We start from the raw sequence: 57671 nt of genomic DNA on the forward strand, positions 1-57671 counted from the left end.
GCACGATCTGGCGTCAGGACTCACCCGCTCCAGGCGAAGAACCAGTACTCACCCACCGGTGGCTGTCAGGCACCGAGTCTGCCAGCGACCGACCCAGCAACACCCATTAGGCGAGGAGCGCAGCTCGTGCTTGCAATAAACACAGCGCAGCTCGCGCCTGCAATAAACACCTTTCGCAACAACCTCAGCCCGTTACCTCAACCCCGAACGGCGGCCAAGCGTTGCGATCGCGACCGAAGGCAGTTCCGAGCCTGCGAGGAACTGATCGCGGAGCGAGCCCCTGGGCGAGTCGAAGCGATGCAGCGATCGCCGCAACCGCAACAAGCGACGAGCCGCCAAGGCGAGGAGCGCAGCTTGCGGTTGCCAAAAAACACTACCTCGCGTGGCGGCGTAGGGCTTGGAGGTCGTGGACGATGACGCGGCGGCGGCCGGTTTCGATCCAGCCGTGGCGGCGGAGGGTGCCGAGGGCTTTGCTGACGGCTTCGCGGGATGCGCCGACCCAGCCGGCGAGTTCTTCCTGTGTGAGGTGGAGGGTGATCCGGACGCTGGTGCCGTCGGGTTTGGCGTCGCCGGGGCGGGGTGGCCTGGTGGGGCCGTTGGGGCGGGTGGCGGCGCGTCCGCCGCCTTGTTCGTAGGGTACGCCGAAGCGTTCGGCCAGTTCGACGAGCCGTTGTGCGACGCGTCCCGTGGCGTCGAACATGCCGAATTCGAGGCGGCGGCGGTCGGCCTCCCGCCAGCGCCGGCACAGCATCTTCATGATCAGGACAGAGACCCGGCCGTGGGCGCCGAGGAAGGACATGAACTCCTCCGCGGTGATCGCGAGCAGGCGGGCCGGTTCGAGGGTGGCGACGGTGGCCGAGCGCGGTAGCCCGTCGATCGCGGCGACCTCGCCGAGCAGCGCTCCGGGGCCGCGCACGTCGAGCAGCGCCTCACCGCCGTCCAGCCGGTCGGAGTACGCCTTGACGCGGCCGGTCAGCAGCACGGCCACCCAGGTGGACTCCTCGCCCTCGCGGAAGAGCACCTCGCCGCGTTCGAGGTCGCGGTACCGGCCACGTGACTCCAGGTCACGGCGTTCCTCGGGGGTGAGCTCGGCGTAGAAGGAGCCAGGCTCGAGGGCGGTCATGCGTCAACGCTAGACGAGACGCGGAGTCCAGTAACGGGCAGCGGAATCACGAAACCATCACGCGTTCTGTGAACTTCTCCCTATTCGCAGGGCGTGTGCCGCGGGAGGGTGATTCCGGCGTGTGCGGTGGTGAGGCCGCCCCTGGGGCTTCCGGGGTCACGGTGGCGTCATGGCGTTCATGGGGAACGGCGGTGCGGCGGGCGGCGGCGACGGGGGCACGCCGCCCGCCGGCCCGTCAGGAAAGGCGAGGGTCCCGCCGGCCGGTCCTGCGCTGAAGACGGCGGCCGGCGGGGGTTCTCAGGCGGACGGGGTGTCCTGGCCCTTCTTGACGATGCCGAGCTTGCTGCCGAGCCACACGACCGGGTCGTACCGGCGGCCGACGACCCGTTCCTTCATCGGGATCAGCGCGTTGTCGGTGATCTTGATGTGCTCGGGGCAGACCTCGGTGCAGCACTTGGTGATGTTGCAGAAGCCCAGCCCGTGGTCCTCCTGGGCGATGTTGCGCCGGTCGGCCTCGTCGGCCGGGTGCATCTCCAGCTCGGCGATCCGCATGAGGAAGCGCGGTCCGGCGAAGCCGGGCTTGTTCTCCTCGTGGTCACGGATGACGTGGCAGACGGTGTTGCACAGGAAGCACTCGATGCACTTGCGGAACTCCTGCGACCGCTGGACGTCCACCTGCTGCATCCGGAAGTCGCCGGGCTTGGTGTCGCCCGGGTCGAACGAGGGGATCTGCCGCGCCTTCTCGTAGTTGTACGAGACGTCGGTGACCAGGTCGCGGATCACCGGGAAGGTGCGGATCGGGGTGACCGTGATGGTCTCGTCCGGCTCGAAGGTCGACATCCGGGTCATGCACATCAGCCGGGGCATGCCGTTGATCTCCGCGGAGCACGACCCGCACTTGCCGGCCTTGCAGTTCCAGCGGACGGCCAGGTCGGGCGCCTGGGTGGCCTGCAGCCTGTGGATGATGTCCAGGACGACCTCGCCCTCGTTCACCTCCACGGTGTAGTCGTGCAGCTCGCCCTCGCCCGCGTCGCCCCGCCAGACCCGGAACTTCGCGTCGTAGCTCATACGTCCTTCTCCTCGGTCTCGGCGGGTTCGGTCGCGGCCGCGGTCCCCGCGGGCAGTTCGTCGGCGGTGAGGTACTTCTTCAGCTCGTCGGTCTCGAACAGCGCGATCAGGTCGTCCCGCATGGGTTCCATCGGCTGCCGCTTCAGCTCGATCCGGGGCGAGTCGGGGTCGCCCGCCAGCCGGCAGACCAGGTTGACCTTCCGCCATTCCGCGGACATCTGCGGGTAGTCGTCGCGGGTGTGGCCGCCGCGGCTCTCCTGCCGTTCCAGCGCGGCCCGCGCGATCGCCTCGGAGACCAGCAGCATGTTGCGCAGGTCGAGGGCCAGGTGCCAGCCGGGGTGGTAGCCGCGCCCGTCACCGGCGGCGACCGGTTCCACGCTGACCTTGGCGACCCGCTCGCGCAGCTTGTCCAGGGCCTCCAGCGCCTGCTTGAGCTCGGACTCCTTGCGGATGATGCCGACCAGGTCGTTCATGGTCTGCTGGAGCTCGGCGTGCACGGCGTACGGGTTCTCCCCGCCTTCGCGCTTGAGCGGAGCCAGGGCCTCGGCGGTCGCGCGCTCGATCTCCTCGTCCGGTACGGCGGGACGCTCCTCCAGCCCGTCCACGTACTCGGCGGCGCCCAGGCCCGCGCGCCGGCCGAACACCAGCAGGTCGGTCAGCGAGTTGCCGCCCAGCCGGTTGGAGCCGTGCATGCCGCCCGAGCACTCCCCGGCCGCGAACAGTCCCGGGACGACGGCCGCGCCGGTGTCCGGGTCGACCTCCACGCCGCCCATCACGTAGTGGCAGGTGGGGCCGACCTCCATCGGCTCCTTGGTGATATCGACGTCCGCCAGCTCCTTGAACTGGTGGTGCATCGCCGGGAGCCGCCGCTTGATCTCCTCGGCGCCGCCGGGCATCCGGTCGACCACGGTCAGGTAGACGCCTCCGGCGGGCGATCCGCGGCCCGCCTTGACCTCCGCGTTGATGGCCCGCGCCACCTCGTCACGCGGCAGCAGCTCCGGGGGACGCCGGTTGTTGTCGGGGTCGTCGTACCAGCGGTCCGCCTCTTCCTCGGTGGTGGCGTACTGGTTCTTGAACACCTCGGGGATGTAGTCGAACATGAACCGCTTGCCCTCGGAGTTCTTGAGGATCCCGCGGTCGCCGCGCACCGACTCGGTCACCAGGATGCCCTTGACCGACGGCGGCCAGACCATGCCGGTCGGGTGGAACTGGACGAACTCCATGTTCAGCAGCGTCCCGCCGGCCAGCAGCGCGAGGGCGTGCCCGTCTCCGGTGTACTCCCAGGAGTTGGAGGTGACCTTGAACGCCTTGCCGATGCCGCCGGTCGCCAGCACCACGGCGGGGGCCTCGAACACCACGAATCTGCCGGTCTCCCGGACGTAGGCGAACGCGCCGCAGATCCTGCCCGACGGGTCGAGCAGCAGCCGGGTGACGGTGGTCTCCGCCCACACCTTGATGCGCGACTCGTAGTCGCCGGTCTCCTTGTGGTCCTCCTGCTGCAGCGCGACGATCTTCTGCTGCGCGGTGCGGATCAGCTCCAGCCCGGTACGGTCGCCGACGTGCGCCAGCCGGGGGTACTCGTGCCCGCCGAAATTACGCTGGCTGATCTTGCCGTCCTTGGTGCGGTCGAACAGCGCTCCCCAGTGCTCCAGCTCCCAGACCCGGTCCGGGGCCTCCTTGGCGTGCAGCTCGGCCATTCGCCAGTTGTTGAGGAACTTGCCGCCGCGCATGGTGTCGCGGAAGTGCACTTTCCAGTTGTCGTTGGGGTTGACGTTCCCCATCGCCGCGGCGGCGCCGCCTTCGGCCATCACCGTGTGCGCCTTGCCGAACAGCGACTTGGAGATGATCGCGGTCTTCTTGCCCTGCAGCCGCGACTCGATCGCCGCGCGCAGGCCCGCGCCACCGGCGCCGATCACGACGACGTCGTAGGTGTGCCTCTCGATCCCGGTCATGATCTACAGGCCCCCTCAGTTGAAGATTCGCAGGTCGGAAATGGTGTCGCTGGCGACCAGCGCGACGTAGAGGTCGGCCACCACCAGCGAGCCCAGCGTGATGAGGGCGTACGCGCCGTGCCTCTCGTTGAGCTTGGAGATCCGGCCCCACATCCAGTACCTGAAGGGGTGCTTGGAGAAGTTCTTCAGCCGCCCGCCGACGACGTGCCGGCAGGAGTGGCACGACAGCGTGTACGCCCACAACAGGATCACGTTGACGACCAGGATCACCGTGCCGAGCCCGATCCCGAACCCGCCGTCCGCGCCGCGGAACGCGCGGATCGCGTCATAGGTGTTGATCAGCGAGATGAGCACGGCGGCCAGCCAGAAGTACCGGTGCAGGTTCTGCCCGATCAGGGGGAACCGCCGTTCGCCTGTGTACTTCTTGTGCGGCTCCTGGACGGCGCACGCGGGCGGCGACGCCCAGTACGAACGGTAGTAAGCCTTGCGGTAGTAGTAGCAGGTCAGCCGGAACAGCAGCAGGAACGGCAGCGACACCGCCGCGAACGGGATCCAGCCCTTGGTCCCGGCCGGCAGGAACGTCCCGAACTCGGCCGCGTCACCACAGATCTCGTTGACACATGGCGAGTAGAACGGCGTCAGGTAGTGGTACTCGGGGACGTAGAAGGCGGCGCCCCAGAACGCCCGCACCGTCGCGTACACCACCCATACCGTGAAGATCACCACCATGGAGAGGGGATAGATCCGCCAGTTGTCCTTGCGGAGGGTGCGTTCCTTGATCTGGGCGCGCGCTTTGGCCGGCGCCTCCACAGTGCTCATCGTTCGCTCTCCTGAGCTCGGGTCTTCGGTCCCGTACCACGGGTGGACGCACATCCGGCGGCCCGCCGTCCCCGAGGCCCCCGCGCCGTGTCGCGACGCCGGCGCGGAGGGCGCACGCGGGCGGTGACGTAACGTGTGCGTTTCCAGCGAAGCGACTTTACGCCACCCACTGGGGGCTGTGACATACATAACAGGCAGGCCCTCATGTGAGCCTGACCACAGGCTATGCCTTCCTTCTACCACGGCGCGCGGCGGCACGACCCATAACCAGTCGCTATGGCCCCGCGGAATCGACACAAGCGCCTGAGGGCATGGGGTGACTGAGCGCCCTCGACCGACGGAACCGGAAAATGCGGCCAATGGCGCTCCGGGCGTTGGGCATCCGGAAACGGTGGCGCCAAGAGCGCGGGCGGCGGTCGGCGGACGTCAGCGGCCAAGGGTGCGGGCGAGGTGGTCCTCGGCTTCGCTGGTGCGGCCGTTCCCGTACACGCGCAGGACCTCGGCCAGCTCCGGGTAGTAGGCGTCGATCAGCTCGGCGGCGCCCTCGATCTCGTTCGCGGACGCGACCGCGCGCAGCAGCGACTGCAACACGCGCGCCGGCGACTCCACGGGGACGCGCTCGCTGGACACCCGGACGCCGCCCGAGGTGGTCGCCGCGGTCTCACCCCGTATCCGGCGCAGGCGCTCCTTCACGTCCGCCGGCGAGAGCGCGTCGAATCCGGGGTCGGCCGCGAGCTCCTCGACCGCCGCCAGGCGATGCAGCACCGAGGGGTTGCTGATCTTGGCCCGCTGGGCGGACATGAGCTGGGAGAGCATCGGCGCCGACAGGCCCAGCACGCCCGCCAGCCCGGACTGCGACAGGCCCAGCCGGTCGAGCAGCCTGCGGAAACGCTCCCCCAGCGGCTCGCCGTACCACTCGGTCTGCAACGCCCGGTTCCGGGCAACGGTGTCCTCGGCGACGCCCACGTCGCAACCCCCTTGACTGTTCGCAAGTGCAAACACTATCTTCTCGACTGCACACGCGCTCGGCACCTTCCATGGTGCCACGGGGGCGCGCTTTTGCACGTGTGACGAACCGGCCCACCGGGGCCACGCGAGTCGAGGGGATCGCGCACATGGACATCAGGCGAACGACGACCGGGATCGCCGGCGAGCACGGGAGGCCGACCACCAGAGTCCTCACCGCCATCGCCACCGCCACGCTCAGCGCCGTCCTGCTGACCACCACCGCGTGCGTCGGCAACGGCGGCGACCCGCCCGGAGGCGGCGGCCCGGCGCGCGCGGGCTCCACGCCCTCCATGCCCTCCATGCCCTCCTCGTCCCCCACTGGACCCGAGCCCACCTCCTGCCCGAACGGGGGCAAGCTGATCAAGGCCGTGGAGATCCCGGCGGTGCACACCGAGCCGCAACGCATCCCCGAGGCCACCATCGGCGGGGAGAAGGTCCCCGGGGCCACCATTCCGGGGATCGACATCCCCGCCCGGCGCATCCCAGCGCAGTGCGTGGACATCAAGCCCGCGCCCGGCGGCTGCCTCAGCGCCGTCGACATCCCGGGCGTCACCATCCCTGAAGTGACCCTCCCCGGCTACGAGATCCCCGGGGTGGACGCCGGTGGCGTCAAGGTAGACCCGGTGCGCATCGACGCCGTCACCATCGCCCCGGTCTCCGTCGACGCCGTCCATGTGGACGAGGTCTGCCAGAGCAAGCCGTCCGAAGAAGGGGAGTACGTCGCCTCGGTCTACCGCGCTTCTGCCTACCGGTCCTCGGTCTACCGGGCGTCGGCCTACCGTGCATCCGGCTACCGGCCGAGCGCCTGCAACGACGACGACCAGTGCATCCCGGCGGTGCGCGTTCCGGCCGTGAGCGTCCCCGCCGTGAGCATCCCGCCGGTCAGCGTCCCCGCGGCCTCCCTCAAGGCGTACACCGCCGGCCGGGGCCAGGTGCTCAAGGGCGGGGACGGCTCCATCGCCTACAACGTCGAGGCCGACGTGCTGTTCGACTTCGGCCGCTCCGACATCAAGCCGGCCGCCGCCGCAGAACTCCAGCGCATCGCCGCCTCCCTCAAGAGCGAGGTCCCCGGCGACGCGCCCATCCAGGTCGACGGCCACACCGACGCCAAGGGCGACCACCCGTCCAACCAGCGTCTCTCCGAGCAGCGCGCCCGCGCCATCGTCGACTGGCTCGCCACCAAGGGCGGCATCGATCGCGGCCGTCTCAAGGCCACCGGCTACGGCGAGACCAAACCGGTCGCCGCCAACACCACCGCCACGGGGGCCGACAACCCCGAGGGCCGGGCCAAGAACCGCCGTGTGGTGATCTCCGCCAGACCGTCCTGACCCCACCCGATCGGGGCGGGTGGCGCACGAGTGGCGCCCGGGGGCAACGGTCCGCCGGAATCACCACGCGGCTAGCCCCAATTCACCGCAAATATGATCAAATAGGGCATTTGTGTCACGGACGGGGCTGTGCATGATGGTCTCACGGGGTGCGCGGGGGTGTGCGTACGTGACATCGGTCTACGGCCTGTGGCCGGCGGCACGCGTATAGGCGTGTGCCTAGCGAAAGGTGGTCGCCGGGAATGCGGACGGGCTCGGAGCTCAGGGTTCGGCGGGTCGGCATCGTCGCGATGCCTGTTGTCCGGGTTGCGGCCGCCCGACGTGCCGAGCCTCCCTCCTCATGCAAGCCCCGTCCGGCCCGGGGGCTCGCGGGCACCACGGCATCCTCGCCACCGCGCTGACCGCGCTCCTCATGCTGCTGTCACTCGCGGCGGTGTCGCACGTCCGCGCCTTGACCACCCCGGCGGTCACGACCGCTGCACGCGGTAACGGCGTCCGTTTGCGCGTCGCGTCCTACAACATCCATGCCGGCACCGGGACGGACGGGCGCTTCGACTTCGCACGCCTGACCGCCGCCATTAGGGCACTGGGCGCGGACGTCATCGGGCTCCAGGAGGTCGACGTCCACTGGTCCGCCCGCAGCCAGTGGCGCGACCTCGCCGGTGACCTGGCCCGCGCCACCGGCATGTCGGTGCGCTTCGGCCCCATCTACGACCTCGACCCGCCCGCCGAGGGCGCGCCACGCCGCCGGTACGGGAACGCCATCCTGTCGCGGTATCCGATCGTGGCGTCCCGCAACCACGAGATCACCCGGCTGTCCACGCAGGTCCCCGACCCGCGGCCGGAACCGGCCCCCGGCCTCCAGGAGGTCGTGATCAACGCGCGCGGCGCCCGTGTCCACGTCTACTCCACGCACCTCGACTACCGCGAGGACCCGGCGGTCCGGCAGATGCAGGTGGACGACACCCTCAAGATCCTGGCCGAGGACGGCCGCGGGCACCGCTCCGCCCCGCAGGTGCTCGTCGGGGACTTCAACGCGCGCCCGGACGCCGCCGAGCTCGCGCCCCTCTGGAAGACCCTCAACGACGCCTGGACGGCCAGGGAACCCAGCGCCGGTGGTATGACCTACCCGGCCACGTCCCCGGCGCTCCGCATCGACTACATCGCGGTCTCGCGTTCGGTCGAGGTCGAGGCCGTCCACGTCGCGGCGGCCTCCGCCTCGGACCACCTCCCTGTGGTCGCCGACCTCCACGTCTTCCGCCGGTGACCCGGCACGCCGACCGGCCGGGATGTCAGGGCGGGCCCAGGTGGTCGAAGATCTGCAATGGCTCGCCGTCCCGCGTGCGGGCGGGCAGCTCGATGGCGAGCCCGCAGCCCGCCAGCTCGCGCCGGGCGTCCTCCGCGGTCGGGGTACGGTCGCGCGGGTCGGGGGCGCACAGGTGCTCGACGACGTCCCAGAGCCGCTGCGGTACGCCGGGAGGCGGGGCCGGCCCCAGGCGCTGCCTGGGCTCGGGATCCCCCGCGCCCGTCAGCAGGCGCCAGCCGACCATGCCCGCGGCGTACAGGTCCTGGGCGGGGCCGGACTGGTCCCGGTCCAGGACTTCGGGTGCGAGATAGCCGGGCGTTCCGACCGTGAACCCGGTCGTCGTGAGGCGCATCCCGTCGTCGCTGAGAGCGATCCCGAAGTCGGCGACACGGATGTGCGGCGCGCCGACGGGGCTCGGCTCCAGCAGGAGATTGGCGGGCTTCACGTCCCTGTGGACGACCCCGGCGGAATGGATGTGGCCCAACGCCGACAGCAACTGGTCGAGCACCTCGGCGGCGTACGCGGGCGGCAGGACCCCGTAGTCGCCCAGCAGTGTCTCCACCGAGCCGCCCCTGACCAGCTCCATCGCCAGGAGCACGTCATCGTCGGCGGGGTACCAGGCGTACGGGGTCACCACATGCGGATGGGCGAACCGGATCGCCCGCTCGCGAACCACGCGCAGCATGGCCGTCCGCCCGGAGCCGCGCACCAGCTTCGCCGCGCAGTACCGCTGTCTGTGCTGGTCATAGGCCCGCCATACGCGGCCCGACCCGCCCGCCCCGATCCTGTCGAGCATGGTGAACCGCCCGCCGACGATCCATCCAGCGCTCACGGCACCGATCGTACGAAAACCGAACCCGGTCCGTGTCCGAATCGGTACCGCCTGAAGGCGGAGCGCGAATATCGCACCGGCCGGCCAATGCCCATTGGCATAAGTCGACGAAGTTCACGCCCGCGTGAGCGGAGACCCTTACCAGCCGCCCCTTCATCGCACTCCCCGCCACAGCGGCATCACAGTTCACAGGTCAGTGGGGCCGTGATTCCCGGCCCCTTTGAGAGGGCGGGGGATAACCGGGTTTTATGTTCCCGATGGCGCCGGCGGCCGGTCACGGAGCGGAATTGAACGAGCACACAGCACACATCACACCGCGCGAATCGGGTCATGTGTGGCAACGTCTGAAGGTGATCAGGCATCCAACTAGTGAACGGCGCGACCATTCACGGTATCGACGCCCGACACAGCCCTGGACAGGGCCCGTGCGAGACAGGATCGGATGAGCGAGAACGAGCCCCGCCGCGAAGACCTCCCAGAGCACACCGGCGCTCCTGGTGACGGGGAAACGTCCACCGCCCCTTCCGATGCGGCCGGCGGTGAAGCCGGGCCGAAGAACGAGGAGGACGCCTCGGCGGCCGACGCCACCCGCACCCAGGACGATGACGAGCCGAAAGCCGTCCCGGACGAGCCCAAAGCCGCCCAGGACGAGGCCGCCGCCGCGGACAAGCCCGAAGCCCTTGAGACCGAGGCTCCCGACGCCGACGCACCTGCGGACGAGGCTTCCGCGGACGAGGCTTCCGCGGACCAGGACGGCACCGGCCGGAAGAGGCGTAAGCGGCAGCGGAAGGTCCGCTCCCGGCGGCAGCGGATCCTGCGGCGGACGGTGGCCGGTCTGGCCGTCCTCGTGCTGCTCACCGGTGCGGGAGCGGTCGCGCTGTACCACGACATCATGGGCGGGATCGAGCAGAAGGAAGCCGAGGGGCAACTGGGCGTCAACCGTCCGCCGAAGCTCAACAAGTCGCTGAACATTCTGCTCATCGGATCCGACAGCCGGGACGGCGCGAACGCGCGGTACGGCGCCGCCGCCGGCATGTCGGGCGCGCGATCCGACACCACGATCCTGCTGCACCTGTCGCCCAACCGGGATCAGGCGGTCGGCGTCAGCTTCCCCCGCGACTCGATGGTGCGCATCCCCGAATGCAAGAAGGAGAAGGGCGGGACCGTTCCAGGACGGTTCGGGATGCTGAACACCGCGTTCGCCTTCGCGGGGCCGACCTGCACGTGGAAGACCCTGGAATCGCTCACCGGCATCCACATCGACCATTTCGTCCAGGTCGACTTCACCGGGTTCAAACGGATGGTGGACGCCCTGGACGGGGTGGAGATCTGCGTCGACCGTGCGGTGAACGACCCCCGCGCCGAGCTGTACCTCAAGGCGGGGAAGCAGACCGTCAAGGGCGAGGACGCCCTCGGCTACGTGCGCGCCCGCTACTCCCTCGGCAACGGCTCCGACCTCGAACGCATCGAACGCCAGCAGAAGTTCATGGCGTCGGTCGTCAACAAGGCCACCAGCAGCGAGGTGCTGACCGACCCGGCCAAGACCTACAAGTTCCTCAAGGCCGTGTCCAAGTCGATCACGACCGATGACGAGCTGGACCGGGGCGCCATGCTGAAGCTGGCCGAGGGGCTGCGGGGCATGAGCGCGGGCCAGGTCCGCTTCGTCACCGTCCCGGTGAAGCGGTACGGGCCTGACCCCAACCGCGTCCAGTGGGACGCCGACCAGGCCGGGCCGCTCTTCGACGCCATCAAGCGCGACAACGACCTGCCGGCGGAGCCGGCGAAGCCCGTCGCCGAGCAGCAGCCGCCGCCTCCGGACAAGGTGAAGGTCACCGTCGTGGACGCCGGCGCCCCGGACACGCTCGTCCGGCGGATCGTCACCCAGCTCAAGCGGCGCGGCTTCATCGTGGTCGGCAAGGTCGCGAAGGCACCGGACGCCGGGGAGAGCCGCATCACCCATTCCGCCGCCGCGGAGGCCCAGGCGACGGCGCTGGCGCGGGCCGTTCCCGACGCGCTGCTCACCCCGGACGCCAAGGCCCCGGCGGACGGCGTGCGGCTGATCATCGGCAAACCGGGCGTTCGGATGGCGCCCCCGCCCATCACGAACATCAAGGGCGTCAAGGCGGACCGCAACCCCTGCAAGTGAGGCCAGGCCCTAGCGGTCGACCCGCACGTCCGGTGCCAGCCGGGCGACGGCCGCGGACAGCTTCCGAGGGTCCAGTCGCCAGCCGTCGACCAGGCGGGCGGCGAGCCGGCGGCGCCCCGACGGGCCGTGCACGATCAGGCGGTTCCAGGTGGCCGCCGCGCCCGCTCCCGAGCGGACGCCCTGGACACGGCGGAGCTGCACCCGCGACACCTCGTTCCAGGGGAGGCGGCGCGACCCGGCGGGCGGCAGCAGGCCGGGACCGAGGTAGAGGCCGTGCTGGTCGGCGGCGAACGCGACGCGGCGCCGGACCGTCCAGACGATCTGGACAAAGGCGCCGATGATCAGCAGGACACCGAGCACCACGGCCGGAACCGACAGCACCGCTGACAGCGTGTCGAGCGGACCGCGCTCCGGCCCACCGAGCACGGACGTCTCATCGGACGCGTTCAGCCGTTCCCAGTTGCCCCAGGGCAGGACCACCAGCAGGCCCCCGGCCAGCAGCAGCCGCGCCGGCAGCGATCCCCGATAGCGCTCCACGTAGGCGTTCAGCGAGACCACCTCCGATTGAGAACGTGGGCAAGGGGCAGGGCGAGCACACACCCGGCCGCGGCACCTCCCAGTGTCCAGAGCACAAGACCGGCACCGTCCGGCACCACCCGGTCGAAGCCCCCGCCGAACAGCACGGACGGCAGCGCCACCGCCGCCAGGAGCGGCGGCCCGCAGGCGGCGGCCGCCCAGGCCGACGGCCGGTTCGCCATGGACGGCAGGAACGCGATGGTCGCCGCGACGGCCGCCATGGCGGCGACCGCGTGCGCGCGGGGCGTCCAGGTCCGCAGGTCGGCGGCGGCGCGCGCGGCGCCGGCCAGCCCGATCTGCGAGGAGGTGACGGCCGCGTCCGACAGCAGCGCCTGGGCCAGGACCGTCCGCGCCGACAGGGCGAACAGCAGCGCCAGCGCCGCCGCCACCATCGGCGGCACCAGGACGGAGCGGCGGACGGCGGCGTAGCCGAGGGCGACACCGGCTCCGACCGCGACCTCCGCCGCCAGGACGGGCAGGAGCAGGCCGGTCGAGCGCGGGACGCCGAGCATCGGGCGCCCGGCCAGCAACGGCAGCAGCACCACGCAGACCAGCACCGTCGCGACCACCGCCCGCTGGCTCGTCTCGGTGACCACGCCGTCCCGGCGGTCGTCCGCGCTCACCGCCAGGTACGCGCCGACCGCGGTGGCCAGCAGGACGGCCTGGAGCAGCAGCGGCGCGGTGGCGGCGATCACCTCGTCGTTCACGGTCCGGATCCCGCCCAGGCCGGGGATGCCCAGCCCCCATCGGATCCCCGCCTGCGCGCTGAACAGCAGGGCGAGGGCGGCCAGGCAGCCCGGCAGCGGGCCGCCCGGCACGGTCGTGATCCGCCCGTGGCGGCGGACGCCCGTGGGCAGGCCGTAGGCGTTCATCACACGAACCTGAAGGACGAGCGGACGGACGAGACCAGCCCCTGCGATGCCTCGTACCGGGAGGCGGTGAAGATCATCCGGATGTCGACCACCCGGCCCTGGGGCGTCTTGGTGAACAGGTCGACCTGGCGCAGGTCCAGCCCTTCCGGACTCCGGTACGCCTTGCGGACCTCCCAGCCCTCGGCGCCGTCCAGCTCGATCCGCTGCCTGCCCAGCAGCCGGAACGCATCGGACGCGCGGCTGAACGCCACGAAGTCGTCGGTGATCCGGGCGAGCGGGAACGGGAGGTCCTCGTTCACGAGCACGTCGAAGGACGACTGCATCGTCGTGCCGTCCCGGCTGCTCACGCCCACCTCGAACGCCGCCTTCGGCACCACGGTGTGGCCGGGGACCTTCGTCCAGCCCTCCGGGTAGCCGACGGTGAACCCCTGGCCCCGGTAGGTCGCGAGCCGCACGCCCGCCTCCGGACTGGCCGGGGAGGTCTGGGACGCCCTGTGGGAGCCCGCGCCGGCCCCGGGCTCGTCGCCCCCGCCGCCTTCGCCTCCGCAGCCCGCGACCGTCAGCGCCGTGACCGCCAGCAATGCGGCACCGCAGGCGAGGACCCGGACCCGCCTTACGCCCCGTATCGCCCTCATCGGCCGGGAGCAGGGGCGCGCCGTTCCGCGCGGGAAGGAGGTCACGGCCTGCACCCGCTCCATGGTTTCCGCTCCCCCGTTCTGGCATCGACGATCGCCGCGTCGCGGAGGGTCAGCTGGGTCTGCTCGGAGGAGACCTCGAAGGCCCCCAGCTTCACCCCGAACGATCCGGACACGTCGAAGCCGTCCTTGGAGTACTCACGGTCGTAGTTCATGTTGTAGATCGTGCCCTTGTCCGTCACCAGGTCGCCGAAGTCGTCGGCGAGCCCTTGCATGCCGCCGGGATAGGTCCCGTCGACCGCCTTGGACGGGTTGAGCAGCCCGTCCACGACGCGCTGGGCGAACGGGTCGTTGGCCAGCGGGATGTGGATCTGGGTCGTGGACTGGCCGCCGCCCCCGTCCTTCCACAAGGTCCACTTGCCGCCGCCGCCCTTGGTGCCCTGCGGTCCCCCGTCGTCGGTGGGGTTGCCGTCGGGATCGGGCGGGCCGTTCTTCTTGCGGTCGGGGGACCAGGTCTTGCCCACGTCCACGCTGGCGTCCCAGCTACTGCCCGTGTCGGAGGTGAGGATCGCCTTGGTCGGACGGCCGTTCCTGTCGTAGACGATCGAGATGATCGTCCCGTTGGCCCAGTCCTTCTGCGCACCCGCCTCGGCGATCACGATGCCGACCGCGCCGTTGATGCCGTAGGTCTCGTTGGTCTTGTAGCTCTTGATGGACGTGCCGTCGCTGTTGCGGGTCGTGCCGATCTCCGACGCGTTCTCGTACTTGCCGCCGCCCGACACGATGGCGAACGAGCCGTCCACCTTCACGTATCCGGCGGTGCTCTCGCCGTAGTACGTCGAGTACGGGATCCCCATCCGGTCGGCGACCTTGAAGGGCAGTTCCTTCAGCTCGCCCAGCGCGTCGATGCCCTTGGTCGACAGCAGCCGCCTGCCCTCCGCGGTCACGGCCTCGTTGAAGGCGTCGCGCTGCGCGGCGTTCTTGAACTTCCAGGTGGTGGACGAGTGCGCGCCCCAGTCCATCCCGCCGCCGCCCGCGATGCCGGCGCCCTTGCCCTTGAGGGTGAACCCGATGCCGGCCTCGATGACGAACCCGTTCTTGGAGTCGGTGCCGGTGGTCTCCCAGATCTCCCCGTTGGACCGCCGCGTCAGGATGGAACGCCGCTTGTCCTTGTCGCTGTAGAAGATGATCTGCACGTTGTTGTTGTGCTCGGAGATCATCTCCTCGGTGTTGCACGGCAGCGCCTCCGGCGGGGGTTCCTGGGATGGGGCTGCCACGGACACGGATCCAGCGAGAAGATCTTGCAGATCGACCGGGCCACGCTGTCGGTCACCGCCGTGGGCAGGCCCGTCAGCGCGACGGCCGCGACACCCGCGACGATCCCGAGTAAGGCGACGTACTCGTAGAACGAGGCCCCCGTGTCGCGGCCCCGGCGGTGTCCATCGTTCATCGCCTCAGCGTGACCGCGCGACGACCCACGCGACAGAGCCCAGAGGCCCACTCAGGGGGCCCAGACACCTCGGTGCGGTGGTGCCCCGGTCCTGGGCCCCGCCCGATACGCGACCGGACGGGAGACCGCGACCGCGCCGGACGTCAGGTGGCCGGCCAGAGGATGCCGATCAGGGTGCCGGCCAGCATGAACGGCCCGTAGGGAAGCTCGGACTTCCAGGAGCTACGGCGGGCCAGGACCAGCGCCACGGCGACGATCCCGCCGAGGATCGCACCGGCGACCACGCCGGTCACCCACGCGTCCGCGCCGAGCCAGCCGAGGTAGAGGCCCAAAACGCCGGACAGCTTCATGTCGCCGCGGCCGATCGCCTGCGGCAGGAGGAAGTGCTGGAGAAAGTAGATGACCCACAGCACGCCCATCCCGATGAGCGCGTACACCAGACGCTGGACGCCGTCGTCGGCGAAAGGCGCCGCGCCGGCCAGGAGAACGGGCCCCACCACGTAGGACGTCAGCGTGAACCGGTCGGGCAGGCGCTTCACCTCAAGGTCGATGAACGCCAGCAGCGTCCCGACCGCGCCGAGGTAGAGGTAGGCGGGCAGCACCGCCGAGGCGCCGAACCGCCACCCGAACGCGGCGAAGACGGCGGCCGTGGTACCCGCGACCGTCCACCGGCGCGCGGTGGTGAGCTCGTCGCAGTACCGCTCGGCCTGCGGGGCCAGCGCCCAGCCGGCGGCCAGGCCGGCCACCGCCGCGATCGAGGCGACGAGCATGCTGTTCACGTCTCTGCCATCCCGTCGAGGTCAGGCGCGCGCGTCCCGGCTGACGGCGGGCTCACCTGCTGTCGTCGTACGGCCGCCCGAACCCGGACGGATTGCGGCCAGCGTAGTTGGCGTACCTCACGCGCAGCCCCGTGCGCGGCGCCTCGATCATGATCTGCCGCTTCGCGTCCACCACCAGGCCCACATGGTGTGGCGGCATCCCGAAGAACACCAGGTCGCCCTCCTTCACGGCACCCGGGGACACGTGGCGGACGAACGGCCACTGCGTGTAGGTCGTACGCGGGATCGCGATGCCCGCCGCCCGGTACGCCATCTGCACCAGCGAGGAACAGTCGCAGTTGTACGGGGTGGCGCTCGCCCGGCTCGGCGCCGTGCAGGTGCCTCCCCACTGGTACCAGGTGCCGAGCTGCGCCATGGCGAAGGCGATCGCCCTCTTGACCTGCTCGGGCGTGCCCGGCGGCAGCGGGCCCGGCGGAGGCAGCGGCCCGGCGGGGCCCATCCCGTAGGGCATGCCCGTGTACGGGTTGGGGTCCTCCTTGTCGACCAGCCGGAGCTTGAAGACCCTGCCGACCCGCTCGCGGCTCACGTTGGGCCACACCTTGCTGCCGCCGCAGCGAAGCTCGGCCGGGATCGGCGAGCCGCCGCCGTCGGGCGTCCCGGCGCCCGGCATCCAGACGTAGGTGCAGGCCGGAATGATCGCCTTGGCGATCGCGGTGGCCCTGCCCCGGCGGCCGATGCCCTTCTCTCCGGAGGAGTCGGTGCACAGGCCGCGGCCCGCCGCCTTGTCCCTGCGCTCCTGAGGGGTCAGCTCCCGGTCGTCCTTGAGCTGGCACTCCGTGGTATCGACGGTCACCTTCGCGACGAGGCCCAGCATGTGGGACTGGCGGACGTCGCCGACCACCGTCGTGTCGTTCTTGGCGGCGTACTTCCGCGCCTCGTCGCCGGCGTCGGCGCCGGTCGCCCAGTAACCGATCCAGTCGGGCGGGATGCCCCGCACCGCCAGGTCGACCGCGTGCTCGCGGAGCGGCGCGACGGCCCCGAGCGCCGCGGCGTCCGCACCCGTCTGCGCCCGCGTCCGCAGGTCGTTCAGGTGCGTGACACGGAAGAGCATCACCGAGCCGAAACTCATCACCAGGGCGATTCCGGCCACCATGATGGTCGTTCCCGCGCCTTTGTCGCGGTGCTCCCTACACCCCGCGGCCCTGCGCCACTGAAACATCCGTCCAACCCCGTCGAGACGCCCCGGTACGATCGCAAACGCTTTCGGGAAGACTAGAATTGGGCGATCATCTGGAACAGGGCCCATGGGCCCAATCGCTCACCGATTCCCGTCGCCGTCACCGAACCAATTGGCGATGAGCAGGCCCAGCGCCGCGCCCAGTACCGACCCGGTCACGTACACCAGCGCCGCCGGCCCGGGGGCCGCCACCGGAAATCCAATGATCACTCCGCCCGACGCGGCCAGCGGCGGAACGGACGCCGGCGCGATCATCCGGAACGGCCCGGTACCCCTTTGATAAAAGCCGGCGACCACAACGCAGAGGACGCTGGTCACAAGGCAGGGGACGTGGACCCGGAGCGCGTCCCCCAGCTCGCTGACCGGGACACCGCCGACTCCGGGGGGCGGCGTCAGCCGCGCCGTCACCAGAACCCCGAGGAACCAGACCGCCAGTGCCGCCGCCCAGGAAGTGACCAGCCGCGCCGCCGGGGCTCCCGGCCGGGCGGAACGGCCGTCCGGGCGCGGAACCCACGCCAGTTTCGTCTCCGCGCCCCGCACCGCTCGGGGACGCACGGCGGGCCGGTAGGCCGAGCCCGTCCCCAGTGAGCCCGCGCGCTCGTCCTGCCAGCCGCGCCGCCGCTCGGCGGCATCCGCCTCGCCGCCCGGCCCCCACGCGGGCGGGACGCCGGCCTGGCCGCCCCTGGAATCGTTCATGCCGGAAAGGTAGGCCCGCTCCGGCCGTCCGCCCAGGGTCCGCGGGCTCAACCAGGGGCCCAGGCCAGGGGAAGGCGGCTCAGAAGTAGCCGCCCGCGCCGCCCACGGGAGCGCTCCCCGCGAAATGGCTCTTGCTCTCGGGCCGGAAGAGCAGCACGAGCAGCACGATCGGGATGATCAGGTTGACGACGCCCTGCGGATCGCCCTGGCCGATCCGGCCCAAGGACAGCAGGATGTAAAAGATTTCCAGAGCGATGATCCCCCTGCGCAGCCGCGTGCCGCCGCCGGGGATCCTCAGCGCCAGCACCAGGCTCAGCACGCCCGGGAGCGTGTACCAGATCGCCGTTCCGAGGGTCTCGGCGCTCATCCCCACCGCCGCCAGGAATCCCAGCGTGGTCAGAAAGGTGAGCCCGGCGACCACGAACATCAAAGTCCGGGTGGTCCGCACGCTTTTCGGCATCACGCCCTCCCCGGCTCCTCGGCCACTGTCAGCGGATCACGGAATCCGCGTCGTTGCCCTTTGGCCCAACCGTACACCGCGATGGTCGGGAATTACGGCGGCCTTCTCGAATTAGGCCCGCACTAGGCCCCCTTGTTAGGCCCCTGGACCCATCCCTTCGTTAGTCGCCGCCCCTTACTCTCGCACGGTCGGGGGGATCGACGCGGAGGTTGACCGGCGTGGTGGGCTTTTGGACGAGAGCCGCCCAAGGGCGGGGCGACCGCGGTGCGTCATTCTATGAATATGCGGCGCTGCTCGCGGTGGTCAGCGGCATCATCACGGCGATGTTCCTCGCCAATATCCCGCAGACGGTCACGGCCAAAACCGGCGCCATCATCTGCAAGGCGTTCGGCGGCTCCGACTGCGGCGGCGACGGCGGCGACCCCCGGGCAGGGGACGACCGGACCGGGAACGAGCAGGGCGGCGACGACGGGGACGGTGACGGGGACGACGGCTCCGACTGGGGCCCGTTCAACTTCCTCAAGGGACCGTGGAGCACCGTCTACCAGATCGGCGACGCCGTCGTGGACGACGTCACCGGCATCATCGACCTCGTCAAGGACCCGTCCGCCATCGTCGACGCGGTCACGTACATCGTCGAGAACCCGATCGACGCCGCCAAGCAACTGGTCTGGGACGACGAGACCCAGGACCTCTGGGACAAGGGCGACTACTGGGGCGTCGGCGGACGCCTCATCTGGAACATCGGCTCCTGGGCGATCCCGTACGTCAACATCGGCAAGGCCGCCGGCAAGGTCGGCAAACTCGGCAAGCTAGGCAAGATCGCCGGTTCCGCCGGCAAGGTGAGCAAGCTCGCCAGAGAGGCCCAGGAGGCCGCGGCCAAGGCGAAACGGCTGGCGGACTCCGGCGACCTCGACGGCGCCCGCAAGGCGGCCGAGGAGGCTCGCCGCAAGGCCGACGAGGCACGGGAGGAGGCCAGGCGCGCGGGGTGCAAGGCCATCTCGCTCGGCCCGCCGCGGCCTACCGGCGGCGGTGCGCTCTTCGGCAGGCTCGGCGGTGTGGCCGTGGCCGCCGGTGCCGCGGCCACCGCGCCCGAGGAGCCGTGCAAGAACGCCTCCGACGCGCAGCAGGCCCGCGACGCCGCCCAGCGCGCGGTGGAGCGCGCGCAGCTCAAGAAGGACATCGAGGCCGCCAGTAAGGCGGGCAGGTTCGACGACGCCGACCGGCTCGTCCAACGGCTCCAGGCCAACGCCGACGCCGCCCGCGAGGCCGCGCGCAAGAACCCGACGCAGGCCAACAAGGACGCCGCGAACCAGGCCCAGCGCGAGGTGGACGCGATCCGCAACAAGCTCGTCGACGACAAGATCGACCACAAGGCGCGCTCGTCCAGCCCCGACGACCGGCTGGAGGCCAAGACCGCCAAGGCGATCCGCGGCATCGTGCGCGACTTCGACCGGGGGATCGACAACCCCGCCGGCGGCCGCCTGGGCCAGATCGACATCGAGACCAACAAGGCGATCATCGAGGTGTCCAACGGCACGAACGCCAACAAGGCGACCCAGGTGAAAAGCCGCCTGTCCGATCCGCGGATCAACCCCTCCGGCAAGTCCATCGTCGTGTACGCGCCGAAATGGACCTACGCGCAGGTGAAGGAGTACGCGTCGCAGGGCATCACGGTGGTCCGCAACGAGGGCGAGCTCAAACGCTACCTTCGGGGCCTGGGAGAGAACATCTGAGCGGGGACGGCGGCGTGCCGGAGGAGCGATGGGTTCCAAGATTCTGCTGGTGTCCGACACGGTCATCGATCCCGAGCGGTTCCTGGACGTGATCGAGCGGATGGGCGGGCTGCGCCGCCCCACCGAGTGGTACAACGGGCAGCTCAGCCGCGGCCAGGCCCATGTCTCCGTCCTGGTGGATCCCGATCTGGTGCCCGACGTCGACGTCGAGCAGTGGGTGCGGTACGACGAGAAGCTGGGCGCGACGGCGCGCAGCCTGGTCGCCCTGGAGCTGGCCGGTCCCAGCGAGGCGCTGGCGATGGAGGTCGTCGAGGCCGCCTCGGAACACTGGCATCTGATCGTCGACGACGACCACGGCCGACTGTTCACCATCGACGAGCTGCGCGCCTATCCACCCAGCAAGCTGCCATTCAAGGGCCGGTGACGGCCGCGTCCGGCTCGCCGCGCCCGAGCGCCCTATTCGCCGGGACGCGGTGGGGCACGTCCGCGAAGCTCATGAAGCGCGAGGCCAGCCGTGTCACGGCGACGGACCCCGCGTGACACCGCGTCTACGGCCAGCTATTCACCATCAACGAGCTGCGCGCCTATCCACCCAGCAAGCTGCCGTTCAAGGGCCGGTGACAGCCGCATCCCAGCGCCCCCTGTCGGCGCGCAGTGAGGGCGCGTCCGCGAAGCTGTGGGCGCACGAAGCCAGCCGTGTCACGGCGACGGACCCCGCGTGACACCGCGTCTACGGCCAGCTATTCACCATCAACGAGCTGCGCGCCTATCCGACCGGCGAGCTGCCATTTAAGGGCCGGTGACGGCCGCGTCCGGCTCGCCGCGCCCGAGCGCCTTCTGTCACCGCAGGGACGCGGTGGGCACGCGTCCGCGAAGCTCGCGGCGCACGAGGCCAGCCGTGTCGCGACGACGAGCCCCACGTGACACCGCGTCTACAGCAGGCTGCTCACCATCGACAAGCTGCGCGCCAATCCGACCGGCAAACTGCCATTCAAGGGCCGGTGACGGCCGGGTCCCAGTGCCCTCTGTCGGCGCGCGGTGGGGGTGCGTCCGCGGAGCTGGTGGCGCGCGAGGTCGGCCGTGTCGTGGCGGCGGGCCTCGGGTGGTGCCGCGTCTCACGAGCGTTTTCTACGGGTGGCGCTTTCCCCGCTGACATCGATGGCCGGTGGCGGGCGGGTGGCCCGGCACCGGTCATCGCGAGGGTGGAGCGGCGAGGCGGGGGTCAGCCCGCGCCCACGCCCTGGATGCGCGGGAACTTGCCCAGTTGCACGCTGAGCGGCGCGGTGCCGGTGGGGAGCTGCACGACCGCCCAGTAGTCGAGGCTGGCGCGGGGCTGGATGCTGTCCTCGCCGGCCCAGGTGCCCGCGGTCGGTGAGCACAGGCACGCGACCGAGTTGTCGCCCGGGACGTCGATGGGGTAGGTCGCGGCCTGGTAGCGGCGACCGGCCGTCGTGTCGATGACATGGGCGTTGTTGGCGAAGAACTGGACGAGGTTCAGCCAGCCCTCGCCGTACTTCAGGTCGCCGGCGGCCGCGGCCGTGGTGCCGTTGTTGGTCACGCGGTAGGTGAGCAGGCCCAGCCCGTTGCCGAGGGGCTTGAGGCCGGTGACCTGCGCGGTGAACGGCTGCCCTCCCACGTTCTGGCTGACCGGGCCGGACCGTCCCGCGGGGGCGGCGGGGGCCGGGGCCCGCTCGGGCGGCTTCGGCCGCGCGAAGATGACCGTCACCCGGCGGTTGCGGCGCCGTCCCTCCGCGGACTCGTTGTTGTACTCGGGACGTTTGGAGCCGTACCCCTTCGGCTGGAAGCCGACCCCGGAACGGGTGACCATCCCTTGCAGGGCCTTGGCGACCGTGTCGGCGCGCCGCTGCGAGAGCGGGTCGTTGATGGCGTCGTTGCCGGAGTTGTCGGCGTGCCCCTCGACCTTGACCGTGGTGGCGGGCGAGGCGTCGATCCGCCGGGCGGTGGCCTTGAGGATCGACTGCGCCTTGGGGGTCAGCTCGGCCTTGTTCAACGCGAACAGCACGTCCGAGCGGAGGTTGACCCGCAGGTTCCTGCCGTCGTCGTGGGTCTCGTCGGTGTCGTCCAGTGCCTCGGTGGACGAGGTGATGGCGTGGCTCACCGCCTTGAGGTCCGGTGTGGGGACGGGGATCGCCTGGCCGGGCGGCGCCACCGGAGGTTCGTCGCTGATCGGGACGTTCGCCATGGGGGCGGTGTCGGTGGTGAAGACCGTGGTGGTCCTGGCGTTGCCCGAGGGGGCCGGGACCACCGCGTAGTAGGTCGCCGTCTCGCCCGCGGTGAGCACGGCGCTCTCACCGGCGAAGAGATTGGATGTGCAGGCGCATTTGCCGCCGCCCCGATAGGGCAGCAGGACCCGGCGCGCGGGGGCGTCGATGAGCCCTATTCCGGACGCCTGGTTCCGGCCTTCGGGGGAATCCCTGGGCACGGCGATGTCCTGTACCGCGCGATCGGCCGTGAACGACTCCGAGCCGCCGTTGGTGAGCCTCAACTGGACGACCACATGTTCTCCACCGAAGCGGTTGAGCCCGACCAGATCGACCCGGACCTTCGGATCGAGAAAGCTCGTCGTCGAGGCGATGGCGCGCCTGTCGTCCTTACCTGGCCTGCCCGCCGGAATCTGCGTTGCTTTTGAGGACCCTTGGGGGTCGTCCCCTTCACTCGGAGCGATGCAGCCGGCCGCGAGCATCGAGAACGCACCGAGCGTCAGCACCACCGGACTCGTTCGCACGTAGATCTCCACTCCATCGTCCGAACACGTGGACGGTACGAGCGTAGTGCCCGGAAGCGGCGCACGCGGAAGGGTCCACGGACCCAACCGGAGAAATCTGTGTCATGGTGGAGGAATCAACGAAGGGCGGCCGCGCGGCCGCCCTTCCGTTGATCTTGCTCGTGCGCTGCCCGGGACCGATTACTTGAGCTTGTCGAGAATCGGGCCGAGCTTCGAGGTGATCTTCTCGCCCAGGTTGAAGTTGTGCCACACGCCGATCATGCCGGCGATCACGGCGATCAGGGCGGCGTACTCGAAGAAGCTGGCGCCGCGGTCGAAGTCCTTGCGCTTCTCGACGTAGGTCTCGACGCGGTCCTGCAGGAACAGCGAAGCGGTCACGTACAGGGGGATGAGCTTATTCATTTCGGTGCCTCCCGTTTCTCGGTTCAACGAAAATGTACGGAGAGGCGACCGGACCGCACAGGGTCCACAAACCCAATTCAGCGGCCATTCCTCGTTGGGGCCTGGGGCCCTGCCGTTGGGCCCGCCGCCGGACCCGGCCCTGGGCCCGCCGCCGGGCCCTCGGCGTCCCGCGCGGTGCCCAGCCAGCGCGCGATGGCCGCGCCGCGGTTGGTGACCGCCAGCTTGGCGTAGATGCGGTTGATGTGGTTCTTCACGGTCTTCTCGGCCAGGAAGAGGCGCTTGGCGATCTCACCGTTGGAGCATCCCTGGCTGACCAGTTCCATGACCTCGTGCTCACGGGCCGACAGCCATTGGGCCCCCGCCACCTCGGCCGCCGTCCCTCCGGGGCCTCCGGGCCGCCGTGGCGTCACGTACCCTTCCGGGACCACCTCGGACGGCATGCCGCGCACGGCCGGCACGTGCTCCCGCTCGTGCTTGGAACCGCCCGTCCCGCCGTTCGCGTCCCCGTTCCCCGATGGCGCGCCCTGCTGCCGGAGTGCGGCCACCAGGAAACTGGCGACGGCCGGCGAGAGCGGATTGCCGCCGTTGGCCACCTCGTTCACCGCGTTCAGCAGCTCCTCGGGCGAGAACGTGTCGTGGACGAGATAGCCCGAGGCCCCGTTGGCGAGCGCCGTGCGGATCACGTCGGGGGCGTCGGTGTAGGTCAGCATCAGCACCCGGGTGTGCCGGGAGATCTCGGCGGCCGCGTCCATCCCGTTGACCAGCGGCATCCGCACGTCCAGCAGCGCCAGGTCGGGACGCAGCCGCTCGGCGGTCTCGATCGCGCTGCGGCCGTCGCCGACCTGCGCCACGACCCGGATGCCGGCGGCCTCCAGCATGGAGCACAGGCCGGCGCGGACCACCGGGTTGTCGTCGGCGATGAGGACTCTGAGTTCGGTCATCTCAACCCACCTCCGCGAGCGTGGATCCGGATGTGCTGTCGAGTTCCCGGACGGGCAGCCGGACCCGCACGGTGGTGCCCGCGCCCGGCACCGAGCCGACCTCGACCGTGCCGCCGACCCGCTCGGCGCGCTCGTGCAGGCCGACGAGGCCGTAGTGGCCCGCGCGGACGAGGTGTTCGAGGCTCTCCACCCGGAAGCCCCTGCCGTCGTCCCGGATGGTGAGGACGGCCATGCCGCCGTCTGTGTCGTCTTGCCTGTCGAGCCGCACCTCCACGGCGCTCGCCTCCGCGTGCCGTTCGACGTTGGACAGCACCTCGGACAGGATCGACAGCACCTCGTAACGGGCGCGCAGGGACATGTCGACGTCCTGGCGGAGCTCGCACTCCACGCGCAGGCCGCTGGACTCCGCCCAGCGGTCGACGACCTCGCGCAGCGCCTCGGGCAGCGGCCGGGTGAGGTTGTCGGAACGCATCTCGTTCAGCAGGCTGCGGGCCTCCCTGGACGCGATCGCGGTGGCGGCCGCCAGCTCGGCGGCCTCCCGGGCGGCGCGGTCGGTGTCCTTGGTGACCCACAGGGGCAGGGCCGTCGCCGCCATCGCGATGCCGCTCAAGGTCTTGGCGAGCGAGTCGTGCATCTCCCTGGCCAGGCGTCCCCGCTCCTCGGCGGCGGCCGCCATCGCCTCGGCGCGGGTCCGGGCGCGCGCCTCGGCCACCTGCTGCTCGAACAGGCGCCGCAGCGCCACCCCCGCGTAGCCGACCAGGGGGTAGTAGACCGGCTGCCCGAGCACGGTCTGGAACGTGGCCAGGTCGGTGCCGACCCGGTCCACGGTCAGCAGGAATGCCGTGTAGTAGCCGGCCACCTGCACGGCGGAGATCATCATTCCCCGCCATCCGTACAGCAGCCCGGCGATGGCCGCGGTGACCACGGTGGCCAGCAGGAACGGGCCGGAGCTGCCGCCGATGGCCAGGACGACGAACGACAGCCCGACATCGATGATCAGCCAGCCGGGGCTGCGCAGCAGCCAGGGCACGATGGTGCGCCGGCGCCTGGCGGCCTGCCACGAGACGAGCAGGACGATCGCGACCAGGACGACCAGCTTGAGCTCCAGGCTGCTGGATGGGACCAGGCCCAGGGTGATGGCCGCGATCAGCATCCGCACCTGCATCAGCAGAGAGAACGCGCCCCCGATGCGCTCCTCGAGCATCCGCTCGTATGGCGGAAGACCGTCATGGACCGGTGAACCCACCCAGACCCCCTCCGTTCGTGCCGATGAACATCGCCCCCGCCATGACCGCCAGCAGCGCGGGCAGCACCAGGAACGCGGTCACCGCCGTGATCTGGGGCGAGACCTTCTGCGCCCGCTGCTTGGCCCACTGCGCCGCCTCGCGCCGCATGTCCGTGGCGATGTCGTTCAGCGTGCTGGACAGCGGCGCGCCCAGTTCCTCGGCCTGGAGGATCGCGGTGACGAACTGGCTGACGGCCTCGGAGTCGTTGCGGGCGCGCAGGTCCTCGAACGCCTGGCGGCGCGGCGTCCCCAGGTCCATCTGCCGCAGCGCGGTCATGAACTCCGCGGCCAGCGCACCCGGCATGCTGTCGGCGACCCGTTCGAGCGCGTGCCGGAAGCTCAGCCCGGCCGCCACGGTCACCGACAGGACGTCCAGGAAGTCGGGCATGCTGCGCTGGATCTCGTCCTGCCGCTTGCGCACCCGCGCCCGGATCACGCCCTCGTGCTGGAGCGCGCCGAGCATGCAGACGGCGCCGAACAGGATCTGTCCCTGGAGGAGCAGCAGCGCGCTGGGGATCCCGAACATCACCACGAACCCGGCGGACTGCCGGCAGTAGGACTCGTAGGTCATCCCGCCGGGGGCGCCCGCCGCCTCGATCCGCTTGACGATCTTCTCGCGCTGCGGGGCGAGCAGCTCCCGCACCGCCCTGGCCAGCGGCGCGCCGAGCCGGTCGGCGAGCCGGATGAACACCGACAGGTCGCTCTTGCGCTTGGGCACGACGGTGACCGCGGACGCGGCGACCTGCTCCTCGGCGCGGGCCAGCCGCAGGCCCCACATCCCGAGCACGACGCACAGCGCGGCACCGGACCCCATGAGGTAGACGGGAAGCATGCTCAGACCTCCACCCTCGTCAGCCGGCGGATGATGACCACGCTGAGCGTGAAGGCGACCGCGGCCAGCCCGAGGATGACCTGGCCGACCAGGTTCTCGCTCATCGCCCGCAGCGAGCCGGGAAGAATCATGTTCAGCATCACCAGGCCGCCCACGCCCATCGCGCCGACCGCGTAGTTGGTGACGACGACCTCGCCCATGATCGTTTTGACCTGCCGGTTGATCTCCTTGCGCTCCTCAAGGGTCCCGGCGATCGTCCGCAGCGCGGTGACCAGCGAGCCGCCCGCCCTCGCGGAGACGATGAGCGTGGACACCAGCACCGCGAGCTCCCTGGAGGGCATCCGCTCCCCCAGCTCGTGCAGGGCCTGGTCGATCGGCTGGCCCAGCCTCAGCGCGTCGGCCGTGCGCTTGAGCTCGCCGCGCGCCGGGTCGTCCAGCTCCTCGGCGGCCAGCGCCAGCGCGGTCCGCATCACCAGCCCCGCGCTGGTCGCGTTGGACAGGACGCGGGCCAGCTCGGGTAGCTGGGCCACGAACTCCTCCCTTCGGCGGTCCTCCTTGCGGCGCAGGTACGCCAGCAGCAGGAACACCACGCCGCCCGCCGCCGCGACGCCGAAGACCGGCGCCATCCAGGAGCCGATGACGAACACCGCGGCGCCGCCGCCGCAGACCGCCAGCAGCAGGAACGTGGAGACCTTCATCCGCGATCCGGACGCCACGATCCGCCGGTTGACGGCCTTGCCCAGCTCGGTTTTGCGCAGGGCGGCGTCCATCCTGGTCATGACGCTGTTCGCGGCCCGCTCGGTGTCGTCCAGCGCGCCGCGTGCGGTGAGCACCCTGCGCTGCGCCAGGCCGCGGACGTACTCGTACAGGCCCCAGGTCCCCAGGGCGAGCACGGCGGCCAGGCAGACCAGGATGATTTGCAACGGGATGGTCATCGTGAAGCCCCCTCGGCGGTCGTCGGCGCCTCCCGCGTCCGGAACGCCTCGGGCACGTCGAGCCCGGCGGCGAAGAGGCGGTGGCGGAGCTTGTCCGGAAGCCCGAAGCGCAGGCCGCGGCCCCGGACGACGCGGTCGGCGGTCAGCGGCTCGGGTTCGAACAGGTAGACCGGCTGGAGCCGGAACTCCTCCTGCCGCTGGGACGCGACCACGGCGATCTCCCCGATCCTGCGGGAGCCGTCCGCCCCCCGGTTCAGATGGACGATCACGTCGATCGCGCTGTTGATCTGGTCGCGGATGGTCTCGAAGGGCAGCTTGACCTCGCTCATGCTGGCGAGGGTCTGCAACCGGTAGATCGCGTCGTCGGCCGAGTTGGCGTGCACGGTGACCATGGACCCCTCGTGACCGGTGTTCATCGCCTGGAGCATGTCGACGGTCTCGGGCCCCCTGACCTCGCCGACGATGATCCGGTCGGGACGCATCCGCAGCGAGTTGCGCACCAGGTCGCGGATGGTGATCTGGCCGCTGCCCTCGATGTTGGGCGGCCGGGACTCCAGTGAGATCACATGCTCCTGCTGGAGCCGCAGCTCGGCCGAGTCCTCGATCGTGATGATGCGCTCCCAGCTCGGCACGAACGCCGACAGGGCGTTCAGCATCGTGGTCTTGCCGGTGCCCGTGCCGCCGGAGATCACCACGTTCAGCCTGGCCTTGACGAACTCCTCCAGCAGCAGGCCGGCGGCGGGGTCCACGCTGCCCATCCGCACCAGCTCGGCGATGGTGAACGAACGCGGGAACCGGCGGATCGTCAGCACGGGCCCGACCAGCGACAGCGGCGGGATGATGACGTTCACCCGCTCCCCGCTGGGCAGCCGGGCGTCCACCATCGGGCTGGACTCGTCCACCCGCCGGTTCACCTGCGCGACGATCCGGTCGATGGTCTGGTAGAGCTGCTCGTCGCTGGCGAAGGTGGTGTCGATCCGGTGCACCCGGCCGGCCCGCTCCACGTAGATGTCGTCCGGGCCGTTCACCATGATCTCGGTGACGCTCGGGTCGGCCAGCAGCGGCTCCAGGACGCCCAGTCCCAGCGCCTCGTCCACGACCCGGCGGATCAGCGCCGCGCGCTCGCGGGCCGACAGGACCGGGCCCTCGCGGCTGATGATGTGGTCGGTGACCTTCTCCAGCCGGGCCCGGCGCTGCGGCAGGTCGAGCGCGGCCATCTCGTCGAGATTGACCTCCTCCAGCAGCCGCGCGCGCCACTGCGACACGCCCTGCGCCGTGTCGCGGCGCTGAACGGCGCGGTCCTGCTCAAGCCGATCCCTGAGTCCCATCCCTCATCCCATCGGCATCGTGACCGTGCGGTCCATGGCGAAATCCAGCGGAATGCCCTTGGCGAGGACGGGCACGCGGGCGTGCACGCGGCACACCACCCCGCCGTCCTCGGTGGAGGCGTAGACCTTCTTCTCGTTCAGCCAGCCCGGCATGGCCTGCATCGCGGCGCTGCGGCACGCCCCGGCGTCCTGCCGCTGGGCGGCGACGCGCGCCCCCGTCCGCGCGGCGTTCTCCACCCGCTCGACGGTGTACGCGACCAGCAGGAACTCCAGGCAGACGAAGATGACCGTCAGCACGCTCGGCAGGATCCCGGCGAACTCCAGGCTGACGCTCCCGCGGTCGGCCGCGCGGCGGCCCGTCCCGGCGCCGCGGCTCATGACCGGCCCTCCCATACGATCTTCGACTCCGCGCTCAGCTCGTACGGGACGTGCCAGGACGCGAGGATGGCCGGGGTGTCGATGCTGACCCTGGCGTAGCCGTCGACGACCTTGATACGCAGGTGCCTGTCGGGCTTCCACGGCGACGGGACGCGCTGCACCGTCCTGCGCCGGACCTCGGCCCGCGCCTGCGGGGTGTCGTAGCCCAGCACGGCCACGGCGCGCGCGGCCTCGTTGGCGGCATGGCTGGTGAACATGGATGTGAGGCCGACCAGGGCGATCTCCCACACCAGCAGGATCAGGAACACGATCATCGGGAAGATCCCGGCGAACTCGGTGAGCGCGACGCCCCGGTCGCCCCTGTCCCCCTTGGCCCTGCCGGCCTTGCGCCCGCCCGTCACGGCGAACGCCTGCTGGTCGATGATCCCCGTCTCGAGCGCCACCTGTCCGATCGCCTTGCGGAACGCGGAGTGGTCCACGGCCTTCGGGGAGCCGGTGTTGGCGGCCTCCTCCAGGCCCCGGAACGCCGCGGGGATCCCGGTCCTGAGCAGGCGCAGGCCCAGCACCTTGCGCGCGAAGTCGGGCTGCACCTCGTTCCTGCGGTCGTGCCGGACGAGGACCACCGCCAGGTCGTCGGACTTGCGCAGGTTGAGCCGCTCGCACAGCGCGGCGAACCGCTTGACGGCGCGCAGCGACGGCAGGTCGGGCGTGGCGGTCACCAGCACCTGGTCGGCGATCTCCAGGGACATCGCGCTGCCGTCGGTGAGGAACGCGCCGCAGTCGACGACGACCAGGTCGTACCGGGACCGCAGGGCCGCCAGGATCTGCCGCGCCGCCTTGGCCGTGATCTCGTCCGACCGCTCGCCTTCGGCGGGGGCGAGCAGCGCGTGCAGCCCGTCCGGATGGATGTACAGCGCCTCGGCCAGGATCGAGCCGTCCAGCTCGTCGGCCGCGCCGACCAGGTCGGCGATGCTGCGCCGGTGCGTGACGTCCAGGAAGCTCGGGATGTCGCCCTTCTGCAGGTCCATGTCGACCAGGCAGACGGTCTGCCGGGCGGACAGCGCCGCGTTGGCCAGGTGGACGGCGAGCGTCGTGGTGCCGGTGCCGCCCTTGGCCCCGGCCACCGCCACCAGCCGGCCGAGCCGGTCCGGCGAGGCCGACAGCCGCGCGGGATCGATGTGCCGCCGCACGCTGACCGACCACTCGGCCGCGGCCTCGATCCGGTTCTGCAGTTCCGACAGCGACGGCTCGCGGGTGATCACCCCGCGGGCACCGGCCGACATCGCCTGGTCGTAGGTTTCGGCGGACTGGTCGGCGCTGATCAGGATCAGCCCCAACTGCGGGTGGCGCCGGGTGAGGTCGCGGACGAGGTCCGGGGCCGGCAGCCCGGCGATCTCCTGGTCGATCAGCAGGACGTCGATGCCGGGGATGCCGGCGACCGCGCCCATCACGTCGCTGGACGACCGCTCGACCGCGACCACCTCGATGTCGGCGATCTCGTCGAGCTTGGCCCGCAGATGGGCGACCAGCCGCGGGTCGCTCACCCCCAGCAGGATTCGGACAGTCATGAGACCACCTGGTTCGACTAGGCCGCGGGATTCGACGGGTTCGCCTTGCAGATCGGGCCGAGCCGCGGGCTGACGGGCTCGCCCTGCCGGCCGATCAGCGCGAGCCGCACCTCTTCGGCGAAGCTCTCGGCGTGGGTCAGCTTCAGGCTGTCCTCGGCGCTGAGCACGAACGTGATCGGCACGACCTGGTCGACCTCGTTGGCGTTGTCGCCCCGCTGGCTCCTGAGCCGGCCGACCTCCTTGACCAGGGCGTTGCTGATGATCCGCAGGGCGCATGCCTGCTGCCGGTTCTGCTGCTGCTCCTGGAACGCGGCGTAGATGTCGACCCTCATCCCGGGCCGCACCTGGCCCGCGACCCCGGTCTCCGCGTTGATCAGGCTCGCGATCTCGCGCTGCCCGGGACGCAGGACCGGCCGGTCCACGAGCATGCCCCGGTCGACGTAGGCGTTCGCCGCGACGTCGGTGACGGTGTTCTTCCCGGTGGCCTGCTTGGGGTCGGTCAGCATCGAGCCGGTCGCCCACTTCACCGGGATCCTGGTCTTGCGGAGCATGCTCGCGTCGATCGGCGTGAACGCCTTGACCGGCCGGCTGAACTGGAGGACCTCGGTCATCTGCCCGACCTCGGCCCGGACCGAACCGACATAGCCGACCACGCTGACGAAGACGAAGACCGCGCCGAGTGCGGCCAGGATCATGAGCAACACTCCGCGTCGCTGGCGCGGGTTCATGGTGACTCCACCTCTCGACTCACGGACGTGGGGGTTTCAGGGGTCACGCCGGTCAGGGAGACGGCCGGGCCGTCCGGGGACAGGCGGCGGGGTGGGCGCGAACAGGACCTCGGGAGATCGGTCGTTCGCCGGGCGGGTGATGGGAGGCTTGTCATTGCGGCCGTCCGGTGATCTCGGGGCGGGTGGCGGTGCGGGAGCCGGTGACAGTGCGGGGAGCGGCTGCGCGGGAGCGGGCGGTGGAACGGGACCCGGTGGAACGGGACCCGGTGGAACGGGACCCGGTGGAGCGGCGGCCCCGGTGGGATCCCGTTCACGCGACAGGCGCTCGCCGGGCGATCGGGCCACCCCGTCCGGCGGACGGGCCTGCGGCGGGGGGAGCGGGACGGGGGCGGCCGGCGGCACGACCTCGCGCACCGGTGCCCCGCCGTTCGCCTGGACGAAACGGCCGTTGACCCGGTGCGGGCCTGGAGCCGCCACGGGCGGCGGGGCGGCCGGTGCCGGTGGCGTGGGCGGCGGGGGTGCCTGCTTCGGCGGGGTCATGCCGCAGAAGAAGCACGTCTCGAGGATCGCCGAGGCCCCGCACCATGAGCAGCGGTCGCGCGGCAGCCGCCGCAACGTCATGTGCAGCGCCTGGGCATGAGCGCTGAAGGCGACGTACTCGACGTACTTCTTCGTGCCCCAGTACGTGGCGCCGAGCGGCTGCTCACCGGTGAGCATGACCGATGCCGCGCCGACCGCGGGCTGGAGGCCGCGCCGCAACCAGTCGACGTCGCCCCCGGCCTGGCTGGCCACGACGAGCACGGGGCCGGGCGGCAGGCGGCCGATGTCCTGGACGGGCTTGGACGAGGTGATCCGGTGCACCTCGGGCACGGGCACCGCGCACACCGAGAAGCCCTGCCCCGGAAGGTAGGAGGAGAGGTGGGCGCCGAGCCCCGCCGGGACGTTCTCCAGCCGGGAGACGCTGTTGACCCACGCTCCCGCGCAGATCTCCTGGCGCAGCGTGTGGCCCAGGCTCGCCAGCGTTCCGGGGTCGACGTGCGGCGCCACGAACGCGAGCTGGTCGGCGACCACCGAGAGCGCGAGCGGCGGGAGGTCCAGGGGCAGCGCGGCGATCCGGTCGGTGAGCATCGCCCCGCGGGCGAGGCGGACCAGCCTGCGCGGGCCGTCCCCGGCCCAGGACGGGTAGAGCACCACGACGGCGCCGCCGTGCTCGAGCCCGTGCGCGACGAGGTCGAGGAAAGTCCCGGTGACCTCGGAATTCGGCGCGTCGACAGCGATGCGGTGAGCGGCGATATCGCGGCAGATTCCGGTGCCCGGGATATCGCCGGCGAGCAGGACCATCGTCACGGGCGCTCCACACGATGCCTGGGCCTCAACGGGCCGATCCTCTCCATGTCCCCACGAGTCACGGCGTGCTTTCGGCACAGCGCGGCCCCCTTAGGAGAACGCGCCGGCCGGCGGCCGGCCGTCGCACTCCCGTTCAAGATCCAATTTCGATCGGATCCCCCGTGATGGCCGGGCCGGCCGAATCATAAAGATCCGACGCATCCGGCGCGCATTGAGTTCACACAAAGTTCGCGCTCTTTGATCTGCCGCGCACCTGGCTTCTGATCTGGGGAGACGCAGAACCTAAGGCGGAAGTCGGGCGGTCGCTGCCGATCTTGCGCCCTCGCCCCGGGCCACGCACCGCCACCACACGACCATCATTCTGTGATCACACAATAAGCGTGCGCTGACGAGCGTGATGACCTCCGAGTCAAACGATCTTGATCAGTGAATAACGGTGGTTGAATCGTCCACTATCGCGCCGGGAGAACGTCTCTAACGCACGGATCCCGCGCGGGACGGCGCCAGGTCACCCGCCATCCACTCGCCCATGCCGCATGCCACCCATTCCCGGATGACCTTCCAAAACCGCCAGATAATCGTCCGAGCGCGGAGGCGATATGCACCCGAAACCCGTTAACCCGGGCGGCGACCGCCTCGCGGCGGGTGATCGACGGCGCCCGTCGCCCCGCGCGACCGGAGACGCTCGCCGATGGTCATGCCGGGTGCCGGGGGACGCCAGGTTCTAGAGTCTGGGGATAGGTCCGTTCTAGTGCCAGGAGACGACGGCTATGGCTAACCCTCCGGATCATGGTCAGGGCCCCGGTTCCTTCGGGCCGCCGCCCCGGCCGCATCCCGGGCGCGTCCCGGAGCCGCGGGCGCCCGGTCCCGTACCGGACGCCGGCGCGGGACCGCTGAGCGGCGGGCCGGGCCAGGAGGAGCGGACGCCACAGCAGGGCGAGTGGGCACCACGGCGGGAGGAGTGGGCGCCGCCACCGCCACGGACGGACAAGGGGCTGTTCGGGGCGCTGTTCGACGCCGACTTCGACCATCTGATCACGCCGAAGCTGGTCAAGCTGTGGTACGTGCTGGGCCTGCTCCTGATCACCTTGCAGTGCGTGATCCTCATGGGTTTCGGGCTGTGGGTCGCGACCTGGGACGACTGGTGGGCCTGGGGGCTGATCCTGGCGGTGGCGAGCCCGCTGGTCTGGCTGTTCGAGCTGCTGCTGGTCCGGATCTTCATGGAGGCCGTGGTGGTGCGGTTCAAGCAGGCCGACTACCTGCGGGCCATCAAGGACAAGAGCTAGCGGCGGCGACACACGGGCGGGCAGTGCTGTGAGCGACTTCGAGGAGCCGGGGGTTCCGCCGCGGGCGACCCGGCGCGAGCCCGGGGTGACGCGCCGCGATCCGTACGTACCCGGGCCGCGCGAGGACCCCGGGCGGACGCGGCGGGACGGCGGCGCCGGAAGCGGCGGACCCCTGCTGCGGCTGCCGGGAGCGCTGGCGGAACGGTTCGCGGTGGTGGCCGAGCTGCCGGTGCAGGGTGCCGAATCCGACCTGCTGCTGGTGCGGGACGCGGCGGGCGGCGAGTACGTCGTGAAGGTGTTCCGGCAGGGCTACCGGGCCGACCGGGACGTATGGGCCAAGCTGCCGGAGCTGGGGTCGCCGCACGTCCTGCGGATCCTGGAGACGGGGCAGGCGGAGGGGCGCGACTACGAGGTCTCGGAGTACGCGGCCGGAGGCAACCTGCGCGCGCTGATGGCCCGAACCGAGCTGGACGTGACCCGTGTCGTGGAGCAGCTCGCGGACGGGCTGGTCGCTCTGCACCGGGCCGGGATCGTGCACCGCGACCTGAAACCGGAGAACGTGCTGGTGCTCGGCGCGGATCCGCTGCATCTGGCGATCGCCGACTTCGGCTTGAGCAAGGTGCTCGACCAGAGCGTGGTGTTCGCCTCGTCGTCCCGGACGCTGGCGTACGCGGCGCCGGAGTCGCTGTCGGGGCAGGTGTCGCCGGCGCGCGACTGGTGGTCGCTGGGGATGATCGTCCGGGAGCTGGCCACGGGACGGCCGCCGTTCGCGGGGCTGAGCGAGACGACGGTGGTCGACCACCTGGCGACCAGGGCGGTGCCGTCCGACGATGTCGCCGATCCGCGGGTGCGGCTGCTGTGCCGGGGCCTGCTCACCCGGGACCCGCGCCGCCGGTGGACGGGCGAGCAGGTGACGGAATGGCTGCGCGGCGGAACCCCTGCGGTGGCCGAGGAATCGGGGGCCGCGAGCGCGAGCACCGCGAGCGCGCCCCCCGGCGCGGGGCTGCCTTTCAACGGCCACCGTTACAACGACCGTGCCGAGCTGGCCCGCGCGCTCATCGAGCACTGGGACCACGCGGCCATGTACTTCTTCGGCCGCGGCGAGTCCGGGGAGGCATGGCGCACCCTGCGCGAATGGCTCGCCGAGATACCGGACGACACCCGCATCGGCCTGATCGACGGCTACCTCGCCACCTCGTTGAAGCCCGATGTGAAGCTGATGCATCTGGTGCGGTGGCTCGATCCCACCCTGCCCCCGCACCATCTGGGCCGCCGCGTCACCGCCGACGACCTGCCCACCCTGGCCGCCCTGGCCGGTGATCCCCGCCACCCCGACCACCGCACCGCCTGCCTCATCGGCCGGGACCTGTGGGACGAGCATCTGCTGCACGTCCTGGCCGGTTCCGAGGGCGGCCATGACCTGGCGCGCATCGACGACCAGTGGCGTGCCCACGTGGAGGCGTGGAATGTGCTCGTGCGCTGGCTGCGCGAGCACGAGGCCACGCCTCCAGGGCTCGCCGCGCGTCTGCCAGAGGCGGGTACGCGCGCGGGCGGGGCCGCCGTTGCGGGCGGCCCTCCCCCTCCTGCAGACGATCCGCCGACCCTGTTGCTGACCCTGCTGGCCCTGGCCGCACGTCCGGCGGAGACGCGGGAACGCATCGCGGAGGCGGCGGCACGCGCACGCGCGTCGGTGACGCAACGAGTGGACTGGTTCGAGTGGATCGCGGACGGAGCTGGGGACGACCCTCTGCGTCTTCTCGCCGTCGCCAGGTCCGCCCCAGAAGCGGTCATCGAAGTCGAGGCTTCGGTACGGGACCGCCGCGCCGCCGAGCAGCGTGCGCAGGAGCTGCGCGTCCAATGGGAGGAGCGCGAACGGCAGCGCCTGGCCGGGCGCGGCAAGTCCTTGGCTCGGGCGGTGGCCTGGTCCCTTCCGCTCCTGGCCTTCTGGCTCTTCGGAAGCTGGGTCGTCGGAGCGCTCTTCGGGGGCGGCGACGGCGACGGCACGAGTGCGGTGGGCGGCTTCCAAGGGGCGTCGGGCGTGCCGCTGGGTGTCCTGGTGGTGTTCTCGCTCCTCACCTGGGGTGTGCAGTGCGCGAGTGAAGTGATGCTCGCTCGCACGCAAGGACGTGACTACTTGCCGTATGGACCCTGGACGTGGCTGTCGCGTTTGCTGGGTGCGAGTGGCCGCGGGCTGGCCAAGGCGTCCCAGACGGTGTCCGGAGCGGCGCAGCGGACGGGACGGCGCGGCTGCGGCCTGCTGCTGCTCGCCGGGACGGTGCCGCTGCTGCTGATCCTGATGCTGATGGCGGCGGTGACCTCGGTGGGGAGCCTGCTGTGGCTGCTCCTGATGGTCGCCGCCGCGGCGGCGCACGCGGTGGCGGCGGGCGTCCGGCTTCATCGGTGGAGGCAGGGGCATACGGAGACGCGGCGGCGGGCATTGGAGGGGACGTCATGAGCAGCGGCGTGGAGGCCGACATCGCGCTGGACGCCGCGGTCGTCCTCACCCTGGGCCTGAACCGGGTGCTGGGGCGCACCGCCGGGCTGGCTGGACGCGGCGCGGAGGCGCTGGCGGCGCTCGCGGCCGGGCGTGCCGAGGCGCGGGCGGCGGCGCTGGCCGAGGCGGAGTCGTACGAGCAAGCGCTGCGCCAGGCGGTGGAACGCAACGCGCGGATCGCCGCCATGGCCGAGACGCGCGCCAAGCTCGGCGCCGAGGTGGAGCTGCCCGCGCCGCTGCGGCTGGACGACGAGCGGCCCGTCGGCGAGCTGACCGCCTGGTGCACCGCGACGGACAAGGAGCTCGACCGGGCCGAGCGCGCGCTGTCGGAGCACCTCGCGGCGCAGGTCGCCGACGAGATCTTCGCCGTCCCCGGGCAGGGCGAGGGGCTGCGCTCGGACCTGGGCGCCCCGGTGTCCCCGCAGGCCGACGAGGAGACGCGCCAGGAGGCGCTGCGGACGCTCGAACGCGTCCTGGGACGGCTGCTGCCCGACGTCCCGGAAGAGGAGCGCAAGGACGTGGTGGAGGCCGCGCGGCTGCTCTCCTCCGCCTTGTCCACGGAAGAGGCGGAGGGCGCGCTGACCGAGGTGCGGCTGCGCGTCCAATCCGCGAACCGCCGCGCCGCCGAACTGCGTGAGGAGATGCGGCGCCGCGCGGCGGAGCGGGACGCCGCCGAGCAGGCCGAGGCCGAGCGGCGGTACGTCCTCGACTCCATCACCTCCGCGTTCCAGGAGATGGGATATGAGGTGCAGAGCGGGTTCGAGACGCTGACCGCGGGAGACGGGGAGGTCGTGCTGTCCCGGGGCTCGTGGCCCGACCACAGCGTCCGCATGCGGGTGGACGAGGGCGCCGTGCGGGCGGCGATGGTGCGGACCAGCCCCGCGCTCAGCGAGGACGACCGGCGGCTGGACGTCGAGCGCGAGCAGGAGTGGTGCGAGGCGTTCGAGGCCGCCAGGGCACGGCTGGAGGAAGCGGGGATACGCTCGCAGGTCACCTGGCGGCAGGCGCCGGGGGTACGGGAGCTGCCGGTCAGCGACAGGTCACGGCACACTGGTAGCGCACAGGCCAGGACGCGTACCGAACAACGCGAGCGGCGCCGGGAGCGTGACAAGTGACTGCCAGCCAGACGGGGGCCGGCCATGAGACGAGAGTGCCGAGGGGGACGAGCGTGTGAGCGTCGAGTCGCCGACCCTGGGGGGCCGGTTGCCCGGCTGGCCGCCGTTCATCCGGGAGCTGGACGCCACGCTGTCCGTTCACTCCCAGTACGTGCTGTCGGGCAATCTGTACGACAGCTTCCTCGCCCCTCCCCTTGAGGGCACGGGCCCGGCCCGGCTGCTGACGCTGCGCGACCTGCTCTGGGAGTCGCTGCGGTCCAGCGGGTTCTCCTGCATGGTGGTGTACGACCCGGTCGACGGCTTGCAGATCTACCCCGACAACGGCGACGAGATCTCCGAGGAGGCGGCGCGGGCGGCGGAACGGCTGCTGGGGAAGCGGACCGGCATCCGCAGCGAAGCGAGGAATGCCGGTTCTCATTCTGCCCGGGGGTCTGGGGGGTCGTCCCCCCAGGGATATACAGACAAGCCGTCGCTGGAGGCGTTGACGCGGCACCTGGCGTCGGTCGCGCGTCCCTCGGAGAACGTGCGCGCCGCGTTCGTCATCGACTCCGCGTCCAGGATCGCGCGGACGCCGACCGACCTGGAGCCGGCCGAGCGCGACTTCTTCCGGTTCTGCGCGAAGCTGTCGCGCACCGCCCGTCCGGTACGGGTGGTGGGCGCGCGTCCCAAGCCGCTCTACAACCCGATCGTCTGGCTGGTCGAGCGGCCCGGCGACCTGCCGCCCTGGCTGACCGCCGACAACGAGAACATCCGGGAGATCACGATCCCGCGGCCGCACCTGGGCGACCGGCAGGAGACGGCGCGGCTGCTGGCCAGGGCGTTCGGGGTGAGCGACGTGGGCGACGACCAGGTCGCCGCCGCGGCCTGCGACGCCTTCGCCGAGCAGGCCGACGGGCTCACCCTGCAATCGATGATCGAGGTGACCCGGCTGGCGAAGGAGCGCAACGTCGACCTGGCCGACCTGCCGGACGCGGTGCGCACCTACAAGCTGGGCGTCCTCGACAACCCCTGGAGCCGCGGCCACCTGCGGCGGCGGGTGCTGGAGGGCGAGCGCCGCGTCCCCGAACGGGTGATCGGCCAGCCGCAGGCGGTGACCAAGACCCTGGACATCCTCAAGCGGGCGGTGCTGGGCCTGTCCGGGGCGCAGGCGACCCGGTCGGGCAGCCGGCCGCGCGGGGTGCTGTTCTTCGCCGGCCCGACCGGCACCGGCAAGACCGAGCTGGCCAAGGCGATCACCGAGCTGGTGTTCGGGGACGAGGGCGCGTACCTGCGGTTCGACATGAGCGAGTTCTCCGGCGAGGGGTCCGGCGACCGGCTCATCGGGTCGCCGCCCGGGTACGTGGGGCACGAGGCGGGCGGCGAGCTGACCAACGCGGTGCGCGAGGACCCGTTCCGGGTGATCCTGTTCGACGAGATCGAGAAGGCGCATCCGCGGATCCTGGACAAGTTCCTCCAGATCCTGGAGGACGGCCGGCTGACCGACGGGCGCGGCAACACCGTGCACTTCTCCGAGTCGATCCTCATCTTCACCTCGAACCTGGGGATGTACGTGCTCGGCGACGACATCACGGCGCGCCCCGACCCGGGCACCGGCGTGGCGCCCCTGCGGATCCGGAACATCGCCCCCGGGATGCCCTACGACGAGATCGAGCAGCGCATCAAGGGCGCGGTGGCCGACCACTTCACCGAGGTGCTGAACCGGCCCGAGCTGCTCAACCGGTTCGGTGACAACATCGTGGTGTTCGACTTCATCGGCCCGGAGGCGGCGCAGAAGATCTTCGACCTGCAACTGGCCAACATCTGCCGCCGGGTCAACGAGGAGCACCGGCTGGTGCTGACGGTGAAGAGCGAGCCGCTGGCGACGCTGCGCGAGTGGTGCACGGCCGAGCTGGACAAGGGCGGGCGCGGGATCGGGATGGCCCTGGAGTCGTACTTCGTCAACCCCTTGGCGCGCGCGCTGTTCGACCGCGAGCTGAAGCCGGACGAGGAGATCTCCGTCACCGCCATCAGGCGGGAGGGCAGCATCGTTCACCTGGACCTTCAGTGAGCGGGACGGGGCTGCTGCTGGCCAAGGCGCACTACCCGGTGACCACGCTCGGCCCGGGGATCCGGGCGGGCATCTGGACGCAGGGGTGCACGCTGCACTGTCCCGGGTGCCTGTCACGGGACACGTGGGAGGCCGATCCCGGCAAGGCGGTGCCGGTGGAGGCGGTGCTGGGATGGCTGGCGTCGTTGCCCGGCCCGGTGGAGGGCGTGACCATCTCCGGCGGGGAGCCCTTCCAGCAGCCCGAGGCGGTGGCCGCGCTGGTGCGCGGTATCCGCAGGTGGCGGGACGAGTCGCACCATGAGACGATTCCATTGGACATTCTGGTCTACAGCGGATATGTCTACTCTCGGCTCTCGCGTTCCGCCGAGGCGCGCGAGATCCTGGAGGGGTGTGACGCGATCGTCGCGGGGCCGTACATCGACCGGCTCAACCCGAAGAGGCGACAGGTCCCCAGCGGCTCTCTACTCTGGAGGGGGTCGGCCAACCAGCGTCTCGTGCCGCTGTCCCCGCTGGGGGAGGAGCGCTACGGGGCGGATGCCGGCACCGACGACGAACAGGAAGACACAGGGCCTCGAGTGCAGGTTTCCGTGGACGAGGGGCCGGAGGGAAGGCGGGTGTACTACATCGGGATCCCGCGGAGAGGTGACATGCAACACCTCACATCGACGCTGGAGCGCGCCGGGGTACGAGCGGGGGAAGTGTCATGGCGACCTTGAAATGCCCTGTCTGTGACGAGCCCTTCCAGCAGGGAGATCTCGTCTGCTTGAGCTGCGGGGCCAATCTGGCGCGCGCCGGAGGCCAGCCGCGGAACCAGCCTCCCCCCGGGCCGCCGCAGCCGCCCGGGCAGCAGCCCTACGACCCCTACCGCCAAGGGCAGGGGCAGCAGGGCCAGCAGCCCGGCTACCAGCAGATGCCCTACCCGGACATGCCCCAGTTCGGCGACTCCCCCTACGGCCAGCAGCAGGGCCAGCAGCAGGCCCAGCAGGGGCAGTACGGTCAGGGCCAGCGCCAGCCGGGCGGGCAGCACGCGGCGCCGGAGCCCCAGTACGGTGCCCCCGAGCCGCAGTACGGTGGCCAGCCTCAGCAACCTTCGTACGGCGACCCCCAGCAGCAGTACGGTGAGGCGGCGCAGCAGCAACAGCCCCCGCCGATGTCGCAGGACCCATGGGGCGCGCCCCAGCCGGGTCCCGGAGCCGGGCAGCAAGGCGGCCAGGGGCAGGAGGGTGGCTGGGCTGCTCCCCCGCCGTACCAGCAGCAGCCCCAGGGCGGGCAGCAACCGCCACAGGGCGGCGGCCAGCAGCAGTACGCGCCCCCGCCTCCGCCGCCACAGGGCGGGCAGCAGGGGCAGCAGGACCCGTGGGCCGCTCCCCCTCCCCCGCCGCCGTCCCAGGACCAATGGGGCCAGCAGCAGGGGCGGATGCCCGACCAGCAACAGCAGCAGTACGCACCCCCGCCGCCCTATGGCCAGCCAGGGGACAACCCTCCGTACGGGGGGCCGTCCCACCAGGCCGAGCAGCGGCCGCCCATGCCGCCGCCACCGCACGGCAGGGAGGCGACGCTGCTGCCGCCGGACGTCCCGCCGGGTCCGCAGGGCCAGCAGCGTCCGGGCCCCGACAGCACGGCGTTCATGTGCCCGTACTGCGAGGCGGTGCTGACCAACCCGAACCAGGCGCAGTGCGACTCCTGCCTGCGCCCTCTGCCGCAGCAGGGCACGCCCGTCCTGCGGGTGCAGTTCCCCTCCGGGGAGCTGAAGGTGTCGGTCGGGCAGCATCTCGTGCTGGGCCGCGACGCGGGGCAGTCCCCGGTGGCGTCCACGTTCACGCAGTACGACAACGTGTCGCGGCGTCACTCGACGGTGTGGCTCGACCCGTCCGGCGCCGCCTGGGTCCGAGACGAGGGCTCCACCAACGGCACGTTCGTCAACGGTGAACGGCTCCCCCGCGGCGTGGAGGCCCCCCTCCGCGACGGTGACCAGCTCCGCCTGGCCGCCGACGTCACGGGAACCGTCCAGTTGAACTAGGCGGCGGGCAGGAACGCGTAAGCACGAACCGCGTAAGCACGAACGCGCAAGGGCCGCTCCGGGCAGTCCGGGGCGGCCCTTCCGCGTCTTACGCGTCGGCCGAGCGGGCGTCGGCGGCGGCTAGGCGTTGGCCGCCCTCTTCGCGCGGGCGCGGGCGCGTTCGCGTTCCTTGGCGTCCAGGACGACCTTGCGCAGGCGGACGGCGGACGGCGTGACCTCGACGCACTCGTCCTCGCGCACGAACTCCAGCGCCTCCTCCAGGGACAGCGGCCGGGGCGGCGTCAGCGACTCGGTGGCCTCGGCGGTGGAGGAGCGGATGTTGGTCTTCTGCTTCTCCTTGGTGATGTTGACGTCCATGTCGTCGGACCGGGAGTTCTCGCCGACGATCATGCCTTCGTAGACCTCGGTGGTGGGGCCGACGAAGAACGTCCCGCGCTCCTGGAGGTTGATGATCGCGTACGCGGTGGCGGCGCCGTGCCGGTCGGCGACCAGGGAGCCGGTCGGGCGGGTGCGCAGCTCGCCGAACCAGGGCTCGTAGCCCTCGAAGACATGGTGCGCGATCCCGGTGCCGCGGGTCTCGGTCATGAACTCGGTGCGGAACCCGATCAGGCCGCGCGCCGGGATCAAGAACTCCATCCGGATCCAGCCAGTGCTCTGCCGCCTCGTGGGGGACGACCCCCCCGACCCCCCGATGTTCCCGTAGTTCGTCATCTGCTCCATACGTCCCTTGCGGACGGCCATGAGCTGGGTGACCGCGCCCAAGTGCTCCTCGGGGATGTCGACGGTCAGCCGCTCCACCGGCTCGTGCCGCTTGCCGTCGATGTCCTTGGCGACGACCTGCGGCTTGCCGACGGTCAGCTCGTAGCCCTCGCGGCGCATGTTCTCCACCAGGATCGCCAGCGCGAGCTCGCCACGGCCCTGCACCTCCCAGGTGTCGGGACGCTCGGTCGGCAGGACGCGCAGGGAGACGTTGCCCACCAGCTCCCGGTCGAGCCGTTCCTTGACCAGCCGGGCGGTGACCTTGGTGCCCTTCTCCCGGCCCGCGAGGGGGCTGGTGTTGATGCCGATGGTCATCGAGATGGCCGGCTCGTCCACCGTGATCAGCGGCAGCGGGCGCGGGTCGTCCGGATCGGCCAGGGTCTCGCCGATCATGATTTCGGGGATGCCGGCCAGCGCGATGATGTCGCCGGGCCCGGCCTCGTCGGCGGGCCTGCGGGTGAGCGCCTCGGTCATCAGCAGCTCGCTGATCCGGACCCGTTCCACGCTGCCGTCACGCCGGCACCAGGCGACCTGCTGGCCCTTCTTGATCGTCCCGGAGTGGACGCGGCACAGCGCGATCCGGCCCAGGTAGCTGGAGGCGTCCAGGTTGGTGACGTGCGCCTGGAGCGGGGCGTCGGGGTCGTAGGACGGCGCGGGGATGGCGGTCTTGATCACCTCGAACAGCGGCTCCAGGTCGGCGCTGTCGGGCAGCTCGCCGTTGCCGGGCTTGGTGAGGGACGCGCGGCCGGCCCGGCCGGAGGCGTAGACGATCGGGAAGTCGATCTGGTCCTCGTCGGCGTCGAGGTCCATGAACAGCTCGTAGGTCTCGTCCACGACCTCGTCGATGCGGGCGTCGGCCCGGTCGGTCTTGTTGACGACCAGGATCACCGGGAGCCGCGCGGCCAGCGCCTTGCGCAGCACGAACCTGGTCTGCGGCAGCGGGCCCTCGCTGGCGTCCACCAGCAGCACCACGCCGTCCACCATGGACAGCCCGCGCTCCACCTCGCCGCCGAAGTCGGCGTGGCCGGGGGTGTCGATGATGTTGATGGTCATCCCGGCGTGCCGGACGGCGGTGTTCTTGGCCAGGATCGTGATGCCCTTCTCGCGCTCCAGGTCGCCGGAGTCCAGGACGCGGTCGTCCACGTCCTGGTTCTCGCGGAACGCGCCGGACTGCCAGAGCATGGCGTCGACCAGCGTCGTCTTGCCGTGGTCGACATGGGCGACGATCGCGACGTTCCGGAGGTCATCGCGCGTGGAGATGGGCATGCGGGCTCGCCTTGGGGTCAGGTTCGGGGACGGCCGCAGACGCGCGGCCTTCTCAGTCTACTTGGCCGGACGGGGTCCTGCGCGGTCACTGGTTGCCCTTTCGTCCCGTCCGGTGGATTTGCTCTATTTGGCCATCTTTGCCGGTTCTCTGTACAGTCCTGCAGATCCGGTCGTTCGGCGTCCCGCCCCCCCGGGACGACGGCCGGACCGCCGAGTCCCGCAAGGGAACCGGGGACCCAAGGCTCCCCCCGGGGTGAATCGGCGCGTGCGCCCGTGACGCGCGCCGTAGGGCGACTCCTGGCCCGAACCCGTCAGCTAACCCGGTAGGCGGTGAAGGAGAGGAGAGCACCGGTTTGACACCGGCACCCCGTGAACGCCGCTTCGCCATGCCCGCCATCGCCTCCGCCGCCGTCGTCGTGTTCGGCGCCGGAGCCCCCATCGCCGCCCAGGCGGCCGTCCGTCCCGCGCACGCGCCGACCGCCGCCTCCGCCGCCGCGCTCGCCGCCGCGTCGCCCTCGCCCTCGGCCCCGTCCTCGGCCCGGCCGTCCAGGAAGCCCACCGAGGGCGAGCTGCGCAAGCGGCTGGACGCGCTCAACACCGAGGCCGAGAAGCTCACCGAGCGCTACAACAAGGCCCGGGTCGACCTGGACAGGGCCCGGCGCGCCGAGCAGGACGCCGCGAAGACGGCCGCCGCGCTGGAGGCCCAGGTCGCCCCGGCGCGGCGGGAGCTCGCCAGGCTCGCCGCCGCCGACTACATGACCGGCGGCCCCGACATGCTGTTCAGCGGCGGCGACACCGGCGGCCTCGCCGCCTCGGCCTACCTGGCCCGGAACCAGGCCGCCGTCGTCAACCGGCTCCAGGCGCAGATCGACCGGGCCAACGCCGCCCGCCGCGCCGCCGCCGCGCACACCGCCCAGGTCCGGCGGGCGGCGGCACAGGCCGAGACCGCCCGCGCCGCCGCCAAGGCCAAGGTGGACGAGGTCACCAAGCAGCTCGACAAGCTGACCACCACCATCGCCAAGGACCCCCGCACCGGTCTCAAGGCCACCGTCAAGGGCTCCGGTCTGCCCGCCAGGATGGCCCGCAAGGCGCTCACCAAGCTCGGCAGCCCCTATGTCTGGGCCGCCGCCGGGCCGAACAGCTTCGACTGCTCGGGACTGGTCGTCTGGGCGTACGCGCAGGTCGGCAGGAGCGGCCTCCCCCACTACACGGGCGCCCTGGTCAACGAGGGCACGAAGGTGAGCCGGGACCGGCTGCGCTCCGGTGACCTGGTCTACTTCGGCGCGAGCCTCCACCACATGGGCATCTACCTGGGCGACGGCATGTTCCTGCACGCCCCGCAGACCGGCGACGTGGTCAAGATCTCGAAGCTGTCGGACCGTTCCGACTTCGCCGCCGCCAACCGCATCGAGTGATCCCTCAGGGCGCGGCGTTCAGCAGGTGGGGGCGGACGGCCCCCACCACCGGGAGGTCGCCGGGCAGCCAGTCCACCGAGTAGAGATCGTCGGGGCCGAGCCACCGCAGTGCCAGATGCTCCAGCGGACGCGGCTCGCCCTCGACGATCGCGGCCGTCCACACCCGCAGCACGCCGCCCAGGCTCAGCGGCCAGTCCGCGCCGATCCGGGCGGTCAGCGCGATCCGGATGCCCAGCTCCTCGGCGCACTCGCGGAGCAGCGCGTCCTCGTCCGACTCTCCGGGATCGACCTTGCCGCCGGGGAACTCCCAGCCGCCCGCCAGCTCCTCCGGCTCCGCCCGCTGCGCCGCGAGCAACCGTCCACCGGCGATGATCGCCGCCCCGACCACGGTGTTCACGGCGCCGACCCCCGGGTGTCCATGGCGTCGATGCCGGGGTCGCCGCTCAGGATGCCGCCCCTTCCCGGTACCCGGCCATGGGGGCGGGCTGGACGGCGCCGACGACCCGGATCGCGTCCTGGACGATCTGTTCCAGGTGACCCCCGTGGGCGCCCCTCCAGTAGACCTGGCCGCATTCGGTGCAGCGGCCGTACACGTCGTAGCTGCGGCGCGTACCGTCCGCCAGGTCGCGCTCGACCTCTTCCTTGTCGACCGCGACCAGCACGCCGTTGCACGCGGTGCAGCGCGTCCAGGGAGCAAGCGGGGGCGCGAACCGTTCCAGCAGGTCGTGCAGTTGGTCGTCGGGGCGGGACCCGCGCACGTACGCGCCGAACCACAGGGCGCGGCGGCGCAGGAGCCCACGGTCCTGGGTGAGCAGGACACGGCGCTCCTCGTTCGCCTGCACCACGAGCGCGGGGTCGTCCATGTCGTTGTGGTACGCGGTGTCGAGTCCGAGCAGGCGCATGCGGCGGGCCAGCGTGCCGAGGTGGACGTCCAGCAGGAAGCGGGGCGCGGTCTGGCCCTCGTCCAGCGGGACGGGTTGCGGCCTGGGCACCACCTCGACGCCCACCTCGGTGCCCGGGGCGGGCTGGTGCGCGGGACCGACCGGCTCGCCGTCGGCCGTGAGCGAGCCGATCTCGGTCAGCGGCACGCCCAGCGATTCCACGATGTGGCCCACGGTCGACGTGCCGTCGTGCGCGACCGTCTGCCGTTCCTGCCGCCGCGCGGCGGGAAGGAACATCAGCAGGTCGCTCGCGACCCGGACACTGATCTCGGATTCCACGCGGCCCAGCATGCCATGCCGGAGCACGCGATCGTTCGGATTAACAGGCCGTTCCACGGCATATCGCCGCGCGGTCGTCGCGGGCGGCGTTCCGCATGGCGGCCACCTGACGTCGGCGTTCCTGGTCATGGCGGGCGTCGGTACGGTTGAACCACCGTTCCCGGAGGAGGGGTGTGGTGCGCGACTGGCTCATCGGGCTCGGCGCGGCGGCGGCGCTGATCGTCCTCTCCTGGGGCGCGCTGATCCTGCTGGCCCGGACGCTGCCGCCCGGCCTGGCCCGCGACCTGGCGGCGTTCCTGCCCGACTGCGCCACCACCATCCGGAGGCTGCGGCGCGACCCCAGCGTGCCGAGGCGGGCCAGGTTCGCCATCGTGTTCGCTGGGCTGTGGGTGGCCAGCCCCATCGATCTCAGCCCCGAGTTCCTGCCGGTCATCGGCCCGCTGGACGACATCGTCGTGGTCGCGCTGGCGCTGCGGTACGCCGCCCGTCGGGTGCCCAGGGAGGTGCTCCTCGCCGCCTGGCCCGGCGAACCCCGGCTGATCGAACGGCTGCTCGGCCCGCGGCGCCTCACCCCCGGCTGACCGGCCGCGGGGCCCGGTCAGCCTCCGGTCTGGGGTTGGGCGGCCAGCTCCTCCACCCGGCGGCGCAGGTCGGGCCTGGCGAGCGGGCGCGTCGTGCCCACCCAGTCCGGGCGCTGGTACGGCTTGACGCCGATGTTGGGCGAGCACGTCGCGCAGCTCGCCACGATCATCTTGTTCTTGTCGATCACCATGCCGACATGGCCCGGACGGCCCGGCCCGGTGCCCGGACCCGAGTTGAAGAACACCAGGTCCCCCGGCTGCTCCTGACCCTTGGCGATCTTCACTCCGAACGGCCACTGCTCGAACGTCGTACGCGGGATGGACAGGCCGACGCTGCGGTACGCGCCCTGCAAGAGGCTGGAGCAGTCCCAGGCGTCCGGGCCGTTGGCGCCGAACACGTACCGCTTGCCGCGCTGCGCCATCGCGAACGAGATGATCCGCTGGACGAGCTCGCTCGCGTTCGCCGGTAGCCGGTCGTCCTCGCAGTCGATGCCGTTGGACTGGACGATCGTGAAGTCGCCGCCGACGTACCGCTTCGCCCAGTCGAGCACCAGGTTCACGTAGTCCCACGAGTGGTTGTACATGAACAGGGCCGTGCGCATCCGCTCCGGAGCACCGTTGTGCTTGAGGTAGCGGGCGGCGGACGGGATCGCGTCGTCCGGGTCGTAGCGGTCCTTCTTGCCGTCCCCGTCGCCGTCCACACCGAACGATTGGAACGTCGCCTCAAGGAACTGCATGGGGCCGCCCGCGCCCGCGTAGTTCTCGCCGCTGCTCACGCCCGGCAGCCGCGACGTGCCGTGGCTGGTCTCGACCTTGCCGATCCCGGCGAGCACGTTCCACGGAATGCCGTAGTCCTCGCCCGCCTTCTTGTAGAGCTCCAGGTAGTTCGCCGGGATCGCGCGGGCGTCCTGCGCCTCGGCCGGCTGCGCTCCGGCCTGCGAGGTATCGACGCAGTTCGCGGCGCCCGCCCCGCCACCGCCGAACATGAACTGGCTGGCGCCGAACAGCACCGGGACGATCATCAGCGCGGCGAACAGCGTCCCGGCCGCGCCCAGCGCCGCCGCGAGCAGCAACCGGCGCCGGGTCATCCCGTGCCGCCTTCCTGCCCGGTGTCGCCCGTGCCGCCCGTGTCACCCGCCTGGCCCGTGTCCGCGGGAGCGAACGCGTACACCCGCAGCGTGCTGCCGCTGCGCGCCACCGTCACCGCGTACTGCTCGCTTTCCTGGGCCTGCCTGCCGTCCCTGGTCACCTGCTGCTTGCCGGTGACCAGGAAGATGATCGAGTTGTCCTCGATGTCGCGGACCCGGTCGAGGGTGGCGCTGCCCTGCGCCACCACCTGCCGGCGCCGCCGCTCGTCCAGGATGCCGGGCGAGGCGGACGACCGCCGCAACTCGACCAGCAGGTCCTCGGTGACCATGGGCGCCAGCCGGTCCGTGTACGCCTGCGGGTCCTCGTCGTACCGGTACGTCCCGTACGCGGCGGTGAAGCGCTGCGCCAGGCCCGCGGCCGTCGCGAACTCCTGGCGGGAGAACGGCAGCAACCGGTACACGTCGAACTCGTTCGACGACACCGGCCCGCTGATCCCCGGCGGCGGCGTGGCAGGACCGGCCGGACCGGTGGTCGCGGCGCGGGGCCCGCTCACGTCGCCGTCCCCGTCACCCGAGCCGCCGGTGTCGGGGGCGGCCAGCGTCAGGTAGATCCCGACGACGGCCAGCACCACCACCAGCCCCGCGAACAACAACTTGCGCTGCCTGTCCGTCAGGTTCATCTAGTCGTTCCGCTCCGCATCCCCGTCCTCCACGGGACGCAGCCAGAACGGGAGCGGGGGTCCTTCACCGGAGTCGCGCCGCCCCCACAGCGGCGGGGGCTGCGGCCTGCCACCGGCGCCCCTGTCCGAGCTCGACGCGCCGCGCGGCTTCGGCACCCCGGCCGCGGGCTCACCGGGCCTGCTCGGCGCGGGCGCGCCACCGCCCCTGCCGCGGGACGGGGACGAGCCGCCGCCCGACCCGGACCCGCCGCCGCGTTCACGTCCACGGCCGCCGCCGAACCAGCCGCCGCCTCGCGAGGAGCCGTTGCCGCCGCCGGAGCCGTTCCCGCCGGAACCACCGTTCGATCCCCCGCTGCCGGGACGCGCCGTCCACGACGTGGGACGCGGTGTGCCCGACCCCTTACCGGAGCCGCCGGAACGCTTCCCTCCACCGGAGCCGCCCGTACCACCGGACGATCCGCGCCCGAACGCACCCGCGAGCCCGCCTCCGCCGCCGTCACCGGAGGGCCGGTCGGAACCGGCCGCGCCACCGTCACCGGACCCGCCGCGCGTCGGCAGGTTGAGCGGCGGGGCGCCACGGCGTGACCGCCCCTGGGCCGCCGCCGCCACTCCCCCGCCGCGCGGCTTGGCCGCCAGCACGGGCGCCGCCTCCGGCGACGAGCCGTCGCCCGCCCCCGCCCCGGCGGCCCGCCGATCGATGCCCGCCCCGGCGGCCGGCCCCTCTCCGGGCACCGTGCCGGGCTCCACCGTTCCCTCGTTCCTGCCGACGCGGCCGAGCCGGTTGCCCATGCCCGGGACCAGCGCGCCCGCCACCGCCGCCGTGTTGGTACGCGCCACCGCGACCGACTTGTCGAGCTGGCGCTCGCTCTTGGTCCGCTCGCCCATGGCCGAGTACCCGACGGCCGAGAACAGGTGCTGGAACGGCTTGCGGTAGACGAACGCCGCGAACGTCACCAGCGCGATCAGCAGGATCTGCAGGCCCCACGGCAGCGTCTCCCCGAGGATCAGCCCGTACGCCCACAGCAGCAGCGACAGCACGCCGATCAGCGCGGCCTGCTTGAGCAGCATGGACAGCAGCAGCTCCAGCCAGCGCACCGCGATCACCCGGCCGATGCCCGGATGGATCCCGATGCCCAGGAAGATCGGCCCGGCCACCAGCAGCAGCAGGAACGCGATCTTCACCACGATCAGCGCGATCGCGATCACCATGATCAGCAGCCCGGCCACCAGCGCGGCGAACAGCCCGCCGAACGCCACGGCCAGCCTGTTCTCCCAGTTCTTGCCCTGGAACAGCGGGTAGGTCCCGGCGTGGTTCTCCTTGATGTCGCTGGCCACGTCCTTGTAGGCGTCGGCCTTCTTCGCCAGGTCGACCTTCTGCCCGCCGTAGGTCTCGGTCAGGTCCACCGCCTGCGACCACAGCAGCTTGTCGGCGTTGTCCTTGACGATCTTGGCGTTGGGGTCGGTGGTGCCGAACTCGCCCATCAGCCACGGCTTGCAGACCAGCGCCACCCACAGGCCGTTGGCGTTGCGCGTGGTCGAGTCCATGTTCGCCTGGCGCGTCGGATCGGGCTTGCCCGCGGGCGGCGGGATGCACGACGACCCCTTGGTGTCGCTCTGCGGCAGCGCCGCGTTGAACGCCGCGCTGGTCGCCTCCGACACCTTCGTCCCCAGCGTGGTGAAGTCGGCGGGCCGCGCCACCAGCCAGATCAGCGCCACCATCGCCGCGACCATCCAGATCACGCCCTCGGTGACCTTGCTGGCCCGCTTGCGCACCAGCCCCCACCAGGCCAGCCACATCGCGCCGAGGATCACCACCCAGGACCAGTACCGGGCGTTGAACGTGGACCCGATGTCGCTGATCACATCGTCCACGGTGTTCTTCAGCCAGCCCAGCAGCGACTCGGACGCGGCCGCCTGGTAGACGCTGATGGTGGTCCTGTCGATGGCCCGCACCAGCGTGAAGGTGGTGTTGGCCAAGGCGTTGCCCATCATCGCCATGGCGTCCGAGCAGCCCATGTCGACCGCGTACCAGTTCTGCCCGGCGGTGCCGTACCGGTCGTAGTACGTCATCCGGTCGGCCGGGGTCCGCTTCAGCTCCTCGCTCGGGTAGTCGGGCGGTTTGATCATCCCGTCCGTGCCGGAGCCGTACTGCTCGGGCGCCGGGTTGTCGGCGGGACGGCACGGGTCGCCGCCGAACGGGCCCGCGCCCGCCATCGGCGACAGGCCCACCACGAAGAACGCCGCGATCAGCATCAGCAGGACGGAACGGCGTCCCCTCAGCCCGCGGCGCGCCCTTCTCCGCACCCCGAGCGACGACGCGTCCAGGCCCTCCGCGGGGGAACGCTGCAACCGCCGCGTGGACGCACGGCTCTTGGGCTGAGCTCTTGAAATCACGTAACCCCACCTTGTCCCTGTGCGGCTTCGGCCCCCGTGATCGTGAGTTCGGCCGAGCCCGGACGGGACCGGGTCGGGTTGGTGTCCAGCCAGCGCCGCAGCTCCTCGGAGATCAGGTCCACGCCGATGCGTCCCGCGCGGCCGTCCAGGTCGCGGAAGATGCACTCGCCGTTGCCGAGGTTGCGCAGCACGGCCTTGTGCTCGTCGGAGGTCTCCACCCCCAGGAGAGACATCACGTTGCCGACCTCGACCCGCTCGGTGGAACGGAACGAGAACACCGACGAGAGGCAGTTGGTCACCTGTTCATTCAAGAGGTCCCCGGCGTTCTGGGACACCAGGATCAACGCAGTGTTGCGAGAACGGCCCATCCGCGAAACTTCCGGCACCAGCTTGGCGCCCTCCGGTGTCGATGTGATGGCCCACGCCTCGTCCAGGAAGATCGCCTTCGGCAGCCGGCGGTCGAGCCCGTGCATCAGCCGCCGCGCGAACTGCGACACCAGGTACATCAGCGCGACCGACAGCCGCTGCTCGTAGGAGTAGTCGTCGCGGGAGATCGCCACGTCCGGCAGGGTGAGGCCGCCGAGGGTGAACACGGTGGTCCAGCCCTCGGTGTCGATGCGCTCGCCCCCGTACGGGTCGAAGCACAGCCGCGCCAGCCGCATCTCCGACATCGAACGCAGCACCGCGCCGAGGTTCTTGGACGCCGGGTCGTCCGACGACTCCAGATAGGAGACGACGCGCCCCAGCGAGGGACGCTCGGCGTTGGCGACCGCGCCGACCGCCTGGATCATCGCGGACTCGCGTTCCTCCGACATGCGGGGCAGCAGCAGCCGCAGCGTCTCGGTGGCCATCGTCTTCTTCGCCGCCAGGTCGTCCCCGAACGAGAACGGGTCGAGCAGGCCCGGCGCCGCCGACCCCAGCGGCAGGATGCGGGCCTTGCGCCCACGGGACTTGAGCAGCTCCACCAGGGACTCGGCGTCCCCCTTGGGGTCGATCGCGGCGACCGTCACCCCGCGCAACGCCATCTGGTAGATCAGCAGCAGCGCGAGCGTGGTCTTGCCACCGCCCGGCTCACCGGTGATCGCCACCGCGGTGGGACGGTTGCGTGCCGCGGCCACCAGCGGGTCGAAATGCACGATGGACCGGGCGCGGCCCAGCGTCTCCCCGATGTACGGGCCCACCCATCCCTCGTTCTCCTGGTCGGGACGGTCACCCAGGTCGACGGTCGCGGTCGGCATGCCACCCGCGATCGTGCGCAGCGGCTGCCGCTGCGCGTACGCGTTCAGCCGGATCCGGTCACCCGGCAGGCTTTCCAGGAACAGCGAGAACTGGTCACCGGTGGAGTTCACCACGTCGATGCCGATGTCGCGGTAGTGCTCGACGACCGCGTCCACCCGCTGCGCCAGCAGCTCCTCGGACGGCGCCGACACGATCAGCCGGTGCCACCCGTACACGAACGGCAGCCGTTCCTTGGTGATGCCGTGCTCCAGCATCCGCGCCGCGTCGATCTGCTCGGCCAGCGCGATCGGCGCCTCCGCGCCCGCCTCACGGATGTGCTGGTCCATGTCGCGGGCGTGCGCCAGCTTGCGCGACACGTCCTTGGACGCCTTCGCCGGCGGGATCAGCTTCATCCGCGAACTGATCTCGACCGGGAACGGCAGCGCGTCGGCATAGTGGAACCACGGCTCGCCATCGGGGAACGGCATCATGTCGGGGAACCGCGCGAACGACAGGTACGCCACGTACGACTGCGCTGTCGCGCTCGTCCCGACACCGGTGAAGTTGGGCTGCTCCACCCGCAGATACGAGCGGCCGTTGTGGATCGCGCCCTCCACCAGCGCCTCGATCTCACCCTTGCCCCAGGTGCGGCGCGGCACCGCCGACGGCGGCGGATCGGCCAGCGACGCCGTCACCGCGTGCTGGAACAGCCACGCCAGCTCCGTGGACGCGGCGTGCCGCGCGTACAGCGCCGACCCGCCCAGCGCGCGGCCCACCCGCTCGGCCTGCTCCGTCCACCGCGCGATCTCCCGCTTGTCGATCGCGTCGTCGGAGATCCCCAGAACCTGCTCACTGCGCTTGTAGAACCCGAGCCACTGCGACAGCACACCACCGGACAACTGCGCGCCCACCCCACGAGGGCCGAGCCGCACCCCCAGGTAGACCTCCTTCGTCCAGAAGTCCTTCGCCCAGACGTGCGCGTACGTCTCCTCCAAGTACTCACGCCACCCCGGCCCGCCGTCGGACGTACGGTCCAGCGCCAGCGCCCAGTCGGCCGCCGGGTACGTACGATGCGCGATCCGCAGATGGATCTCCGCGTCCTGCATCCGGATCCCGGCCAGCGCGATGGTGATGTTGGTGGCCAGCGCCTCCCGCTCCTCGCCGGTGGTGAACTCGTACGACACCGTCGGCAACCGAAAGTACGCCCACGCGGCGTTGTCGGTGAGCAACACCCGATCGTCGAAGTACCGCACCGCCAGCCGGCTGGCCCGCGCCTTCGTCTTACTCATGCCCCCACCCCGCAAACACCCCGAAGCCCAACATCCACCCGCACGCCGGCAAACACACCCACCGCTTCATCACTACACACACCCAACACCCCGACGAACGCCCCCACTCCCCCATCGCCACAGGCGCCCAGCACAGACACACCCAACGGACCAAGCACGCCGTACGCGCCCGCCCCCTCACCACCGCACACGCACAACGTCTCTACGCAAGACGCACAAGACACGACGGACCCGCCCGCCCCTTCGTCGCCGCACACGTGCAGCGTCTCTTCGCAAGGCGGACAAGACGCGATGAACGTGCTCGCTCCTTCGTCGCCGCACACGTGCAGCGTCTCTTCGCAAGGCGGACAAGACGCGATGAACGTGCTCGCTCCTTCGTCGCTGCGCGCGTGCAGCGTTTCTGCGCACAGCGGACAAGACGCGATGAACGTGCTCGCTCCTTCGTCGCTGCGCGCGTTCATCGAGAAGCCTCCTGCTCCTGCTGAACATCCTGGTAACGCTCAGGGATGACGGTGAAGCCTCCGGCGACCACGCCGGCGAGCGCGAGGTAGGCGCGCCGGGTCGGCGCCCGCAGGGACTTCAGCTCGTTGCGCGGGGCCCGGTCCATGCTCAGATGATCGTCCCACGGGATCCGCACCAAGGCGCGGCAACGCCCGCGGGCGACCGCCTCGGCCTGCTCGACATCGTCCATGCTGCGGCGGCTCACCCCGTTGATCACGGTCACGGCGCGGGTGCGCAGTTCCTCGTAGCCGTGGCCGTCCAGCCACTCGAACGTCATCGCCACCGCGCGGGGTGCGTCCGCGCTGGCCGGGGCGACCAGCACGATCTGGTCGGCGTACGGCAGCACCCGCGCGACCACGGCCGCCGCCGCGTCCAGCAGGGTGATCGAGTAGAACCGGTCCAGCGTGCGGATCGCGAGCGCGTAGTCGCGGTCGTCCAGCGCCTGTAGCGGATTCTTGCCCGCTGCGATGACTTCGAGCCCGGACTTGGCCTGCGAGGTGTACCGGCGCATCGCGGTCAGGCTGCCGATCTGGTCGGCGCGCGTGATGAGCCCGGTCAGCGTCTCGTTGGTCTCGCTGCGCGTCCGCCGCGCCAGCGCACCGGGGCCGGGGTTGATGTCGATCGCGACGACCGGCTCCCCGTTGTGCTGGGCGAACGTGTGCCCCAGCATCAGCCCGGTCACGGTCTGCCCGGCGCCTCCCGTGCAGCCCAGCACCACGATGTGCCGGGTGCCCTGGAACGGCTGCTGCAACCTCTGCTGGTACTCGGCGTCGGCCTCACTGTGCCCGCCGCCCACCGCCTGGATCAGCCGGCGCAGCCCGCCCCCGCCATGCTGGTGCTCGGGTCCAGGCGGCGTGATCGCCGGCTCGGACGGCGGCGCGGGCGGTGGCGGCGGCAACGGCCTCCTCGGCGCAGCCGGTCGCACCGGTGAGGCCGGCCCCGACCGCACCTCCCGCGACGGCGCCGGAGGAGGCGGCTCCTCCTGAACGGGCGGCGGCGGTGGCTCAGGCTCCGCCCGAGGCTCGGGAACGGGAGGCCACACCATCGCATCGGTGCTCGCCGGACGCAACGGCCTCGACAACCCGTCCGACCATGGCTTGGGCACCCGCGGAGTCTCCGGCTCCTGCTCCGCCTCACGCCCGAACGCCCCAGGGACCATCGGAATGTCCGGCCGCGTCACCGGCGCGCCGCCCCCATGCCGCTGCATCGGAATGTCCGGCCGCGTCACGGGAGCAGAGCCTGCGCCCTCCCCATTCGGGAGGTACGCCGCGTCCCACTCCTCGGCTCCAACCAGCGCGTCCTCCGAGTCGCCCGGCGTCCCCTCGACATCACCGGGCGCGCCGCTGTCGCGCACCTCGGACTCAGCCGTACCCGCGACACGTCCGTCTCCAGCAACGGGCGTACGCGACTCGGCGTCCGCATCACCATGCTCCGCACCCGCGATGGGCGTCCCCTCGGCACCCGCTACGCCTGCACCGACTGCGCTACCGTCCCGCGTGCCGGAACCAGGCGCACCCGCAACACGACGGTCACCAGGCGCGGACGCCGTGCCCGGCTCGCCAGCTCCATTGCCGTGCGCCGCACCTACAGCGGGCGTCCGCTCAACACCAGGCGCATGAGGACCGGACACGCCATCGCCGCGCCCACCAGTACCGGTCGCACCCGCAACATGCTGGTCGCCAGCAGCGGGCGTTGCGCCCGACTCGGCAACCCCATCACCCCGCGCTGCGCCCGCAACCGGTATCCCCTCGACAGAGGGCGCACCTGCGGCAGCCACGCCACCACGCGCACCCGCAACACGACCGTCACCAGGGGCGGGCGTTTCGCCCGGCTCGCCAGCCGCATCGCCGTGCGTTGCACCTACAGCGGGCCTCCGCTCAGAGCCCGATGCGCCAGGACCGGACGCGCCATCGCCACGTCTCCCAGGACCAGCCGCACCCGCGACACGCCTATCACCAGGCGCAGGCATCGTGCCCGGCTCGGCGGCCCCATCGCCATACACCTCACCTGCAACCGGCGTTCCCTCGACAAAGGGTGCGCCCGGGTCTGCCGCGCCACCACGCGCGCCCGCCACGCGACGGTCACCAGGGGCGGGCGTTGTGCCCGGCTTATTAGCGCCATCGGCGTGCGCTGGGTCCGCCACAGGCGTTCCCCCGGCAGAGGGCGCACTTGGGCCAGCCGCGCCACCACGCGCGCCACCACCGCGCCTGCCAGTACCAGCGGCACCCGCAACACGACGGTCACCGGGGGCGGGCGTTGTGCCCGGCTTATTAGCGCCATCGGCGTGCGCTGGGTCCGCAACGGGTGTTCCCTCGGCAGAGGGCGCACTTGGGCCAGCCACGACACCGCGCGCGCCCGCGGGGGCTGGTGTTGTGTTCGGCTCGGCAGCATTGTCGCCGCGCGTTGCGCCAACGACGGGCGTCCGCTCAACACCGGGCGCGCCACCACCGCGCCTGCCAGCGCCAGCGGCACCCGCAACACGACGGTCACTGGGGGCGGACGTTGTCTTCGGCTTATTAGCGCCATCGGCGTGCGCTGGGTCCGCGACGGGTGTTCCCTCGACGGAGGGCGCACTTGGGCCAGCCGCGCCACCACGCGCGCCCGCAACACGGCGGTCACCGGGGGCGGGTGTTGTGCCCGGCTCATTGGTGCCGTCGGCGTACGCCGCGTCTGCGACAGGCGAGCGCTCGGCGCCCGGTGCGCCACCGGCGGCACCCGCGACACGCCTGTCACCAGGCGCGGGTGTTGTGCTCGGCTCGGCATGGCCATCGCCCTGTGTTGCGTCGGCGACAGGCGTCCGCTCGACACCGGGCGCGTTCGGGCCAGCCGTGCCCGCGACGCGGCGGTCGCCGGGGGCGGGGGTTCGTTCGGTGTTGGGCGCGTGGGCGCTCGCTGGTTCAGGGGTGGGTGTTCTGGTGGGGGGCTTCCAGGGGTGGGCTTCCCGGGCCAGTTCCAGTTGGGGGGTGGCCGGGGGGTTGTCGAGGGTGGCGGGGGCTTCCTCTTCGTGGGAGGTGTCGCGGGTGGTGCGGCGCCAGGGTTGGGGGTCGGGTTGCCGTGCGGCGGCCACTTGGGCGAGGGGCTGGGGGGTGGACGCGACCGCGGGGCTCGGGGCGAAGGCGGGACGGGCGGGGGCCTCCTCCACGACGGGGCGGCGCTTGCGGGTCTTGCGGTGGGCCTTGAGGGCGGCGCGTTCGGGGGCGGCGGCCTGGGGGCGGCGCCAGACGCGGGCCACGACGACGACCTCGCGGGGCTCGCGGATGGGGGTGAGGCGGCACCAGGTGCGGGGCTCGGTGAGGTAGCGGGTCTGCGAGATGAGCAGTTCGGTCAGGCGTTTGCCCTCGATGACGGGACGGGTCGCCATCCAGGTGAGGATGCCGGGCGGGACGATGTACAGCACGTGCCACGGCGACTCGAACGGGACGCCGACGAAGCGCAGCAGCAGGATCCACGGCACGAACACGCCCGCGAACACGCCGATCTGGACCAGCGGCAGCGGCATCGGGAGCCGCAGGTCGTACAGCTTGTACAGCCGCTTCTCAATGCGCCAGATGTTCGTGTACGTGGGTAGATCCACGCCCCTACTCCCCTAACTGTGCGAGCACAGTGTCGCCTGCCTGCCCCGTGCGGGGCGGCCACGCGCCCGGTTCCGGGCGCCGCGGATCAGGTCAGGTCCACTCCCAGCGCCCGGGCGATGGCCCTGGCCGTGGTCTCGATGATGTTGGGTACGTAGAAGACCACCCCGATTCCGATGGCGAGCAGGATGAACTGGACGAAACGCGTGATCT

The 57671-nt window shown here is 71.3% G+C and carries 48 protein-coding genes, 1 pseudogene and 1 riboswitch (1 of these 50 running past the window's edge); of the genes and pseudogenes, 13 read left to right on the plus strand and 36 right to left on the minus strand.

Features of this window, described 5'->3' with window-relative positions; all coding sequences use genetic code 11:
* Positions 1-373: 373 nt before the first annotated feature.
* From QSK21_RS31615 to QSK21_RS31635, 5 genes are all read right to left on the minus strand, one after another.
* Complete coding sequence (locus QSK21_RS31615) at positions 374-1123, minus strand: Crp/Fnr family transcriptional regulator (protein WP_285701192.1); 750 nt, start codon at positions 1121-1123, stop codon at positions 374-376.
* A gap of 297 nt (positions 1124-1420) precedes the next feature.
* The gene (locus QSK21_RS31620; protein WP_285701193.1) at positions 1421-2191 is read right to left on the minus strand and encodes a succinate dehydrogenase/fumarate reductase iron-sulfur subunit; all 771 of its coding nucleotides are present in this window, start codon (positions 2189-2191) and stop codon (positions 1421-1423) included.
* Positions 2188-4143, minus strand: coding sequence for a fumarate reductase/succinate dehydrogenase flavoprotein subunit (locus QSK21_RS31625; RefSeq protein WP_285701194.1), 1956 nt, complete (start codon positions 4141-4143; stop codon positions 2188-2190). The genes QSK21_RS31620 and QSK21_RS31625 overlap by 4 nt, the downstream gene beginning before the upstream one ends.
* 15 nt (positions 4144-4158) lie before the next feature.
* Positions 4159-4962 (minus strand): succinate dehydrogenase subunit SdhC, encoded by an 804-nt coding sequence (sdhC, locus tag QSK21_RS31630; protein WP_285701196.1) that lies wholly within the window; start codon positions 4960-4962, stop codon positions 4159-4161.
* Between the two features lie 426 nt (positions 4963-5388).
* The gene (locus QSK21_RS31635; protein WP_285701197.1) at positions 5389-5928 is read right to left on the minus strand and encodes a helix-turn-helix transcriptional regulator; all 540 of its coding nucleotides are present in this window, start codon (positions 5926-5928) and stop codon (positions 5389-5391) included.
* A 149-nt stretch (positions 5929-6077) separates the two neighbouring features.
* Between QSK21_RS31635 and QSK21_RS31640 the strand changes: the two genes are divergently transcribed.
* Complete coding sequence (locus tag QSK21_RS31640) at positions 6078-7298, plus strand: OmpA family protein (protein WP_285701198.1); 1221 nt, start codon at positions 6078-6080, stop codon at positions 7296-7298.
* A gap of 340 nt (positions 7299-7638) precedes the next feature.
* A complete protein-coding gene (locus tag QSK21_RS31645; protein ID WP_285701199.1) occupies positions 7639-8565 on the plus strand; it encodes an endonuclease/exonuclease/phosphatase family protein in 927 nt (308 codons plus the stop codon).
* Positions 8566-8590: 25 nt separating this feature from the next.
* On the opposite strand, the gene QSK21_RS31650 is transcribed toward QSK21_RS31645, so the two are convergent.
* Positions 8591-9436 (minus strand): serine/threonine-protein kinase, encoded by an 846-nt coding sequence (locus QSK21_RS31650; protein ID WP_285701200.1) that lies wholly within the window; start codon positions 9434-9436, stop codon positions 8591-8593.
* A gap of 442 nt (positions 9437-9878) precedes the next feature.
* On the opposite strand from QSK21_RS31650, the gene QSK21_RS31655 reads away from it, so the two are divergent.
* Entirely contained in the window at positions 9879-11582 is a 1704-nt protein-coding gene (locus tag QSK21_RS31655; RefSeq protein ID WP_285701201.1) for an LCP family protein, read from the plus strand.
* Positions 11583-11591: 9 nt separating this feature from the next.
* Here QSK21_RS31655 and QSK21_RS31660 read toward each other — a convergent pair whose 3' ends face one another.
* The 8 genes from QSK21_RS31660 to QSK21_RS31695 form a co-directional block, all read right to left on the minus strand.
* On the minus strand, positions 11592-12140 hold the full coding sequence (locus tag QSK21_RS31660; RefSeq protein WP_285701202.1) for a hypothetical protein: 549 nt from the start codon (positions 12138-12140) through the stop codon (positions 11592-11594).
* Entirely contained in the window at positions 12128-13030 is a 903-nt protein-coding gene (locus QSK21_RS31665) for a hypothetical protein (protein WP_285701203.1), read from the minus strand. The genes QSK21_RS31660 and QSK21_RS31665 overlap by 13 nt, the downstream gene beginning before the upstream one ends.
* Positions 13030-13728 carry a hypothetical protein gene (locus QSK21_RS31670; protein WP_285701204.1) on the minus strand — a complete coding sequence of 233 codons (699 nt, stop codon included), beginning with the start codon at positions 13726-13728 and terminating at the stop codon, positions 13030-13032. The genes QSK21_RS31665 and QSK21_RS31670 overlap by 1 nt, the downstream gene beginning before the upstream one ends.
* Positions 13707-14942 (minus strand): hypothetical protein, encoded by a 1236-nt coding sequence (locus QSK21_RS31675; RefSeq protein ID WP_285701206.1) that lies wholly within the window; start codon positions 14940-14942, stop codon positions 13707-13709. The genes QSK21_RS31670 and QSK21_RS31675 overlap by 22 nt, the downstream gene beginning before the upstream one ends.
* A gap of 316 nt (positions 14943-15258) precedes the next feature.
* The gene (locus tag QSK21_RS31680; protein ID WP_285701247.1) at positions 15259-15885 is read right to left on the minus strand and encodes a prepilin peptidase; all 627 of its coding nucleotides are present in this window, start codon (positions 15883-15885) and stop codon (positions 15259-15261) included.
* A 61-nt stretch (positions 15886-15946) separates the two neighbouring features.
* A complete protein-coding gene (locus QSK21_RS31685) occupies positions 15947-17200 on the minus strand; it encodes a C40 family peptidase (protein ID WP_352231354.1) in 1254 nt (417 codons plus the stop codon).
* Between the two features lie 12 nt (positions 17201-17212).
* On the minus strand, positions 17213-17827 hold the full coding sequence (locus QSK21_RS31690; RefSeq protein ID WP_285701208.1) for a hypothetical protein: 615 nt from the start codon (positions 17825-17827) through the stop codon (positions 17213-17215).
* Positions 17828-17906: 79 nt separating this feature from the next.
* Positions 17907-18287 (minus strand): hypothetical protein, encoded by a 381-nt coding sequence (locus QSK21_RS31695; protein ID WP_285701209.1) that lies wholly within the window; start codon positions 18285-18287, stop codon positions 17907-17909.
* 323 nt (positions 18288-18610) lie between these two features.
* Here QSK21_RS31695 and QSK21_RS31700 point away from each other — a divergent pair, with 323 nt between their 5' ends.
* Together QSK21_RS31700 and QSK21_RS31705 are read left to right on the plus strand one after the other, a co-directional pair.
* Complete coding sequence (locus tag QSK21_RS31700) at positions 18611-20023, plus strand: hypothetical protein (protein WP_285701210.1); 1413 nt, start codon at positions 18611-18613, stop codon at positions 20021-20023.
* Positions 20024-20051: 28 nt separating this feature from the next.
* Positions 20052-20447: a hypothetical protein gene (locus QSK21_RS31705; RefSeq protein ID WP_285701211.1), complete on the plus strand. Its 396-nt coding sequence runs from the start codon at positions 20052-20054 to the stop codon at positions 20445-20447.
* 798 nt (positions 20448-21245) lie between these two features.
* Here the strand turns inward: QSK21_RS31705 and QSK21_RS31710 are convergent.
* The 11 genes from QSK21_RS31710 to QSK21_RS31760 form a co-directional block, all read right to left on the minus strand.
* The gene (locus QSK21_RS31710; RefSeq protein ID WP_285701212.1) at positions 21246-22769 is read right to left on the minus strand and encodes an OmpA family protein; all 1524 of its coding nucleotides are present in this window, start codon (positions 22767-22769) and stop codon (positions 21246-21248) included.
* 180 nt (positions 22770-22949) lie between these two features.
* Complete coding sequence (locus QSK21_RS31715) at positions 22950-23171, minus strand: hypothetical protein (protein WP_285701213.1); 222 nt, start codon at positions 23169-23171, stop codon at positions 22950-22952.
* A 77-nt stretch (positions 23172-23248) separates the two neighbouring features.
* Positions 23249-24112, minus strand: coding sequence for a response regulator (locus QSK21_RS31720; protein ID WP_285701214.1), 864 nt, complete (start codon positions 24110-24112; stop codon positions 23249-23251).
* A gap of 1 nt (position 24113) precedes the next feature.
* Positions 24114-25316 carry a sensor histidine kinase gene (locus tag QSK21_RS31725; protein ID WP_285701215.1) on the minus strand — a complete coding sequence of 401 codons (1203 nt, stop codon included), beginning with the start codon at positions 25314-25316 and terminating at the stop codon, positions 24114-24116.
* A 22-nt stretch (positions 25317-25338) separates the two neighbouring features.
* Positions 25339-26229 (minus strand): type II secretion system F family protein, encoded by an 891-nt coding sequence (locus QSK21_RS31730; protein ID WP_285701216.1) that lies wholly within the window; start codon positions 26227-26229, stop codon positions 25339-25341.
* 2 nt (positions 26230-26231) lie between these two features.
* Positions 26232-27164: a type II secretion system F family protein gene (locus QSK21_RS31735; RefSeq protein WP_285701217.1), complete on the minus strand. Its 933-nt coding sequence runs from the start codon at positions 27162-27164 to the stop codon at positions 26232-26234.
* The gene (locus QSK21_RS31740; protein WP_285701218.1) at positions 27161-28492 is read right to left on the minus strand and encodes a TadA family conjugal transfer-associated ATPase; all 1332 of its coding nucleotides are present in this window, start codon (positions 28490-28492) and stop codon (positions 27161-27163) included. The genes QSK21_RS31735 and QSK21_RS31740 overlap by 4 nt, the downstream gene beginning before the upstream one ends.
* A 3-nt stretch (positions 28493-28495) precedes the next feature.
* A complete protein-coding gene (locus QSK21_RS31745) occupies positions 28496-28870 on the minus strand; it encodes a TadE/TadG family type IV pilus assembly protein (RefSeq protein WP_285701219.1) in 375 nt (124 codons plus the stop codon).
* Positions 28867-30438, minus strand: coding sequence for a CpaE/TadZ family protein (locus QSK21_RS31750; protein ID WP_285701220.1), 1572 nt, complete (start codon positions 30436-30438; stop codon positions 28867-28869). Before QSK21_RS31750 ends, QSK21_RS31745 begins: the two co-directional genes overlap by 4 nt.
* Positions 30439-30455: 17 nt before the next feature.
* Entirely contained in the window at positions 30456-31133 is a 678-nt protein-coding gene (gene cpaB / locus QSK21_RS31755; protein WP_285701221.1) for a Flp pilus assembly protein CpaB, read from the minus strand.
* Between the two features lie 69 nt (positions 31134-31202).
* Positions 31203-32513 carry a hypothetical protein gene (locus tag QSK21_RS31760; protein ID WP_285701222.1) on the minus strand — a complete coding sequence of 437 codons (1311 nt, stop codon included), beginning with the start codon at positions 32511-32513 and terminating at the stop codon, positions 31203-31205.
* A 770-nt stretch (positions 32514-33283) separates the two neighbouring features.
* Here QSK21_RS31760 and QSK21_RS31765 point away from each other — a divergent pair.
* From QSK21_RS31765 to QSK21_RS31790, 6 genes are read left to right on the plus strand one after another with little or no spacing between them, the layout of a single operon-like run.
* On the plus strand, positions 33284-33799 hold the full coding sequence (locus QSK21_RS31765) for a DUF4282 domain-containing protein (protein WP_285701223.1): 516 nt from the start codon (positions 33284-33286) through the stop codon (positions 33797-33799).
* A gap of 28 nt (positions 33800-33827) precedes the next feature.
* Positions 33828-36254: a serine/threonine-protein kinase gene (locus QSK21_RS31770; RefSeq protein WP_285701224.1), complete on the plus strand. Its 2427-nt coding sequence runs from the start codon at positions 33828-33830 to the stop codon at positions 36252-36254.
* A complete protein-coding gene (locus QSK21_RS31775; RefSeq protein WP_285701225.1) occupies positions 36251-37408 on the plus strand; it encodes a response regulator receiver protein in 1158 nt (385 codons plus the stop codon). Before QSK21_RS31770 ends, QSK21_RS31775 begins: the two co-directional genes overlap by 4 nt.
* 55 nt (positions 37409-37463) lie before the next feature.
* Entirely contained in the window at positions 37464-39455 is a 1992-nt protein-coding gene (locus QSK21_RS31780; protein ID WP_285701226.1) for an AAA family ATPase, read from the plus strand.
* Positions 39452-40171, plus strand: a complete 720-nt coding sequence (locus QSK21_RS31785) for a 4Fe-4S single cluster domain-containing protein (RefSeq protein WP_285701227.1) — start codon at positions 39452-39454, stop codon at positions 40169-40171. Before QSK21_RS31780 ends, QSK21_RS31785 begins: the two co-directional genes overlap by 4 nt.
* Before the next feature lie 47 nt (positions 40172-40218).
* Positions 40219-41475, plus strand: a complete 1257-nt coding sequence (locus QSK21_RS31790; RefSeq protein WP_285701228.1) for an FHA domain-containing protein — start codon at positions 40219-40221, stop codon at positions 41473-41475.
* A 120-nt stretch (positions 41476-41595) separates the two neighbouring features.
* On the opposite strand, the gene typA is transcribed toward QSK21_RS31790, so the two are convergent.
* On the minus strand, positions 41596-43500 hold the full coding sequence (gene typA, locus QSK21_RS31795; RefSeq protein ID WP_285701229.1) for a translational GTPase TypA: 1905 nt from the start codon (positions 43498-43500) through the stop codon (positions 41596-41598).
* Between the two features lie 198 nt (positions 43501-43698).
* Positions 43699-43846: riboswitch (cyclic di-AMP (ydaO/yuaA leader) on the plus strand.
* Positions 43847-43853: 7 nt separating this feature from the next.
* Between typA and QSK21_RS31800 the strand changes: the two genes are divergently transcribed.
* Positions 43854-44915 carry a C40 family peptidase gene (locus QSK21_RS31800; protein WP_285701230.1) on the plus strand — a complete coding sequence of 354 codons (1062 nt, stop codon included), beginning with the start codon at positions 43854-43856 and terminating at the stop codon, positions 44913-44915.
* Positions 44916-44919: 4 nt separating this feature from the next.
* On the opposite strand, the gene QSK21_RS31805 is transcribed toward QSK21_RS31800, so the two are convergent.
* Both QSK21_RS31805 and QSK21_RS31810 read right to left on the minus strand, forming a co-directional pair.
* Entirely contained in the window at positions 44920-45312 is a 393-nt protein-coding gene (locus QSK21_RS31805; protein WP_285701231.1) for a (deoxy)nucleoside triphosphate pyrophosphohydrolase, read from the minus strand.
* A gap of 46 nt (positions 45313-45358) precedes the next feature.
* Entirely contained in the window at positions 45359-46147 is a 789-nt protein-coding gene (locus tag QSK21_RS31810) for a Mut7-C RNAse domain-containing protein (protein ID WP_502871619.1), read from the minus strand.
* A 164-nt stretch (positions 46148-46311) separates the two neighbouring features.
* Here QSK21_RS31810 and QSK21_RS31815 point away from each other — a divergent pair, with 164 nt between their 5' ends.
* Complete coding sequence (locus QSK21_RS31815) at positions 46312-46716, plus strand: YkvA family protein (protein ID WP_285701232.1); 405 nt, start codon at positions 46312-46314, stop codon at positions 46714-46716.
* 17 nt (positions 46717-46733) lie between these two features.
* Here QSK21_RS31815 and QSK21_RS31820 read toward each other — a convergent pair whose 3' ends face one another.
* The 8 genes and pseudogenes from QSK21_RS31820 to QSK21_RS31850 all read right to left on the minus strand — a co-directional run.
* Positions 46734-47804, minus strand: coding sequence for a C40 family peptidase (locus QSK21_RS31820; protein WP_285701233.1), 1071 nt, complete (start codon positions 47802-47804; stop codon positions 46734-46736).
* A complete protein-coding gene (locus QSK21_RS31825; protein WP_285701234.1) occupies positions 47801-48484 on the minus strand; it encodes a hypothetical protein in 684 nt (227 codons plus the stop codon). Before QSK21_RS31825 ends, QSK21_RS31820 begins: the two co-directional genes overlap by 4 nt.
* Entirely contained in the window at positions 48485-50878 is a 2394-nt protein-coding gene (locus tag QSK21_RS31830) for a type IV secretion system protein (RefSeq protein WP_285701235.1), read from the minus strand. It lies immediately after the preceding gene.
* The gene (locus tag QSK21_RS31835) at positions 50875-53385 is read right to left on the minus strand and encodes an ATP-binding protein (protein ID WP_285701236.1); all 2511 of its coding nucleotides are present in this window, start codon (positions 53383-53385) and stop codon (positions 50875-50877) included. The genes QSK21_RS31830 and QSK21_RS31835 overlap by 4 nt, the downstream gene beginning before the upstream one ends.
* Before the next feature lie 457 nt (positions 53386-53842).
* Positions 53843-54784 carry a MinD/ParA family ATP-binding protein gene (locus QSK21_RS31840; RefSeq protein WP_285701237.1) on the minus strand — a complete coding sequence of 314 codons (942 nt, stop codon included), beginning with the start codon at positions 54782-54784 and terminating at the stop codon, positions 53843-53845.
* Positions 54785-55746: 962 nt separating this feature from the next.
* A complete protein-coding gene (locus QSK21_RS31845; protein ID WP_285701238.1) occupies positions 55747-56187 on the minus strand; it encodes a hypothetical protein in 441 nt (146 codons plus the stop codon).
* A gap of 979 nt (positions 56188-57166) precedes the next feature.
* Positions 57167-57460: pseudogene (locus QSK21_RS36255) on the minus strand (conjugal transfer protein); the annotation flags it as partial.
* Positions 57461-57546: 86 nt separating this feature from the next.
* Positions 57547-57671: the end of a hypothetical protein gene (locus QSK21_RS31850; protein ID WP_502871618.1), read on the minus strand. The gene runs 157 nt beyond the window's last position; only the last 125 of its 282 coding nucleotides appear in the window; its start codon lies off the right edge, out of view — the gene reads right to left on this strand; it ends in the stop codon at positions 57547-57549.

This window comes from Actinomadura sp. NBRC 104412 (assembly GCF_030269515.1).
Lineage (GTDB): Bacteria > Actinomycetota > Actinomycetes > Streptosporangiales > Streptosporangiaceae > Spirillospora.

Coding starts and splice junctions, on each gene's coding strand:
- QSK21_RS31615 (WP_285701192.1), bottom strand. CDS start 1,123: ATGACCGCCCTCGAGCCTGGCTCCTTCTACGCCGAGCTCACCCCCGAG.
- QSK21_RS31620 (WP_285701193.1), bottom strand. CDS start 2,191: ATGAGCTACGACGCGAAGTTCCGGGTCTGGCGGGGCGACGCGGGCGAG.
- QSK21_RS31625 (WP_285701194.1), bottom strand. CDS start 4,143: ATGACCGGGATCGAGAGGCACACCTACGACGTCGTCGTGATCGGCGCC.
- sdhC (WP_285701196.1), bottom strand. CDS start 4,962: ATGAGCACTGTGGAGGCGCCGGCCAAAGCGCGCGCCCAGATCAAGGAA.
- QSK21_RS31640 (WP_285701198.1), top strand. CDS start 6,078: ATGGACATCAGGCGAACGACGACCGGGATCGCCGGCGAGCACGGGAGG.
- QSK21_RS31645 (WP_285701199.1), top strand. CDS start 7,639: ATGCAAGCCCCGTCCGGCCCGGGGGCTCGCGGGCACCACGGCATCCTC.
- QSK21_RS31655 (WP_285701201.1), top strand. CDS start 9,879: ATGAGCGAGAACGAGCCCCGCCGCGAAGACCTCCCAGAGCACACCGGC.
- QSK21_RS31665 (WP_285701203.1), bottom strand. CDS start 13,030: ATGAACGCCTACGGCCTGCCCACGGGCGTCCGCCGCCACGGGCGGATC.
- QSK21_RS31670 (WP_285701204.1), bottom strand. CDS start 13,728: ATGGAGCGGGTGCAGGCCGTGACCTCCTTCCCGCGCGGAACGGCGCGC.
- QSK21_RS31680 (WP_285701247.1), bottom strand. CDS start 15,885: ATGCTCGTCGCCTCGATCGCGGCGGTGGCCGGCCTGGCCGCCGGCTGG.
- QSK21_RS31685 (WP_352231354.1), bottom strand. CDS start 17,200: ATGGGCCCTGTTCCAGATGATCGCCCAATTCTAGTCTTCCCGAAAGCG.
- QSK21_RS31690 (WP_285701208.1), bottom strand. CDS start 17,827: ATGAACGATTCCAGGGGCGGCCAGGCCGGCGTCCCGCCCGCGTGGGGG.
- QSK21_RS31695 (WP_285701209.1), bottom strand. CDS start 18,287: ATGCCGAAAAGCGTGCGGACCACCCGGACTTTGATGTTCGTGGTCGCC.
- QSK21_RS31700 (WP_285701210.1), top strand. CDS start 18,611: ATGTTCCTCGCCAATATCCCGCAGACGGTCACGGCCAAAACCGGCGCC.
- QSK21_RS31705 (WP_285701211.1), top strand. CDS start 20,052: ATGGGTTCCAAGATTCTGCTGGTGTCCGACACGGTCATCGATCCCGAG.
- QSK21_RS31715 (WP_285701213.1), bottom strand. CDS start 23,171: ATGAATAAGCTCATCCCCCTGTACGTGACCGCTTCGCTGTTCCTGCAG.
- QSK21_RS31720 (WP_285701214.1), bottom strand. CDS start 24,112: ATGACCGAACTCAGAGTCCTCATCGCCGACGACAACCCGGTGGTCCGC.
- QSK21_RS31725 (WP_285701215.1), bottom strand. CDS start 25,316: ATGCTCGAGGAGCGCATCGGGGGCGCGTTCTCTCTGCTGATGCAGGTG.
- QSK21_RS31730 (WP_285701216.1), bottom strand. CDS start 26,229: ATGCTTCCCGTCTACCTCATGGGGTCCGGTGCCGCGCTGTGCGTCGTG.
- QSK21_RS31735 (WP_285701217.1), bottom strand. CDS start 27,164: ATGACCATCCCGTTGCAAATCATCCTGGTCTGCCTGGCCGCCGTGCTC.
- QSK21_RS31740 (WP_285701218.1), bottom strand. CDS start 28,492: ATGGGACTCAGGGATCGGCTTGAGCAGGACCGCGCCGTTCAGCGCCGC.
- QSK21_RS31745 (WP_285701219.1), bottom strand. CDS start 28,870: ATGAGCCGCGGCGCCGGGACGGGCCGCCGCGCGGCCGACCGCGGGAGC.
- QSK21_RS31750 (WP_285701220.1), bottom strand. CDS start 30,438: ATGACTGTCCGAATCCTGCTGGGGGTGAGCGACCCGCGGCTGGTCGCC.
- cpaB (WP_285701221.1), bottom strand. CDS start 31,133: ATGATCCTGGCCGCACTCGGCGCGGTCTTCGTCTTCGTCAGCGTGGTC.
- QSK21_RS31765 (WP_285701223.1), top strand. CDS start 33,284: ATGGCTAACCCTCCGGATCATGGTCAGGGCCCCGGTTCCTTCGGGCCG.
- QSK21_RS31775 (WP_285701225.1), top strand. CDS start 36,251: ATGAGCAGCGGCGTGGAGGCCGACATCGCGCTGGACGCCGCGGTCGTC.
- typA (WP_285701229.1), bottom strand. CDS start 43,500: ATGCCCATCTCCACGCGCGATGACCTCCGGAACGTCGCGATCGTCGCC.
- QSK21_RS31810 (WP_502871619.1), bottom strand. CDS start 46,147: ATGCTGGGCCGCGTGGAATCCGAGATCAGTGTCCGGGTCGCGAGCGAC.
- QSK21_RS31820 (WP_285701233.1), bottom strand. CDS start 47,804: ATGACCCGGCGCCGGTTGCTGCTCGCGGCGGCGCTGGGCGCGGCCGGG.
- QSK21_RS31825 (WP_285701234.1), bottom strand. CDS start 48,484: ATGAACCTGACGGACAGGCAGCGCAAGTTGTTGTTCGCGGGGCTGGTG.
- QSK21_RS31835 (WP_285701236.1), bottom strand. CDS start 53,385: ATGAGTAAGACGAAGGCGCGGGCCAGCCGGCTGGCGGTGCGGTACTTC.